Annotated in this window: 51 protein-coding genes and 2 tRNA genes (2 of these 53 cut by a window edge); 34 read left to right on the top strand and 19 right to left on the bottom strand. The window is 33.0% G+C overall.

Translation table 11 applies throughout. The features are described 5' to 3' along the window. The 4 genes from gatB to IPJ91_03410 all read right to left on the bottom strand — a co-directional run. Positions 1-437, bottom strand: the 5' end (the start) of a protein-coding gene (gene gatB / locus IPJ91_03425) for an Asp-tRNA(Asn)/Glu-tRNA(Gln) amidotransferase subunit GatB (protein ID QQR93472.1). 1,057 nt of this gene lie to the left of the window's left edge; 437 of the gene's 1,494 nt are visible here — the first part of the coding sequence; the start codon lies at positions 435-437; its stop codon lies beyond the left edge, outside the window. A 189-nt stretch (positions 438-626) separates the two neighbouring features. Continuing rightward, a complete protein-coding gene (locus IPJ91_03420; protein ID QQR93898.1) occupies positions 627-1,934 on the bottom strand; it encodes an AAA family ATPase in 1,308 nt (435 codons plus the stop codon). A 133-nt stretch (positions 1,935-2,067) separates the two neighbouring features. Then, complete coding sequence (gene xth / locus IPJ91_03415) at positions 2,068-2,841, bottom strand: exodeoxyribonuclease III (GenBank protein QQR93471.1); 774 nt, start codon at positions 2,839-2,841, stop codon at positions 2,068-2,070. Continuing rightward, the gene (locus tag IPJ91_03410) at positions 2,838-3,404 is read right to left on the bottom strand and encodes an NUDIX hydrolase (protein ID QQR93470.1); all 567 of its coding nucleotides are present in this window, start codon (positions 3,402-3,404) and stop codon (positions 2,838-2,840) included. Before IPJ91_03410 ends, xth begins: the two co-directional genes overlap by 4 nt. Before the next feature lie 39 nt (positions 3,405-3,443). On the opposite strand from IPJ91_03410, the gene IPJ91_03405 reads away from it, so the two are divergent. Together IPJ91_03405 and IPJ91_03400 are read left to right on the top strand one after the other, a co-directional pair. Further along, complete coding sequence (locus tag IPJ91_03405) at positions 3,444-4,409, top strand: phosphotransferase (GenBank protein ID QQR93469.1); 966 nt, start codon at positions 3,444-3,446, stop codon at positions 4,407-4,409. Positions 4,410-4,549: 140 nt separating this feature from the next. Then, positions 4,550-4,732: a hypothetical protein gene (locus tag IPJ91_03400; GenBank protein ID QQR93468.1), complete on the top strand. Its 183-nt coding sequence runs from the start codon at positions 4,550-4,552 to the stop codon at positions 4,730-4,732. Between the two features lie 20 nt (positions 4,733-4,752). Here IPJ91_03400 and IPJ91_03395 read toward each other — a convergent pair whose 3' ends face one another. The 8 genes from IPJ91_03395 to IPJ91_03360 all read right to left on the bottom strand — a co-directional run bounded on the left by IPJ91_03395 (position 4,753) and on the right by IPJ91_03360 (position 11,674). Next, on the bottom strand, positions 4,753-6,051 hold the full coding sequence (locus IPJ91_03395; GenBank protein ID QQR93467.1) for a glycosyltransferase: 1,299 nt from the start codon (positions 6,049-6,051) through the stop codon (positions 4,753-4,755). Next, a complete protein-coding gene (locus IPJ91_03390; GenBank protein QQR93466.1) occupies positions 6,041-6,241 on the bottom strand; it encodes a hypothetical protein in 201 nt (66 codons plus the stop codon). Before IPJ91_03390 ends, IPJ91_03395 begins: the two co-directional genes overlap by 11 nt. Positions 6,242-6,264: 23 nt before the next feature. Further along, a complete protein-coding gene (locus tag IPJ91_03385) occupies positions 6,265-6,990 on the bottom strand; it encodes a hypothetical protein (GenBank protein QQR93465.1) in 726 nt (241 codons plus the stop codon). Beyond that, complete coding sequence (locus tag IPJ91_03380; protein ID QQR93464.1) at positions 6,987-7,430, bottom strand: effector binding domain-containing protein; 444 nt, start codon at positions 7,428-7,430, stop codon at positions 6,987-6,989. The genes IPJ91_03385 and IPJ91_03380 overlap by 4 nt, the downstream gene beginning before the upstream one ends. Positions 7,431-7,461: 31 nt before the next feature. Next, positions 7,462-7,887 carry an NAD(P)H-dependent oxidoreductase gene (locus IPJ91_03375; protein ID QQR93463.1) on the bottom strand — a complete coding sequence of 142 codons (426 nt, stop codon included), beginning with the start codon at positions 7,885-7,887 and terminating at the stop codon, positions 7,462-7,464. Between the two features lie 275 nt (positions 7,888-8,162). Then, positions 8,163-8,966, bottom strand: a complete 804-nt coding sequence (locus tag IPJ91_03370; protein QQR93462.1) for a hypothetical protein — start codon at positions 8,964-8,966, stop codon at positions 8,163-8,165. A gap of 122 nt (positions 8,967-9,088) precedes the next feature. After that, the gene (locus IPJ91_03365) at positions 9,089-10,669 is read right to left on the bottom strand and encodes a hypothetical protein (protein ID QQR93461.1); all 1,581 of its coding nucleotides are present in this window, start codon (positions 10,667-10,669) and stop codon (positions 9,089-9,091) included. Between the two features lie 15 nt (positions 10,670-10,684). Then, positions 10,685-11,674: a hypothetical protein gene (locus IPJ91_03360; protein ID QQR93460.1), complete on the bottom strand. Its 990-nt coding sequence runs from the start codon at positions 11,672-11,674 to the stop codon at positions 10,685-10,687. Positions 11,675-11,896: 222 nt separating this feature from the next. Between IPJ91_03360 and IPJ91_03355 the strand changes: the two genes are divergently transcribed. Next, the gene (locus IPJ91_03355) at positions 11,897-12,079 is read left to right on the top strand and encodes a hypothetical protein (GenBank protein ID QQR93459.1); all 183 of its coding nucleotides are present in this window, start codon (positions 11,897-11,899) and stop codon (positions 12,077-12,079) included. Between the two features lie 51 nt (positions 12,080-12,130). Here the strand turns inward: IPJ91_03355 and IPJ91_03350 are convergent, their stop codons facing one another. Genes IPJ91_03350 through IPJ91_03335 form a run of 4 tightly spaced genes read right to left on the bottom strand, consistent with a single transcriptional unit; the run spans position 12,131 to position 15,067 of the window. Further along, entirely contained in the window at positions 12,131-12,652 is a 522-nt protein-coding gene (locus tag IPJ91_03350) for an HIT domain-containing protein (protein QQR93458.1), read from the bottom strand. A 9-nt stretch (positions 12,653-12,661) separates the two neighbouring features. Beyond that, positions 12,662-13,249, bottom strand: a complete 588-nt coding sequence (locus tag IPJ91_03345) for an adenylyltransferase/cytidyltransferase family protein (GenBank protein QQR93457.1) — start codon at positions 13,247-13,249, stop codon at positions 12,662-12,664. A gap of 47 nt (positions 13,250-13,296) precedes the next feature. Then, entirely contained in the window at positions 13,297-13,935 is a 639-nt protein-coding gene (locus IPJ91_03340; protein QQR93456.1) for a hypothetical protein, read from the bottom strand. Next, the gene (locus IPJ91_03335; protein ID QQR93455.1) at positions 13,925-15,067 is read right to left on the bottom strand and encodes an MFS transporter; all 1,143 of its coding nucleotides are present in this window, start codon (positions 15,065-15,067) and stop codon (positions 13,925-13,927) included. Before IPJ91_03335 ends, IPJ91_03340 begins: the two co-directional genes overlap by 11 nt. A gap of 51 nt (positions 15,068-15,118) precedes the next feature. Here IPJ91_03335 and tsaE point away from each other — a divergent pair, with 51 nt between their 5' ends. The 5 genes from tsaE (at position 15,119) to IPJ91_03310 (ending at position 18,597) form a co-directional block, all read left to right on the top strand. Then, entirely contained in the window at positions 15,119-15,592 is a 474-nt protein-coding gene (gene tsaE / locus IPJ91_03330; GenBank protein ID QQR93454.1) for a tRNA (adenosine(37)-N6)-threonylcarbamoyltransferase complex ATPase subunit type 1 TsaE, read from the top strand. A 9-nt stretch (positions 15,593-15,601) separates the two neighbouring features. Then, complete coding sequence (gene sufC / locus IPJ91_03325) at positions 15,602-16,276, top strand: Fe-S cluster assembly ATPase SufC (GenBank protein ID QQR93453.1); 675 nt, start codon at positions 15,602-15,604, stop codon at positions 16,274-16,276. Between the two features lie 19 nt (positions 16,277-16,295). Next, positions 16,296-17,963: a YifB family Mg chelatase-like AAA ATPase gene (locus IPJ91_03320; protein QQR93452.1), complete on the top strand. Its 1,668-nt coding sequence runs from the start codon at positions 16,296-16,298 to the stop codon at positions 17,961-17,963. 30 nt (positions 17,964-17,993) lie between these two features. Further along, positions 17,994-18,067, top strand: a tRNA-Arg gene (locus IPJ91_03315). Positions 18,068-18,171: 104 nt separating this feature from the next. After that, positions 18,172-18,597, top strand: a complete 426-nt coding sequence (locus tag IPJ91_03310) for a single-stranded DNA-binding protein (protein ID QQR93451.1) — start codon at positions 18,172-18,174, stop codon at positions 18,595-18,597. A gap of 59 nt (positions 18,598-18,656) precedes the next feature. Here IPJ91_03310 and IPJ91_03305 read toward each other — a convergent pair whose 3' ends face one another. Genes IPJ91_03305 through dnaA form a run of 3 tightly spaced genes read right to left on the bottom strand, consistent with a single transcriptional unit; the run spans position 18,657 to position 21,856 of the window. Beyond that, positions 18,657-19,652 (bottom strand): hypothetical protein, encoded by a 996-nt coding sequence (locus IPJ91_03305; protein ID QQR93450.1) that lies wholly within the window; start codon positions 19,650-19,652, stop codon positions 18,657-18,659. Between the two features lie 42 nt (positions 19,653-19,694). Further along, on the bottom strand, positions 19,695-20,495 hold the full coding sequence (locus tag IPJ91_03300) for a helix-turn-helix domain-containing protein (protein ID QQR93449.1): 801 nt from the start codon (positions 20,493-20,495) through the stop codon (positions 19,695-19,697). After that, positions 20,495-21,856 carry a chromosomal replication initiator protein DnaA gene (dnaA, locus tag IPJ91_03295; GenBank protein QQR93448.1) on the bottom strand — a complete coding sequence of 454 codons (1,362 nt, stop codon included), beginning with the start codon at positions 21,854-21,856 and terminating at the stop codon, positions 20,495-20,497. The genes IPJ91_03300 and dnaA overlap by 1 nt, the downstream gene beginning before the upstream one ends. Positions 21,857-22,562: 706 nt before the next feature. Between dnaA and IPJ91_03290 the strand changes: the two genes are divergently transcribed. From IPJ91_03290 to IPJ91_03165, 26 genes are all read left to right on the top strand, one after another. Further along, positions 22,563-23,381 carry an ABC transporter permease gene (locus IPJ91_03290; protein QQR93447.1) on the top strand — a complete coding sequence of 273 codons (819 nt, stop codon included), beginning with the start codon at positions 22,563-22,565 and terminating at the stop codon, positions 23,379-23,381. Positions 23,382-23,390: 9 nt separating this feature from the next. Continuing rightward, a tRNA-Leu gene (locus IPJ91_03285) sits at positions 23,391-23,472 on the top strand. Positions 23,473-23,548: 76 nt separating this feature from the next. Beyond that, positions 23,549-25,075 (top strand): translation initiation factor IF-2, encoded by a 1,527-nt coding sequence (gene infB, locus IPJ91_03280; GenBank protein ID QQR93446.1) that lies wholly within the window; start codon positions 23,549-23,551, stop codon positions 25,073-25,075. Positions 25,076-25,188: 113 nt separating this feature from the next. Further along, positions 25,189-25,908, top strand: coding sequence for a PIG-L family deacetylase (locus IPJ91_03275; protein ID QQR93445.1), 720 nt, complete (start codon positions 25,189-25,191; stop codon positions 25,906-25,908). After that, a complete protein-coding gene (gene cysS, locus IPJ91_03270; GenBank protein ID QQR93444.1) occupies positions 25,908-27,302 on the top strand; it encodes a cysteine--tRNA ligase in 1,395 nt (464 codons plus the stop codon). The genes IPJ91_03275 and cysS overlap by 1 nt, the downstream gene beginning before the upstream one ends. Positions 27,303-27,369: 67 nt before the next feature. Continuing rightward, positions 27,370-28,092: a glycosyltransferase gene (locus IPJ91_03265; protein QQR93443.1), complete on the top strand. Its 723-nt coding sequence runs from the start codon at positions 27,370-27,372 to the stop codon at positions 28,090-28,092. Next, on the top strand, positions 28,089-28,874 hold the full coding sequence (locus tag IPJ91_03260; GenBank protein QQR93442.1) for an HAD-IIB family hydrolase: 786 nt from the start codon (positions 28,089-28,091) through the stop codon (positions 28,872-28,874). The genes IPJ91_03265 and IPJ91_03260 overlap by 4 nt, the downstream gene beginning before the upstream one ends. 9 nt (positions 28,875-28,883) lie before the next feature. Continuing rightward, positions 28,884-29,723 carry a hypothetical protein gene (locus IPJ91_03255; protein QQR93441.1) on the top strand — a complete coding sequence of 280 codons (840 nt, stop codon included), beginning with the start codon at positions 28,884-28,886 and terminating at the stop codon, positions 29,721-29,723. Then, positions 29,723-30,844: a bifunctional glycosyltransferase family 2/GtrA family protein gene (locus IPJ91_03250; protein QQR93440.1), complete on the top strand. Its 1,122-nt coding sequence runs from the start codon at positions 29,723-29,725 to the stop codon at positions 30,842-30,844. Before IPJ91_03255 ends, IPJ91_03250 begins: the two co-directional genes overlap by 1 nt. A gap of 183 nt (positions 30,845-31,027) precedes the next feature. Beyond that, positions 31,028-32,065: an FkbM family methyltransferase gene (locus IPJ91_03245; GenBank protein QQR93439.1), complete on the top strand. Its 1,038-nt coding sequence runs from the start codon at positions 31,028-31,030 to the stop codon at positions 32,063-32,065. A gap of 23 nt (positions 32,066-32,088) precedes the next feature. Continuing rightward, entirely contained in the window at positions 32,089-33,297 is a 1,209-nt protein-coding gene (locus tag IPJ91_03240; GenBank protein ID QQR93438.1) for a hypothetical protein, read from the top strand. Further along, positions 33,287-34,747, top strand: a complete 1,461-nt coding sequence (locus IPJ91_03235) for a hypothetical protein (protein QQR93437.1) — start codon at positions 33,287-33,289, stop codon at positions 34,745-34,747. The genes IPJ91_03240 and IPJ91_03235 overlap by 11 nt, the downstream gene beginning before the upstream one ends. Positions 34,748-34,758: 11 nt before the next feature. Then, entirely contained in the window at positions 34,759-35,781 is a 1,023-nt protein-coding gene (gene gmd / locus IPJ91_03230; GenBank protein ID QQR93436.1) for a GDP-mannose 4,6-dehydratase, read from the top strand. Between the two features lie 4 nt (positions 35,782-35,785). Beyond that, the gene (locus tag IPJ91_03225; protein ID QQR93435.1) at positions 35,786-37,309 is read left to right on the top strand and encodes a glycosyltransferase family 4 protein; all 1,524 of its coding nucleotides are present in this window, start codon (positions 35,786-35,788) and stop codon (positions 37,307-37,309) included. Between the two features lie 3 nt (positions 37,310-37,312). Then, positions 37,313-39,091, top strand: coding sequence for a phospholipid carrier-dependent glycosyltransferase (locus IPJ91_03220; GenBank protein QQR93434.1), 1,779 nt, complete (start codon positions 37,313-37,315; stop codon positions 39,089-39,091). Between the two features lie 70 nt (positions 39,092-39,161). Then, the gene (locus IPJ91_03215; protein ID QQR93433.1) at positions 39,162-39,551 is read left to right on the top strand and encodes a hypothetical protein; all 390 of its coding nucleotides are present in this window, start codon (positions 39,162-39,164) and stop codon (positions 39,549-39,551) included. 19 nt (positions 39,552-39,570) lie between these two features. Then, on the top strand, positions 39,571-41,754 hold the full coding sequence (locus IPJ91_03210; protein ID QQR93432.1) for a hypothetical protein: 2,184 nt from the start codon (positions 39,571-39,573) through the stop codon (positions 41,752-41,754). A gap of 59 nt (positions 41,755-41,813) precedes the next feature. Continuing rightward, entirely contained in the window at positions 41,814-44,144 is a 2,331-nt protein-coding gene (locus tag IPJ91_03205; protein ID QQR93431.1) for a hypothetical protein, read from the top strand. Between the two features lie 43 nt (positions 44,145-44,187). After that, a complete protein-coding gene (recA, locus tag IPJ91_03200) occupies positions 44,188-45,174 on the top strand; it encodes a recombinase RecA (GenBank protein ID QQR93897.1) in 987 nt (328 codons plus the stop codon). 37 nt (positions 45,175-45,211) lie between these two features. Continuing rightward, positions 45,212-46,555 (top strand): lamin tail domain-containing protein, encoded by a 1,344-nt coding sequence (locus IPJ91_03195; protein QQR93430.1) that lies wholly within the window; start codon positions 45,212-45,214, stop codon positions 46,553-46,555. A 12-nt stretch (positions 46,556-46,567) separates the two neighbouring features. Next, positions 46,568-49,003: a hypothetical protein gene (locus tag IPJ91_03190; protein ID QQR93429.1), complete on the top strand. Its 2,436-nt coding sequence runs from the start codon at positions 46,568-46,570 to the stop codon at positions 49,001-49,003. 514 nt (positions 49,004-49,517) lie between these two features. After that, positions 49,518-49,910, top strand: a complete 393-nt coding sequence (locus tag IPJ91_03185; GenBank protein QQR93428.1) for a hypothetical protein — start codon at positions 49,518-49,520, stop codon at positions 49,908-49,910. A 35-nt stretch (positions 49,911-49,945) separates the two neighbouring features. After that, positions 49,946-56,239 carry a hypothetical protein gene (locus IPJ91_03180; GenBank protein QQR93427.1) on the top strand — a complete coding sequence of 2,098 codons (6,294 nt, stop codon included), beginning with the start codon at positions 49,946-49,948 and terminating at the stop codon, positions 56,237-56,239. A 2-nt stretch (positions 56,240-56,241) separates the two neighbouring features. Continuing rightward, a complete protein-coding gene (locus IPJ91_03175; protein QQR93426.1) occupies positions 56,242-56,637 on the top strand; it encodes a hypothetical protein in 396 nt (131 codons plus the stop codon). 142 nt (positions 56,638-56,779) lie between these two features. Next, complete coding sequence (locus IPJ91_03170) at positions 56,780-57,481, top strand: hypothetical protein (protein ID QQR93425.1); 702 nt, start codon at positions 56,780-56,782, stop codon at positions 57,479-57,481. Positions 57,482-57,538: 57 nt separating this feature from the next. Next, positions 57,539-57,671, top strand: the beginning of a protein-coding gene (locus IPJ91_03165; protein QQR93424.1) for a hypothetical protein. The gene runs 572 nt beyond the window's last position; 133 of the gene's 705 nt are visible here — the first part of the coding sequence; the start codon lies at positions 57,539-57,541; its stop codon lies off the right edge, out of view.

Here is a 57,671-nt window from a genome sequence, read left to right as displayed (position 1 = left end):
CAATCAATTGCAGAACCTAAGTTTGAATGAATTGATTTTGCAGTATCTTCTTCTTGATGAACTCGACGAATTCGAATTCTAGTTTTATCATCATCAGTTTCACCTCCAGAAATTTCTAAGTATCCATTTTCGCCAATTGGTAAATCATATTGAGAAATTTGATAAGCTTTTGGAAGATCTGGATAAAAATAATTTTTTCGATCAAACTTAGTTAGTTGGTTTACATTGCAATTTAGAGCGAGTGCCAATTTGATACATTTTTCAATCGCAACTTTATTTGCAACTGGTAATGCTCCAGGCATTCCAAGACAAACTGGACAGGTATGAGTATTTGGTTCTGCTCCGAAATAATTCGCATCACATGAGCAAAACATCTTTGATTTTGTTTTTGATTGTATATGGACTTCAAGTCCTATGTATGTTTTATAGTTTGACATTAAGTAGTAATTTTAGCATAACTTTTGTCATTACTTCGGCTCATTTTATGAAAATACAAACTCAAATGCACATAATTCATTACTTGATTGCAAAGTTTTGAAAGCTAAATTTGAAGTTAATAAATTTATATCAAATTTAGAGAGGCTGATATTCAACGGGTATTTTATTTTACTAGTTAATCACTATATCTAATTGAGTAACTTTACGCTAACCTTTCCAACAAATTCTTGCACTCTTGCATCTACTATCACGTCGCTTAAATTAACTTTTCTAGTTAAACTTATTCCTTCCAAACTTTTGCAGCGAGATAATGCTACATAAAGTTGCCCATGTGCAAAAGCTCCTGTTCCTAAATTTATTTTTACTTTATCGAAAGTTTGACCTTGAGATTTATGAATTGTTACTGCCCAAGCAAGTTTGAGTGGGTATTGATGAAAACTTCCCTTTTCAACTTCTTCAAGTCGTTTACTTTCACTACTCCAACCATATTCTATAACTCTCCAATCAGATTTTTCAATCTTGTAACTAACTTCCCCGATTCGAACTGAAACGGAGTTTGGATCTAGGTAATCTATAACTCCTAAGCTTCCATTTACAAATCGCCTCTCTTGGTCATTTTTGAGCATCATAACTTGAGCTCCAATTTTTAACTTTAAGTCCAGGTCGGTTGGATAACTTTTCTCAGGATAATCTCCAGAAATATCAGCGTTATAAATAAATTCTTTTGAATTTATTTCCTCTAACCTTATTGTATTAATATTATTTGCAACTTTATTTGTGGTTGTCAAAGTAATTGGTTCAGTTTGTAATGATTCAACATGTTGAACCCCTGTATTAGCAACATTAAACGGTATATGAATTAGTCTAGTATTTAATAAATCTAAATCTTGCTCTTCAACTTTACCAACTCTGATTCTATTCAAAACATTTTTAAAATCAATATCTTTTTGCCTGAAAATACTTTCAAGTTCAACATATCTCAAATTATCTATAAATGGTTTATCAAATATATCAGCTTGGTCACTTTGAGAAAAAACTTTAGCTGAAAAGAAATATGGAGTGTCATAACGTTCTGCCAGGTATCGTTTTGAATTATCGTCAGCAACGACAGGGGGAAGTTGAAAAAGATCGCCTATAAAAATCATTTGAACTCCACCAAAAAGTTGAGTAGAATTTTTGTTCACTCTCAATGCTTTATCCATTCCATCAAGCATATCAGCTCGAACCATCGAAATTTCATCAACTACAATTGTTTCTATGTTTTCATAAATTGCTTTAAGTTTTCTTGAACTATGAATTGCTTGCGGGTCTATATAAGTTAGCGGAAAATCAAAAAAGGAATGTATAGTTTGTCCACCAATATTCATAGCTGCAATTCCAGTTGGAGAAACGACTGCAATATTTTTCTTTGAATTTTGTCTAAAATATGAAAGTAATGTTGACTTTCCAGTTCCTGCTCGACCAGTTAAAAAAATAGTATCTTGTGTATTCTCCATAAGCTCAAAAGCACTTTTAAACTCAGGAGTTAAGGTAAAGTCTGGAGGTAGAGTAGTAACGGTTGAGAGTGTATTCGTTTTTGAAAATTGACCTGAATCAAGTTGAGTTTGCACAAGAATAATTTTAATAGATTCAATCTATATTTAATTCAATTTCCACGGGACAATGATCAGATCCCATTACATCAGGATGGATAACACAAGTTTTAATATTTTTAATTAATTTTTCACTTGCTAAAAAGTGATCAATTCTCCAACCAACATTTCTTGAACGGCTGTTGAAAAAGTTTGACCACCAAGTATACTTTTCAGCAGAATTATCAAAATTTCGAAACACATCAGCGAATCCTGAGTTTATATAATTATGAAAGCCTTCTCTTTCTTCATCAGTAAAACCTGCGCTCCTATGATTTGTTGTAGGGTTAGCCAAGTCAATTTCTTCAGGCGCAACATTTAGATCTCCAGCAAATATGACAGGTTTTCTTGATTCTAAGGCCTTTACGAACTCCAAAAATAGTGGATCCCAAGTTCTATATCTCAAGTCTAGTCTTGTAAGATCTCTTCTTGAATTTGGAGTATAAACATTTACTAAGTAGAAGTTTTCAAATTCCAAACTTTGTACTCTACCTTCTTGTTCATATTCTGAAAGTTGCTTAATCTCTGTAGTAATACTTTGAGATATTGGTTTAATACTTTCTTTATATAATGCCAAAGTCCCTGAGTAACCTGGCCTGTTTCCAGTATTATAAAACTCAGTATAACCTTTCATATCATATAGAATTTGGGACCTGTCAGCGCGAAGCTCTTGAATCAAGAGAATGTCTGGGTTTAGTTTTTGAATTGAACTTTCAAAGCCTTTTTTGATACAAGCTCGAAGTCCATTTACATTCCAAGTAATTATTTTCATGAGGTTTTGTTAAATTTATCTTTTAATTTAAGTAAAGCAATAATTGCAGAAGCCTGAAATATTTCCAACTTATCTACCATACCCAGCGCATCTTTTAGTTTCATTTTAATCAATTTAATGTTTTCTGTGTTTTCAATACGGTTTTCTTCAAATTTCTCAACTTCACAAATATATGTATAATCTTTTGCAGAATAAATTTCAGATTTAGGTGCAGTTATTGCAACTAGCTCATAATTCTTTCCAACTATTCCAGTTTCTTCTTTGAGTTCTCTTTTAGCAGCAATCAAATGGTCTTCTCCTTTATCAATTCCACCTGCAGTTAATTCAATCAAATAATCTTGGTGTGAGTAGCGAAAGATACTTATTAGATATACATTTCCATCTTTATCGTAAGGCAATATTGAGACGCCATCTTTGGTAGGTAAATAAATGTGAATACCTTCAGTCCCATCTGGCCTTACAACTTCATCTTCATATAATTTTGCATACTTACCATCATATGCAAGTTTCCTACTTAGTATTGTCCAAGGTCCATTTTTATAGGGAAAATTTGTGATATTCATAAAATGAATGTTTAAGTTATAATCAATTCTATCAAATTTATGGAACTAGTTTTGAAAATTATCAAAAAACTCAATCTCAAAGTTAATACTATCTCGGGTCCCTATCGTGGTTATCGAAATTCTAATTATAAATTGGTTACCCAAAATGAAATACTTAACCTAGTTATTTTTAATAATGAAATTGGTTCAATCGAAACAATCCAAATTCAAAATAAAGCCTGCTCAGAACTTGCAAAGTTAAATTTAAGTTTTCAAATTCGCTATCCAAAATCTAGGATTATTCAGATTATAAATAAAAAGAATAACTTTGAAACTTTGGCTTGTTTGTATAACTATATTGAAGGTCAAACTATTTCTTGGGAAAATTATACAAGCAGTCGGCTTAAACAGATTGGGAAGTGTCTTGCTGAGTTACATTTAGGTTTTGAAGCACTAAACTTTGATCGAAGGTTACTTTCAAAGTTATATCCACAAAAACAAATTTGCTTAGATCAAACAAGAGAAATGAAGAGTTATTTTGCGAGGCTTGAAGTGAAACTTGCTATGTACAAAAAGTTAGGAATAATTTTGAATGTAAATTTTGAAAAATTAGAAAGTCTGGTTTCGCAAATTGAAAGTGAAAATAAAGTTTTGCATATGGATTTTGTAAGAGGAAACATCATTTGGGATGAAGATCAAAACAGAATAGTTGGTATTATAGATTTTGAGAAGATGAGTTTAGGAAAAGTTGAATTTGACATAGCAAGGACTTTGGTTTTTTTGATAATTGATTCAAAATACAAACTTGAGCATGAAGTTAGAGAGAAGTTTTTGGCAAGTTATGGAAATAGTTTTGATATAAATTTAGTTGAAAAGTTGCTGATCTTTTATTTGATTTATGATTTTTATAAATTCTTAAAGCATAATCCATATGAATTTTTGGGTGAAAATGAACATTTTGTGAGGACGAGAGATTATTTGTTAAATTCTAAGGTTATATTGACAAGTATAGGTATCATGACATAATTTCATATGAAATAAAATTATCTGTTATTGAAGATCAAAATAATCAGAATCATAAACTTGCAGGTATTACGACACAAATTCTAAGTAAATTACTTACTGAAGTTAGTAAATCAGCAGCATCTCAATTAACTTCAAGCATTTTGCTGAATAAAGAAGATACTTGCATTTCAATGCCACCAGATGATGCTTATAAATATCCAATACTATTTGTTAAAATTGATAATATGGAATTACCTGAATTTAGAGTAGGAATTATAGGTTTGGAGACAGGTTTGTTATTGACCGCCTCACACAAATTGCAAATAAAATCGTTGAAGATATAAAGAATTATCAAAGGTTGAGTTTAATCTAAAAGCCTTTCATACACTTCCAAATATCCTTTTGCCATTTTTTCAACCGTAAAGTTTTGTTTGTAATGTTCGTAAACTTTCTCACTATCTAACTTCACAACTTTTTGAAACCCATCGTACAACCAATCCACAATTCCAATCTCATCCATATGAAAAGGATCAGACATCTTCTTTTCAACTACAATCCCAGAAACATCATTTTTGATAACTTCCGGAATTGATCCAGAATCTAAACCTAAAACCGGCGTTCCAACTGACATTGCTTCAATCATTACCATCCCAAATGGTTCTTCCCAAATTGATGGCATTATCAAACATTTTGACCTTGCCATAAGTTCTGACTTTGTTTTCAAACCTGAAATATAGCCTAAATACTCAATATCTTGAGATAAAAAAGGCTTTATTTCTTCTTCAAAATAGTTGTCATTGCCAAACCCAGAATAATATTTACCAACTATTTTCAGCTTTAGATTGTACTTTTCAGCCAATTTTACAGCTAAAGAAACGCCTTTGGGTTTGATGATTCTTCCGATATAAAGTAAGTCAATATCTTTATTGTCCTTCCCTATAGGAAGGTGGCTTTGAACAAGGTGAGAAGACGGAAGGTTTTGCCTCTGGTTCTCAAAATCAAATTCATTATCAAAACCATTATAAACATTTGCAATAAAGTTTCCTTGAGGTAATGATTTTTGTTGAGAGTTAGAAATTGAGATCCAATTTAGGTCTTTATATTTTTCAAATTGGGACTTGTATTTAGCAAGAAAATCAAACGGTTCGTGATGCGTAAAACAAACAGGAACTTTGGATAACTTTGCAAATGCTGGAGCAATTTCTTCTTCTGCTGTAAAAAAGTGAATCAAATCAAACTCACCAAAATTGCCAAGTTCATATGCTTTTGAAATAAGTTCGGTTAATACTTGCCGAGATAAAGTTATACAAGTTAATGGATGTTTTTTCAAAAATTCTTGAAGTAATTCTAACTTTTGTTTTTGAGAATAATCTAAAATATCATTCTGATTTATTGCTCCCTTTGGGAAGCTGTCCGAAGGATTGAAGTGGTTATTTGTTTTCTCACTTGCAATCTCGTAAAACTTGTTCAGATCAACATTATAATTTTCAACCTCAGGAATTTGCAGGTCTGGAGTAAAAAAATGCACCTCAACTCCAAGTTTTGATAAGTTTCTAGCTAAATCAATTGCAAGTTTTCCGGGAGCAAAAATTAGAGTTTCCTCAAATCCATTTTGCATGAAAATATGCGGAACAACTAATGCAATTCTTAATTTATTCTGCATCTGCAGGTTTTTCATCATCAAGAAAACTTAAATCTAATTCAGCATCAGATAAGTCAGCATAATCTCCATAGTAACCATCCGGTTTTGATTCTTGAGGTTTAGTTTCTTCAGTTTGAGAAAGTGCTTGTGCTTGATTCATCTCAGAATCTTCTAGGTTTTGAGTTGTTGAATTTGGATTTGTTGAGTTCATAATTTTAATTTATATAAAAATTTTTAATTTATTTCCGGCTTGAAATTATTTCTACTCCAATTCCAAAGAATTGGATGCATATCAATTGGAATCAAGTTAGTTCCTTTCAGTACCTCAAACCATTTCTCAGCAACTACTTCCCTACTATCACTTTCAGTTGCGATTCCAAGTTGAATCGAACATTGCATCACATGAGTATCTGGAATTATACTAATTTTATCTAAATTTGCAAACTTAGCATCAGAATAATTATACAAAATATATAACCAATAATTTGCCATCTTAGCGCCAGATAAATATGGAAAGCTTGATTTCAAATCTTTTTCAAGTGCTTGTTTGATTTTTACAACATCAAAATCATATTTCTTAAAAAATATTCTAGGATCATCTTCAAATTTATCACGAAAAGTTTTTGCTAACTTTATCCAAATATCGGTGTGTTTATTTGGTTGCAATGATAGTTTATGTTTTCTTAGATCAATTCTAACTTTCTCTATATCAGTCTCTACAACTTTTTCAGGATAAAACAAATAGTTTGTAGCAGTGTCTTCAAAAGTGTCAAGTGCAGCTTTCCACAAAGCTGGCGAATTTCTTTGAAAATTCAGTGCAACTGGAAAAGTGAAGTAAGTATAATTCAACCGATCAGAAATATCTAAGTTTGGATGAACCTCATGCTTGTGTTCTTGAGGAATCAAGTTCAAATCCCAAATTTCTTTGAGTTTTAAGATCTTGTTTTGAATAGTTGTCATTTAACTGAAACTGCAATCCAACACTTTTTCATATCTAGGGAATACATCTCAAGATCATATTTATAATTTCTATCAATTTCTTCTTGAGATTTAGAATTTATCTCGTTCCAAGCTTCAGCAACAGAATCTGGACCAATAAAATCTAGCTCAACAAATTTATACTTTTGATCTGGAATTTGCAAAGTTGTAATTTCTGAGCTTGACTGTATTGAATCTTTCTTAGTCAAAAGTCCAATCAGCATATCAAAACTTTCTGAATTATAATTATGATAAACAGCATGTAGAGAACCATTTTCGACATTCTCTATTTTTGAAAGTAAGTCTGAAGTCCTAAACTTAGCCCAAATTTCTTGAATTTGAGAAGTCATTTCAGATTTTTGAATTGTAAAGTTGTATCCTGAAACTTGAAAAGCTTCATGAAAATAATCTTGTATTTGCATAATATTTTGAATTCAATTTTATTGAATAACTTTATCTTTGTACCATGTACCAAATTATCTCAACTTCAGCTCCAACATAGTTAAATATTCCAGTTCGAAGTCTTTCCTCTAAATTTTCTTTCATTGTAGGATCTCCATCTGGTGTATGTCCATGAGTTAAATGCACATTAAACTTTCTACCATTCATCAAACCTTTTTTTCCAGTTTCATCAAATAAAAATGCAAAACCATAAGCAATCACGTCTTGAACCCATTTATCAAAATTATAACTAAAACCCCACCAATAAACTGGAGCAACCAAATGAAGTTCTTCTTCTGATCTAATAATATCTTGCCATTCTTGTTTTGATTTATCAGTTGAATGAAAAACTTGATGTTTATTATCTTTATTTAATTCTGAAATAACTTGAACTCCAAGTTTACTTTCTATTTCTTTAGGATGAAAATTTATAATCATAAAATATTGTTTCTAATTTGCAAAATTAGTAATTTGTAAATTGCCAAAATATAATATCATATACGAAAAGTACAACACTTGTGTATGCTTGAGAGATTTGAGCAGAATCTCCAGAGGTTTCGGAAAAGGTTACTATATTTCGACTCCTAGTGTTCACACCATTGCTGATACCACCATTACTTAGAAATAAGATAGCAGTAATTGAACAAATCAGAATTACAAGCAAGAGCAAGATAAGTTTAATATTTTTTGTTATGAAGTTTTTTATGTGTTATTTATTTGGAAGAATTACGGATATATTCAAATAAATATTGCCCTGCCCAAGCTGCATAGCCAAAAAACTTTTCTTGCGTCCAATTACGCATTTTCTCATACGAGAGTTTTGGATCAATGTCATAATACTGCGTCAGGATCCTTTGTCCCCACACATCTAGTGGCGTTACATTATCAAACCCCAATGCGTAGCATAGAACGCAATCGGCTACCTTATTGCCTACTCCCGGTAATGTGAGTAAATCATTTCGGATTGTGGCTTCATTCTCACGTGTGAAGTTTTCCAGATTCCAAGTAATAAGCCTGGCAGCGCTTTCTTTTATATATTTTGCACGATATCCAAATGAACAAGTCTTCAATTCCTCTATAGATAGTTCAGCAATTGCACTTATTTTAGGAAATAAATAGTATTCTTTATTCTGAAATAATACAGATCTATTACACATAGTAGATAGTTTCTTAATCGACTTCCGAATTGCAGGAATATTGTTGTTGGCCGATACAATGAAAGAGATTGTAGCTTCGTGAACATTTTGCCTCAGTAAGCGTAGTCCTCGATATTTATCATATGCTTTTTTCGTATAGGCATCCTTAGATAATGCAATTGCTAATGGATCTATGTCAAAATCTAATCGAAGATATCTAGTAACAAGCGAAAGATTATTGTTTTCGGGGTATGTTTGCCACAAGATAGTGTGTTCATTTGGTTGCAATAACACTATTAAACCATCTATTGTAGCACCGACCCAGTATTCATTAGATTTTTCCCAAACAAAAAACTGTCCACTTGTAAGCGTTTTATCCAAATCGAAATTGGTGACATTAATTGAGTTAAAAGTATTCATCACTGGTAATGCAAATAATTAATCAAATTTGTCAAAATACTGATAAATCTATAAGAAATATTATACACATATCTACAAATCATTTAAAGATCCAAGCCTTTATCCTGCTGATAATTTTTTGCCCTGCCTGACTTAATTGCAATTTCTGCTTTCATAAGTTCACGTCCAATATCCATGCTGTGCGAAAGATCTGAGATAACTAAATTTGAAAGTAAGATATCACCTAGTTTTTGAGCTGAGTTTGTATCATTACCATTAATTGAGTAAGCTTGCAAAACTTCGTTTCCGTCACGGCTCATATGCTTTGCAATTATAAAAAGTTCTCCATTTCTTTCTTCGATTTCCATTATCAAATTTCCTCTTTTATCTTGCATACAAAACATCTTGTTTTCAAATTTCTTGATAACTTCTTCTGCATTTTGATAATTCAGTTCATATATTTGAGCCAGATTTGAAATTGTTGTAAGTTCACCAACTTTCATCCCAAGTTTTGTTGCAAGCATCATTTGAAGTTTTCTAAGTGCGAAAGTATTTCTAGGCCATGCGTCAAACATATCATTTGATCTAAAGTATGCAGTTAGGTTTAACTTGTGATTGACATAAGAAAATTGAAGTTGTGTCATACAAGGAACATTCTGAGTTTGTAGGGGTTTCACTTGTTGAACTCCATTATCACTATTATTTGAATATTTCAAAAACGATCCATTGTCAATCCAAGGATTCCAAATAGATATAATTGCTCCCGCATCATATTTTCTAGCTTTGAGTTTTTTGTAAATTATTTCAACTTGATTGAGAAGTAAACCCCCACTCACTTCGTGACTTTCCCCCTTTTCAATGGGGGCTTGCAGTGGGTTTGGATAATTGAACATTCTCTCACCATACCCATAATCTTCACTTTGTTTAGTTTTTTCAAAAAAACCTTTGTAATAAAGTTTGAGGTCACCTTGATTGAAAGTCATAAAATCAGGAAGTTCTGGTTTATCTGGATCTTCTTTTGAAATTGTAACTATCAAATTACTCAAAACTTTCACTTTAGCACCTGAAAGCATATAACTATCTTCTCCAAACTTCATGATGTGTCTCAAAATCTGAATCCAAGCTTCATCTACATATTCGGATCGAATACTAAAAACATTTTGTTCACTGGGAAATTCACTTGCAGTTTCAGCTTCAGCTATAGGAAATTCTTTCGGTTCTGCCCAATGTTTAATTTCAGTGTTATTATTATTTTTATTTATTTCATCTAATTTCTTTTGGATTTCACTCGCCTTAAGTTCGCCAGTTAAATCAATATACTTTATATTCTTTCTAAATAGTTCTAAATATTCTTTTGTAATTTCTTTGTCAACCGGAGATTTTTCGCAAGATTTGACATTATGATTTTCATCAATTCCTAGATCTATAAAGTTTTTCAAACTTTCTGCACTTTCTGATCTATTTGCTCCACAAATTATCAAAGTATCTATAATGGGATTTGCCAAAATGTTTCGGATGATATAGTTGATTCCTCGTTTTGAATAAAGTTGCCCACAAATTGCAAAAGAACTTGGATCAAGTCTAGAAGTAAAAGTTTGCCTCGGAGTCCAAAGGGTAACAATTCCGACATTGGAATTCAGGTTTCCAATTGTGAGTTGTTCTTTATAAAAGATTGGATAAGACATAATTTATACCAGAAATCACATTTCTCTAATTACCTTCATCCTCACCCCCATTTCCTTAAATAGCTCTGCTGCATGTCCTCCATTATGCACTAGTTTGCAACTAACTTCACCGATTCCACTTTCAGCTATCACTTTAGCGCACCACGGACATGGCATAAGTTCTATAAATAATTTTGCACCTTTCAGGTCATCTTTGTTTCCAACTTTCAAAATTGCATTCATCTCAGCATGAATTGTATCTTGTGCATCACTACTATTCATCGGAGTTAGCATTTTTTCATTTGAACTTACATGATGAAAATCATAAGTTTCATAAGGCATTATCTTGTTTACTCCCCAAGAAAGAATTTGATTATCATTCAAAATCAAGCAACTCGTTTGAAAAAGATGATCATAAGAATAAACTTTGATCTCATTTAATATATTCCAAATAGATTCTGTATCTGTTTCAAGAAGTTCAGTTCCAATAAGTTTATCTAACTTTGAATAATCAACATTTGAATCTAACTTTGCTTCTTCATCTGAAAAATAAGAACTAGAAAATTGATAGGGAATGTTGCGAGATTTCAAAATTTCATATTCAGCTCTTCTATGAAATGATCTGTGCCATGAAGCATTTATCAAAATAACTTTTTCAAAATCAAGTTCTTGCAAAATATCTTTCCAATTATCAAAATTATATTTGAGAATAGTTAAATTGTCTAAATTGTACTTAGGATACTTCTTTGCAAACTTTTCAAAAGTAGTAGTTAAATATGCAAGTTGCATACTTTCGAATTGAGGTGAATTTTCAAGTCCTTTGATATACTTTTCATTCAGAATTCCCCATAAAATCTGCGTATTTTGTCTCCCTTCAGAAGGGAGATGTGTTGAAGACACAGAAGTATCGTATTTCATAAACAGTTCAATAATTCTTTTCTGTGTAATTTTGCGAGATCCTATGATGAATACAAACTTTTTTGAAGTTAAGTCTGGGTTTTGTGGTGAATAGTTGAGAATTTGCATCAATGAAATTACCTTCAAACTTTGAAAGCTAGAATATAACTTGTAAATTTATTTAGATAATACTCTAGGCTTTTAGAATTACAAAACGATCATTTTTCAATAACTAAAGTAATTATACAAGTTTTGAATATTATGAAATTATTTGTACGGATAGGTCTTGCAAATTATCAGTAATCTAATGTACAATTACTTCAAACAAATCTGTTTGCTTTATTATAACAAATGAAAAATTACTTAATCAAATACTCAAACTATTTTCTAACACTAGGTGCCATATTCTTGTTGATGTACTTTTTAAAACTAGTGCCAAGAAGATTTGACAATGTACCAGAGATTGTAAGATGGCTTACACCTTTGGTCTTCATAATGGTTGGCGTAGCTGGAAAATTTCTCAAAAAAGCCTGAAGGTTGAATCAACTTGTACCTTTTTACTTTTGTGGGATTATCTGCATTTGCTTACAGTGTAGTTTTGTACTTCTTTTCCCACTTTTTTGCATATTTTTCGATTTCACATTCTGAGATAAGTAGATTTTTCATATCTTCAACCTCGTAAATTTCCTCTTGAAAATTCCACTTGCAAAGTTCAGGATTGGAAAACGGGATTAGGTGAATATGCAAGTGATCTGAAACAGTAACTTGAGCTTCGACTCCACCCTCTCTGATCAAAGTCCAAATGGAAGAACTTTTTGAGTCTAAATACTTCTTGAAAAGTTTTCTTGCAATATATTGAAACTTACGAATTATTTGCCACTGAGATTCTGTTAATTCTTTGCAAGATGCTATGTGAACTCTTGGAACTACTAGTAAATGTCCGTCAGTATAAGGATATTTGTTCATTACTAGCGCCATTTCCTCTTCTTCTGCTAAAATGTACTTTTCATTCAAATCACAAAAAACACATTTACCAACAGTCTTCCAGATATTCCCATACCAGTCAGAAGCTCGGGCACTTGTAATTTTTTTTAGGTTGGTACTCATAAAGCTTGTTTAGCGCTCTTTCAAAGGTTTTTCAACCAATTTCATATATTCTTTAAATATATCAGATAATTGAGCAGCGACAGTTCTTTCCAATATCTTTGTAGTTGAAATGGCTGGTGATTGCCTGTCAATCAAAACTACTTCCCCACCATACTTTATGACAGTTTTGTACTCAATCGATTCTTTGTAATCTTTGTTCCAATCTTCTTGAACAGTTTGGTACACATCAGGTTTAAGTAACCCTAAAACTGGTTGACTTGAAGGTTCGTTGACTATAGTTACGAAGTCTACACATCTCAAAGAAGCTACCATTTCAGCTCTAAGTTGCTCTCCCAATATAGGACGATTTGGCCCTTTCAGTCGTTTGATCACTGAGTCGCTTACGATTCCTACTACCAATATATCACCTCTATTTTTTGCTTCCTCTAAGTATCTTGCTTGTCCTACATGTATCATATCCCACGCTCCAGCCGTATAAACTACTTTCTTGTCCTTTTCTCGAAGTTTCTCACCCAGGTCCATAAGGTGAGATTGTGGAATTAGTCTTTTCCTCCAAGTTGGTATAGACTTTTTTTGTGTATTAGATTCTGATGACATAGTGATTTTATTTTACAAAAAGTTACGATTTGACAATAATTACCACTTTAGTTTTGTTGTACAAATATACCCAAATATGCCCAAAGCAAAACTATCATTGGCGTATAAACTTTCTCTCGAATTAGAAATGCCAAGTTAACAAGAAACGCAACAGCTAAAATTGCCATTCTCCAAATATACGGAGAAATACTAAGTAATAATTTATCACCTCCAAACCCATTTGCAACAAGCATACTTGAAACATTAGCAACACTTGCAACTATTAGCCAACCTAAGTAAATTGCAAAAATATTTAAGTTTAATTTTGAATTACCAAGTTTCTTTAGTTCTAAATATGCTAAAGTGACTGAAGCTAAAAGTAAAATTATAACTGGAACTGAAAAATTAATATTCAAAGTGTGCCACATAACAAGCCAAAAACAGTTGAGCAATCCAGATATCATAAATAGTTTGGTAAACTTTGATGAAATTACAACCTTTTCTTTCACGGTAAGAAAAGTTAAATAAAGCCATGTTAGATAAATGACTCCCCAAATGATGAAAGTAAAAGGAGCTGGGGTTATAAGTGTGAAGAACTTATCTGAAACGAACTTAGTTGAATTTCCTGCAAGTGGGAGTGCATTTGCCAGAATATTTAGAAGAATTGTAATTATTGAAGTTGAGAGTATTATATATTTATTTTTCATAGTTTTTAAGTTTAAAATTTTTGATAAATAAACCAACGATAAATATCAAGATTAATACTAACATAATCTGCATGAAAAATCCTTTGTCAAGTAATCCTCCAACTACAAAGATCCCAATTGGATAAATTAAACCTCGTAAGAAATTAATTACCGAGAGATTCGAAGCACTATTCTCAGCTTTTGAATTATCCAAAATTATCTTTTCGCTTTCATTTTCTATTTGTTGATAAAAAGTTGGTCTAATTATTGAAATTATTATTAAAATGAATCGGATATTTATTAAAACTAGAACCAGAGTTGATAAATATATAATATATTTATATCTAGAAAGAAATTCTACTTTATCATGAAAATGGAAATAAATTGCACTTATTATGTAAGCTGAAACCATCAGAATAGTTAATGCGGCAGAATCAAGTCCAATTCTGATAAGTGAAAAGTCATATAAGTATTGATATACAAATTGACAAACAATCATGACAATTGAAATTCCAAGTATTTCTCGAATTGAAATCAACTTTTTGAAAATTGTTAAATAATTTTTTATATTTTCTTTCAGCTTTTTCTTTTCTGATTTAATATCAACCTTATTAACTATTTCGATATCTTTTATAAACAAAGTAACCACAAAAGCTGCCAAAAATCCAATCGCTCGAAGATAATATGGGACATGAATATCAACCATAAAAATCAATCCACCAACTAAAGTTGCGATCACAGTTCCGATTGCTTTGTATTTATTTATCTCCTTTTGAAGTTTACTAAAGTCATAACTTTCTGATTTTGCTGTGTGATATTGCAATGACTGAACGCTTCCTGATAAAAAAGCATCTCCAATTCCCATAATTAAACCTGAGACTAGAAATGCATTGAATGATGGAATTGCTCCCATAACTATATTTCCAATTGCTAAAAATGGAAGCCCGAAAAGTACTGATTTTTTCCAACCTACTTTATCACCAATAAACCCTGTTGGAATTTCGAATATTTGAGCTGTGAAAAACACTATTAGTTCTATAGTTCCAATTTGCTGATTATTTACAAACTTAAGATAATACAAAAGCCAAATACTATTCCAAAAAAGTAAGTTTGTACAAAGTGAAAGTAGTTTTATAAGTTTTATTTGAGACATTATTTACACTAATCTAATTTATTATAACACCTCAAATGCTATAATTTCCTTATGTTACTTGGAACAATTTCAACAATTGAAGATATTTCTCAAATCGCTCAAAAAGTTAAAGAAATATTAAGTGAAAGTGATTTTAGATTATTGTTTTTGTCAGGCGAACTTGGAGCTGGTAAAACAACTTTCGCCAAGAGTTTTTTGAAGTTGCTAGATATTACTGACGAAGTTACTAGCCCAACTTTTGTTTATCTTAAAGAATATTTAGGTAATTACTTGGATGAAAAAGTGAACATTTCTCATTATGATTTGTATAGAATAAATGAATCAACCGAAGATGATGAAAAGCTACAGATTTTGAATCAAATTTCTTTTCTTGATAATATTGGGAATAATTTTGTGCTTGTAGAATGGCCAGAAAGAATAGAAAGCTTGATTTCAAATAGTTTAATCAAATTGCCTAATTTGGCAAAATTGCAAATAATTGTAAATCACGATAATTCAAGGATTTTTGAATTGTCTATGAGATAATATATAAATTTGAATTATTTCCTTGAAATGTTAGTAGTTAAGAATTTAAAAGTAAAACTGAACAGTGCAGATAAAATTATACTAGATGATGTTTCATTTGAACTACACGGAGGTGAAATTATGTCTGTGTCTGGGAAAAACGGTTCTGGGAAATCTACGCTAGTTCAAAGTATAATGGGTAATCCTAATTTTGAAATTGTGTCTGGGGAAATCACTTTTAATGGTCTTGAACTAAATGATTTGACTCCTGATGCTAGGTCGAAGCTTGGTATATTTCTTGCTTTCCAGTCTCCAATTGATATTCCGGGTGTAGATATAGTAAGTTTTTTGAAAGTAATATTTGAGATTCATCATAAGGAAAAAATATCAGTCTACAAGATTCGACAAGTAGTACGCGAGTATCTCGAGATAGTGGAATTAGAGGAAAATTTTCTAAATAGAAACTTAAACGAAGGGTTTTCTGGTGGAGAAAGAAAGAAGTTTGAACTTCTTCAGCTTTTGCTTATCAAACCGAGTCTTATTATGCTAGATGAAGTTGATTCTGGACTTGATAAAGCAGGCGTAGACATGGCAATAAAAGTGATTAAAGACATGAATGTCAAACATAAATCTAGTATTTTGTGGATTACGCATTACGAATCTTTAGTTGAAAAATTGAATCCTAACAAAACGATATACTTTTAACAAAAACTTACTAACTGCCATGATCCGAATCTTCACAACAGCCGTTATTGGCTTAAATGTTCAAATAGTAGAAGTTGAGGTAGATATCAGAGGCGCTATGCCAAAATTTGAAATTGCTGGACTTGCGGGAAAAGCAGTCCAAGAAAGTAAAGAGCGTGTAATTTCAGCAATTCGTAACTCTGGTTTTGAATTTCCAAGTAAAAATATCATAGTCAATCTTGCTCCAGCTGATCTTCCAAAGTCAGGAACTGGATATGATCTACCTATTGCAATTGGAATACTTTTGGCATCTGGCCAAGTAAAAAGCGCAAAATTTGAATCAAGTACAAAAATTATTTTAGGAGAGTTATCGTTAAATGGCGCAGTTCGGCATGTGAATGGAATTTTACCTGTTGCAGATTTTCTTTATTCGAAAAAGTTAAATTTGAAAAATAATTTGAATAATGAATACTTAATTTCAGAAAGTAACATTGAAGAACCTGATGAAAAAAGTAATGAATTAGTGAAAGAAATTGCTACTGAAATAATTCACCTAAATCAAAGCCTAAAGATAAACTATTCAAATGCAGAACTTTTTGTTCCAGAAGTTGACTCAACTGAAGCAGGACTTGTAAAAGAAATAAATTCTTATGGTATAAATTCACTCAAAGAATTTGCTGATTATTTAAATGAACTTCAAGATATTCCTAAAATTGAATTTAATGCAGAACTTGATCAAGACGAAGTTTTTGAGTACGACTTTTCTGCAGTGAAAGGTCAAAAGAATGCAAAAAGAGCGCTTGAAGTTGCAGCAGCTGGTGGACACAACATTTTACTTTCTGGAACTCCAGGATCTGGAAAAAGCTTACTTGCAAAATCTCTACCCTCAATTCTGCCAAAACTAACTTTTCCAGAAGCTTTGGAAGTTACTAGAATTTACTCTGTTGCTGGATTACTTCCCAAAGACAAACCAATTATCTCAATTCGCCAATTTCGTCATCCACACCATACAGCGTCTGATGTTAGTTTAGTCGGAGGTGGAGCATATCCAAAACCTGGAGAAATTTCTCTAGCTCATAGAGGACTCTTGTTTTTGGATGAGTTTCCCGAGTTTAGTCAAACTGCACTCGAAAGTCTAAGGCAACCACTGGAAGACAGGATTGTTACAATCTCTCGAGCAACTGGTTCAATTACATTTCCAGCAAACTTTATGCTTATTGCTGCTATGAATCCTTGCAAATGTGGTTGGCATGGAGATCCAGAAAAACCTTGTGTTTGTACCTCTGTTGATGTTTCTCGTTATCAAAAGAAAGTTTCCGGACCTATTTTGGATAGAATTGATCTTCAAGTTTGGGTTCCTAGAGTAAATTTTGATAAACTTACCCAAGTTGAGCCAGAAGAAAGTTCAAAAGATATAAAAGAGCGTGTTCAAAAAGCTCGCGAAGTTCAACTTGAAAGATATAAAAATAATAATTTAAAAATAGTCCAAAATTCAGAACTTCCGCAAAAAGACTTAGAGAAATTTATAAAAATTGATGAAACTTCAAAAGCTTTACTTAAAAATGCAGTTGAAAAGTTAAACTTATCAGCAAGATCATATTTTAGATTACTTAAAGTTGCAAGAACGATTGCAGACTTGGAACTTGTTGACAGTATAAGTTCAAGTCATGTAGCTGAAGCACTGAGTTATAGATTGCAGCAGGAGTGATAATTTCTCATGATATAATTCGGTATTATTGTCCCCATAGCTCAATTGGATAGAGCATCACTTTGCGGAAGTGAGGGTTGTGTGTTCAAATCACGCTGGGGACGAAATTTCAAAAATTTTCATTGCAACTTCAACTTCGCTATTATAAAATTTAGCAAGAAATATCAAATCCATTACTAATTTTTTCAAGATATTTCAAAAAAAAATTATGGACACACAATTCGATCCCAACAAAGATGTGAACTACGTAATGTTAGTTGGTACTCTACCAAGAGATCCAATTTTCAAAAATGTAGGTGCAAATGCGACTCCACTTGTCAACTTTACAGTTATGACAACAAGAAAATGGGTTGACCCAACCACACAAGAGCCAAAAACAGCTTCAGCTTATCATAATGTTGTAGCCTGGAGAGATATAGCTTCTGCTATGAATGGAAAATTGAAAATGGGAACTAGAGTCAAAGTCAAAGGTGAGCTAACTTCACGATCATGGGTAGATCAGTCTACAGGTCAAAAGCAATATAAGACAGAAGTTTCAGCACAGGAAGTCCTTTTGCTAGGTGATTCTGATGTCGCCTTGGAAAATAACAATGATTCAACGAACGATGTGAATGTAGACGATCTTCCATTCTAAATGAAAATATATAGGTGCGATAGCAAGAGATAAGGAGGCTAATATACATGCCTCCTTTTTCAATAAACGACAACCTTATCCCTTCTTATATCAATCTGTCTATATCCTTGTCCATCGATCTCTAGATGCTCCATGACTTTTGATAATCGAAAATTTTGAACTTCATAAGACTCAAGTATGGAGTATATTTCAATCACACCTTGATTGTCATAGATAAATCTGTTATCAATGATGAAGACATTGTTTTCCTTTGAAGGAACATTCTCTAGAAGTTCTTTGAACTTTTTTATCATTTCCAAATTTATTGTTGCAGAGGAATCAAGGCAAAAGATAGATGGTAAATTTTCTACCTCAAGCAAGCTAGTTTCTGATGTAACAGAATCAGATTTTCTAAGATCATTTATAAATTTGAATGCATCAGAATACATGGTTCTTCTAGATGCCAAAAGTTCTTCGGAGTTTAGAGTAATATTTAAACTATTTGATTCTAATGATGAAGCAATGGAACTAATGTTAGCGATAGCTGATGATGCCAAAGTACTCTCTGTGCTAGTAGAGCTTTGCGACATAGAGTTATTATTTACAGTAACTTCATCTTTCAGCAATGCCCGTAATTTTGGCTCTAACCTATAATTAGGCTGCTCTACAATGTTCATTAACAAAAAATTGCTACTCAATATTGCTGAGTCTTCTTCGCAAAAGATTCTTGCGATAGGCTTAGCCTTTTCGTACTTAATGATTAATTTATTTGGATAAAGTTTGTCAACTTGTATAATACTGACACTTCCAAATTGTTCATCTAACTCAGATTGTAGTTTGGATGGAGATATAAACAAAAATCTTGTATTTTCATATTTCTCTACAACGCTATAGATTTGAGATTTCAAGTTATCATCGTTTCCTTCAAGATCAATGATGCGGATTTTTAGAGCATAGAGACTGTAGAGAAATGCAGAAATCAAGAAAAAGAGAATAGCCAAAACAATTTTTTTGGCTACCAAAACTTTCTTAGTCCCAGGTTTCGATGCAGTTATATTCCTTCTTGTATAATTCATTATAGTTAGTATTGAATCACAAAAAAAGATCAAAATCAAAGACTAAAGACTAATGCTAGTACTAGAGCTTGTTGTAAAAGTAGGCTCCGTTTCATCATAGATGATCTTAAGTTCAATTACGCTACTTTTACCCAACTTGTTTTTTGCTTCGATTTTTAGTACATTCTCGCCTTTATTGAGCATGTAGTTTTCAAACCTAAATTGTCCTGTCGAATTCCATCTAGACAAAGCTCCTTGTATATATAGCTGATCGTTTGGATCAATATTACCTGAGATAGTAATTTGACTTTTGTTTGTAGTTAGGGTTTGTGTGACGGAGTCCTCGTTCATATCTTTCATTGAAAGTGTAATCGGAGAATTTAAGTTCAATTCAGGAGATTCATTTACCAAACGAAATTGTCGTAATCCAAAAAAAACAAAACCAATAGCCAAAATTACCCCAACTATAAATGAAACTTTTGATTTTGTGAAGAAAAACTTTGGTTTTTGAAATCTCTCGATACTAGTAAGCTTTTTATTTGAATTTGTTGAGGAATTTTGACTGACTTTTTGGTCAGTTAATGAGACTTTGTATTTATTACTGCCTTTTTGGATAATTGGTTTTGATTGGATATTAGGATTTTCTCTTCTATCAAGTGCAAGTACATACTCTTCATCTAAGTTTAATAATCTCGCGTAAATTTTGATCCAACCTTTTCTGAAAACCTCTGCCTCGAAAATTGAGTAATCACCAGATTCAATCGCATAAATATATTCTTTACTAACTTTAGACCTAGTGGAGATATCTTCAACAGTTTCCCCAATTTCTTCTCGTTTGCTTTTTAAGTACTGTGGTAGTGTCATTAATTATAAAAGACTTGATTGGTAATTTTTTCAATTCTACTTCGAAGTCCAGCATCCATTTTCATTTGAGTTTCTATTTTATTTCGACCGTGCAAAACTGTAGTATGATCCTTCCTTTTCAAAATTTCTGCAATTTTCTCTAGTTTGAAACCTAATTCTATTGCAAATATATACATAGCGATCTGGCGAGCAAATGCGATATTGGCAGTGCGTCTCTCAGACTTCAATTCCTGTAAACTTACGCCATACTCTGCTCCAATTATTCTCAAGACATCATTCGGGTTGGCGATTTTACGCTCTGAATGTTCTTTTCCCAAAATCGATGCAACTTCCTCACTTGTCAAATCTGAGTCTTTGAGTGATTGCATAAGATTGACTTTAGTCAAAGCACCTTCAAGTTCTCGGATATTTGTAGTAACTATCCGTGCTATATCTCTTAAGATCTCATTTCTTAAGTTGGTTTCAAGATCTTTTTGTTTTTGCAACAAAATAGCGTATCTCGTTTCAAGCTCTGGTTCGCTAATACTAACAGACAGTCCTCCTTGGAATCTAGACTTAAGCCTATCTTCTAAATTCTGGATCTCTTCTGGTGGTCTGTCTGAAATCAAGATAACTTGTTTGTCTGACAAATTCAACACATTGAAAGTATTGAAAAATTCATTTTGTGTTTCTACCCATTTTGAAATCAATTGAATATCGTCAATTATCAACAAATCAAGTTCTCTGTATTTTTTTCGAAAATCAAGAGTAGTTTGTGTTCGAATAGATCGAACTAAATCATTTAAAAAAGTTTCTGAAGGAACATATAGAACTTTCTTAGACAAATCTTTTTCAAGAAAAGATATTCCAATTGCTTGAACTAGATGAGTTTTTCCAAGTCCGGTTTTTCCATATATAAAAAAGGGATTAAACCTGTTTTTTTTGTTCAAAATCGAAGTTGCAGCTGCATGAGCAAGTCTATTGGAATCACCTACAATGAAATTGTCAAAAGTGAACTTTGAATTCAGGTTGCAGTAGCCAAGTTTCGCAGTTAGGTCTGGGTTTGCATTCGTTTGGAAAATAGGAAGCTCATCAACTAAAAGAGTAGATCTATCTTTAGTTGCTAAGTCTACCATGTCAGGATCAACTTCAAACTTAACTTTGAGCAATTTTCCGTAATTTATTGAAAGCAAATCGCTGATAGTTTTTTTATGTTTTGTCTGTAAAATGTTTGAACTAAAAGTCGAATGGGTACCAATTATCGCAGTACCTTCATCAATTTTTTTCAATTCAGTGTACTTGAAAAATCTATTATATGTACTAGGTTCAAGTCTGATTTCAAGCTGAGTTTGTGTTTTTTTCCAAATTGTCGATAAGTCCAAGTTTTAGGTAAGTAAATATCTGTATGTTATAGAACTAACTATTGTCATAAACGAATGATGTAGAATAGCATTTTTCCAAAAAGTTATCCACAAAATTGGGCAGTTTGGCAGTAAAGGCAGTCTGGCAGTCTCGGTGGGGCGTGTAACAGTTGGGCAGTGTGGGATCCCTAAGTTAAAACCACATTAGTTACGATAAATAATGATTGCGCATTTCATTATCGACTAGTCTATACAAAATCCAAATAATTATTCTATAAAAGTTATCAAAAATAATTTTGATCTTTCTTTTAAATTACACAAGCAACTTGAATCCTTCAAGTCTTGTGTGGCAATAAATTGCCTTGAGTAATTTCTAGATTTAGTAACTAAGTTATACTTAAAAGATCCCAATACATTTTTACAAAATTTTTGAAATGATTGCAAGTAAAAAATGAGAAAATTTTTTATTTTGTTTTACAAAATAAAAATGCAAACTTTTAGTCATTATGACTGTGGATTATGCAAACATTGTCAAATTTAAATTTCAATGCAGTGTTTATAAATGTAAAAAATATTCTAAGAATTATGAAAATAATGCTTGGATAAAAATATCTTTTTAAGTTGATTTATATTGACAATCTTAATTAGGTTTGTTTATAAATATACTGATATTTCCCAGAATGGATCTTGTTACATATAAATTTGCTAGATATGCTAAAATACGACGATGTCAAACACTAAAGATTTGCTTAAACAACTCGTCAAAACAAGCTTTAAACTTAGATACAACAATTCTGTTTTGGGTCTGATTTGGGTGATTTTGAAACCGTTTTTGATGTTTCTGATCCTATACTTTGTATGGACAAACCTTTTCGGGAACAAGGAATCATACTTTGCACCTAAATTAATGCTTGGCATTGTGATTTGGACATTCTTCAATGAAGGTGTAATATTTGGAATGAATGGATTGCTTGACAAAGCGTCAATTATTCTTAAAGTTAACTTTAATAGGCAAATTGCTGTCATATCGTCAAGTTTGATGTCAGTAATAAATTTGACAATAAATTTAGTTTTGTTTGCATTTATATTTGCAATTTCAAATACAGCCAAGTCAGAGCATTTCTTAGGTGTGACCAATCCAGGAAATTATTTAATTGGGATGATTCTTTTTCTTTCGTTTCTCTTTGCTTTATACTTGATCATTTTAGGGATTTCTTTTTTTCTTAGCATAATCATTGTGAGAATCCGAGATCTTCAGCATGTGATGGAATTATTTTTTGCTATGTATTATTGGTTGACTCCAGTACTGTTTACTTATGCGTTTGTTGTAAACAGTAATAACATATTTTATGCTTTGGTTATAAATAACCCCATAGGTTGGCCGATCGAGTTTGGCAGATCGTTGATAGTTATGAATCAAAGTTTATCGTCCTCGGTTGTTGGTATTGATAAGTTGGTACTGCTACTAACGATGGGTGTTTTTTTGATAGTTATAGGTAATTACTTTTTCAAAAAGAAAGTAAGTTCAATAGCAGAATATTTTTAAAAGTATTTAGCCGAAGTGGCGAAATTGGTAGACGCGCTACGTTCAGGTCGTAGTCTTTCATCAGGTGCAGGTTCGACTCCTGTCTTCGGTAAACTTGCTTTATAATATCAACTTAGTTTTGACTATTGTCCAATACATTTGCTATACTCACCTTTGTGAAAAATGACATGCAAAGAAAAACTCCAATTGTTGCTGTGATGGGTCATGTAGATCATGGCAAGACGTCTCTTTTGGATTCAATAAGAGGAACAAAGGTAGTAGATACTGAACATGGTGGTATCACACAATCAGTTAGGGCTCATCAAATTGAAGTAGAAAGAGATGGAGAAAGTAGAAAAATTACATTTATTGATACTCCAGGACACGAGGCTTTTCATCAGATGAGAAGTAGAGGTTCTGAAATAGCAGATGTCGCAATTATCGTGATTGCACATAATGATGGGATACAATCGCAAACAATAGAATCAGCAAAGTTTGCAAAAGAGAATAATTTACCAATCATAATTGCACTAAACAAAATAGATTTGCCAGGGGAAAACGAACAAAAGTTACTAACCGATTTATCTGCAAAAGCTGGAGTGAACACTGAAGAATTTGGAGGTGATGCGATCTTGGTCAAGGTATCAGCAAAAACGGGAGAAGGTTTGGATAAATTGCTAGATAGTATATTCCTTTTGTATGACTTGCAGACAAAAGAAGACGCTGACTTAACTGGTAGCCTTGCTGAAGGTATAGTGCTGGAGGCAAATGTTGATAAGTCATTTGGCAATGTTGCATTGGTAATTTTGAAAAAGAGTCAAATTGCTGCAAAAGGTACTTTCTATGTCGCGAATTCCCAGTTTAGTTCAAAAATCAGAACTTTACTGAATTCAAATCAAATTCCACAAGATGTTTTTTTCAGTGGTGATCCAGTATGGCTTGTTGGGCTTGAAGAAACTCCGAATGTTGGACAACTGATTCGTATATTTGATGACAAGAAAGTAGCGGAGAACGAAGTTCAAGATATCCGTGATCGTGAAAGTGAAAATGTAGACTTTTTGGATCCAATTTCAATTCTCAAAAATATATCAAATGCTGCCGAATCATCCAGTGAGAGAAAGAGGCTAAATGTAATTTTGAAGGCAGATACAATGGGTTCTCTAGAAGTAGTTGCACAAGAATTAATGAAACTGAATGATGATTTTGTAGAAGTTGTGATAAAAGAAAAGGGAGTTGGAGAAATCAATCAATCCGAGGTTAGGAGGGCAAAGGATATTGGAGCTATAGTAATTGGGTTCCGAAGTAAAGTTCAAGATGATGCAAATAGACTTGCAAGACAAGAAAGAATTCTTGTAAAATCCTACCAGATAATTTACGAATTAGTTGAAGAATTGGAAGATGCTCTAACTGGGTTATTGGAACCAGAAGAGGAAGAAGTAGAAGTGGCAAGGGCAAGTGTCAAGAATGTTTTTAAGCTTACGAATGGAGATTGGATTGCGGGATGTAGTGTTCAGAAAGGGACTGTAATAAAAGGATACAAGGCTCGATTGGAAAGAAGTGAAGAAATTGTTGGGAAGGGTAAAATCACATCATTGAAGATACTTAAAAACGAGGTCAAAGAAGTAGAAAAAGGAAAAGAGTGTGGAATAATGATAGAGCCTAACATTGAACCTATGGTAGGTGATGTAGTGGTTTTGTACAAAGTTGAACACTAACTAAGAAATGCTCTCATATAAAATACGAATTAATAATTCAAATATCTTCTGTTGTGCCTGACGGCACATACTCTCACACAAACTTCAACTAACTCTTGTTTTATATTTATACAATGAAATACTTAATTATACTTCCACATCCTGATGATGAAACATACTTTGTCACAGGAATGATCCACAAACTAAAAAAATCAAACAATGAAATCAAAATCGTTATTTTGACAAAAGGTGGTGCAGGCAAGAATTATATAAAAAGGACACCCATTCCTTGGGGAAAGAAAATTGCGAAGCAAGACGGAAAGAGTTTAGAACAAATTCGATCTATAGAATTTGAAAATGCTATGAAGATATTGAAAATAGAAAATTATAGATTATTTGATTTTGAAGATGGAGGATTGAACGCAGAAAAATCAAAAATTAAAGATTTAATAATTGAACAAATCGAAAGTTTTAAACCAGATTCAGTCATCACTTATGACAATACTGGAGTTACTGGACATCCAGATCATATAATAGTTTCTGAAATTCTATATAACTTACAAAAGTTAGATAAATTTACTTTCGAGCTATTACTTATAACTGGAGGACAGTTCGAAATACAAAACTTTTGTAAATTGGAAAATTATAAACACAAGTTTGATGCAAACTTAGTCATTCAACTTTCGATTTTTGATACAATTAGAAAAATAAGAGCAATAAATATATACAAATCACAGTTTCCGATTTTGAAAAGAATTCAAATATTTGCAAAGTTTATAATTGATCCAAAAGAATATTTTATAAAAATTATTGACCACGAACCAATTTTCGAGTTTGTGGAATTTGAAATATAATGCTAAAAATCTATAATACACTAACAAAACAAAAAGAAGAGTTTCATGCCTTATACGAAAAGAATTCCGTCCCGTTAAGCGGGACACCTTCTCAAGGGAAGGAATCAGACAGATTAGTTACAATGTATAACTGTGGTCCAACTGTTTACGACTTTGCTCATATCGGAAACATGCGAGCTTTTTTGATGGCCGATATTATCCGTCGAAGTTTAGAATTTCTGGGTTACGAAGTTCATCAGGTTAGAAATTATACAGATGTTGGCCATATGACTATGACTGAAGTTCAAAGGGAACTAAATAAAGAAGCTGAAATAACTGACGCTGAGGATGGTTTAGATCGTATGGACAAAGCTGCGAAGCGAGAGGGTAAAACTGTTTGGGATATAGCTGAATTTTATATCAATGCTGTTGATAAAGACTGTGAAGAGATGAATTTCTTAGCTCCTACAGATAGACCAAGAGCTACAAATTACATCAAAGAACAAATTGAGATGATTCAAGAGCTAGAAAAAAGAGGATTTACTTATGATACTGCTGAAGCAGTTTATTTCGATACTGCGAAATATGAAGAATTTGTAAAAGCTAATTCTGAACTAAAACTATTAAATTATGGAATTTTAACGGGACAAAACTTAGCTGAAAAGAAAACTGCAGTAAGAGATGAAGTGAATGAAGATCAAAACAAAAAAAATCCTGCTGACTTTCGACTTTGGCAAAAAATAATTGGAAATAATTCTGAACATATTATGAAGTGGGAAAGTCCTTGGGGAGTTGGTTTTCCAGGTTGGCATATAGAATGTTCTGCTATGAGTAGATCACTTCTTGGCGAAACTATCGATATACATACAGGTGGAGTGGAGCATATCCCTGTTCATCATACAAATGAAATTGCCCAGTCAGAAGGTTCAAGTTTGCAACCTTTTGCTAAATATTGGATTCATAATGAATTTATTTTAATTGATGGAAAGAAAATGAGTAAGTCGCTTGGGAATTTTTATAAACTTCAAGACTTGGTTGAAAAGGGTTTTGATCCAATGGACTTGAGATATTACTATCTTACTGCAAATTTTAGAAAATCGCAAAATTTTACTTTAGATGAACTTACTAAAACTCGCGAAGTGAGACTGAAATTGGTTGAAAAAGTTAAAAAAATAAATGCTGAAAACCTTTCGCCTCACGATAGTTCGGCACCTTCCTATGAGGAAGGAATAATTAATTTATCTCAAGAAGCTCAAGATCTATATCATGCATTTAAATCTGGAGTTGAAGATAGTTTCAATATGCCAGTTTGTTTGTCAATATTGATCAAAACTATAAATTCTAAATTAGACTCAAAAGAAAAGTTATATTTAATTCACGAGTTTGATAAAGTATTGGGTCTGAGATTTGCATAGTTTACATTAAGGCATTTGAGTGATAGAATTTTCTAGGTACACAAAAAAATTGCATTGACCGAACATTATGAAAAAATTAAATATAATCATACCTATATACAATGAAGAAAGGCAACTTCGAGAACATGTTGAGAAAGTTCGAGAGTATGCATTGAAAAATTTAGGTGAAATGGAATGGAAAATTATAGTAGTTGATAACAAATCTAGTGATAATTCAAACAACATTTGCATTGAACTCAAAAATGATTACAAAGAATTTGAATTCATACGACTCGAGATAAAGGGAAAAGGAATTGCACTAAGAACTGCGTTGGAGCGCTATGACTATGACTATGCATTGATGATGGATTTAGATTTGTCTACAGATATCAAACATATTGCAGAAGCAATGGGTAAATTTGCAGAAGGATATGACATGGTAATTGGCAGTAGATTGACGAAAGGCTCTAAGGTAATAAATAGATCTCTAAAGAGGAGCACCCTTTCAATCATAAATGTAATTTTGATAAAGCTGATAACGAGATCAAGATTCCATGATTTCAAGTGTGGATTTAAGGCTATCAATGTTGATACTGCAAAAAATTTGGTTCCATTGACGAAGGATGATACATGGTTTTTTGATTTTGAGCTTACATTGTTAGCAGAGAAGTTTGGGTACAAGGTATTTGAGCTTCCAGTCACGTGGATTGATGATAAAGAATCAAAAGTAAATGTAAAGAAAGTTGCTAGAGCAGATCTGGGCGGTTCGTGGAGGGTTATGAGGGAGAGGGTGTGGAGAAGTGATAAATGAAAATGATTAATATTCAAAGTTCAGTAAAAAGCAAAAAAGTGCTTGCGTTTGATGCTGATGGAACGCTTGTGATTTCAAAAACCACAATGGATTCAGAAATGGTTCAGGTTTTGGATAAATTACTGGACAAATTCTTAATTGTTATAATCTCAGGGACCAATGCGGAGGTATTTAAAAAGAATATAGTTGACCAATTTCCCAAAAGTGATAGTTTAAAGAATCTTATAATTTGTCCAGTTGTTGGAACACAAAGGTTTGAATTCGATGATAAATTAAATTGGAATAGGGTTTTCTTTGAAGAATTGACAGGAATGGAAAAAGAAGAAAGCATCAAAGCGGTTAAAATTGCAGTAGAAAAATTTAATTTAAAAACTAATGCTGAATGGGGAAATATCATTGAGGATCGAGGTTCACAAATCACATTGTCGACTTTAGGACAAAAAGCACCAGCTGATGAAAAACAATTATGGGATCCAGATTTGAAAAAGAGAAAAGAACTTAGAAACTTCATTGATCCACTTCTCCCGGAAACCATGGAGGCAAAGATTGGAGGGCTGACATCGATTGATATCACAAGAGTAGGCATGGATAAGGCTTATGGAATGAGCATGTTTCTTGAATCAAGGAATCTAAGAAATGAAGATGTTTTGTTCTTTGGAGATCATTTGGAGCCAGATGGCAACGATTATCCAATCAAGTTGATGGGTATCGATTGTGTTGAAGTAGATAGTGTCGAAGACACTAAGACCTACCTAAGGCAAATATTAAATATTAAACATTAAACCAAACTAATGCAAGCACTAGATCAACTAAAAACTCAATTATGTGATGTTATTGAAACTCCGAAATTAACTCAAGAAGAATTTGATAAAGTAAAGAAAAATTACAAAATAGTTTTAATGGCTGGCGGAGAGAGTTCAAGATTTAAAGAAGTTCCAGGAAGTACAGCTACAAATAAATCTGCCTTTACACTTCCAAATGGTGATACTATGATAGAAATGACAATTAGAATGTATGCTGAAGCTGGTTTAAAAGATTTTCTAATTTTAGTTTATCATCATGCATCAAGTATAATTGATCTTCTTGGTTCAGGTGACAAGTATGGAGTGAATATCGACTATTGTTTTGATCCCGAAAAACCAGTAGGAAAAGGTGGTGCAATTCGTAATGCTTATGAAAAGGGGCATCTGAAAAAAGAGGAAAAGTTTATAGTCCACAATCCAGATGATGTCATTCTCAATTATTCTGGGAGCTTTCCTTTAGATATAATCTCAGCCCATGAATATGCAGAATCTAAAGGCTGTGAATCAACTGTTGTAAATGTTTTGGAAACACCTCATCAGTATACAGGTATGATGATAGAAAAGGGATTTGTAACAGAAGTAGTGATGTATCCGATGTTGCCAATCCCAATTCATACCGGTATAACCTTATTTTCGAACAAGGTCTTTGAAAGGTTTAAAATATTTTCATATGATAAACCAACTGACTTTGAGAAAATTTTGTTTCCTATATTATCGAATGAAAGAAAACTCTTTGCAATTGCAATTCCCACAGGTAGTTGGATTGCAGTAAATAATTTAAAAAGTTATAAGGAATTAATTAAGAAATTAAACTTAGAAGAAAAATAATGCATCAAAAAGTAGAAATCAAAAAACTATCAATCATAATCCCTGCCTATAATGAAGCTAAGACGATAACTCAAATTTTGGATGAGGTGAAAGATGTAGATTTGGGTTCAATTCAAAAAGAAATTATCGTTATAAACGATGCAAGTAAAGATGGGACATTAGAAAAACTTCAAGAGGTCAAGAGTAAGTACAACCTGACAATATTGAATCAAGAAATAAATCAAGGGAAAGGCGCTGCATTGAAAAGAGGAATTTTGGCATCAACTGGAGATGTAGTGATAATTCAAGATGCAGATATGGAGTATGATCCACATGAATATTCTAAGCTTCTTTACCCTATTCAAAGAGGAAATGCTGATGTAGTTTATGGTTCAAGGTTCGTAGGTGGGGAACCACATAGGACTTTTTATTATGCAAACAAACTAGCAAATAGTTTTTTGACAACATTTTCAAATCTTATGACTGGATTTGACCTGACAGATATGGAAACTTGTTATAAAGTCTTTAAAGCAGATTTGATCAGAGAAATTGCAAAAGATTTAGAAGCAAAAAGATTTGGATTTGAACCTGAAGTTACAGCAAGACTAAGCAGAATTAAGAATTTACGACTGTACGAAGTTGGAATTTCATATTATGGTAGGTCGAAAGAGGAGGGTAAGAAAATTAATTGGAAAGATGGAGCCAAAGCAATTTGGGAAATTATCAAATATGCAAACCCTCAAAGCACATTTAATCAATTTATTAAGTTTTTGCTGGTTGGTGGCACTGCATTAATTTTAAATTGGATTATTACTGAATTTCTGAAGTCTAGGATAGGGTCATCTGTACTTGGTCTTCCAAACTATTTCATCCCAGTTGCATTAGGATTTTTTATTTCTGGATTATATAATTACTTTCTGAACAAAAGATTCTCATTCGAATATAGGGACAAACCAAATAAATTTGGAAGTTTCGTCAGATTTTGGCTTGTCTTTGGTAGTGGAATAATTATTGCAATTGTCGTCAGTTTTTTGTGGAATGAAGTGTTCAAAGGAAATTCTTTCTATACAACACCAATTAGTTCTGTTGTCGTTTTACTTTGGAACTTTATAGGGCACAAAAAATTTACCTTTAAAAAATAATAAAGCTGGTAGGTTTTCTTTCAAAAATGAATACCGTTTTGAATTTGAGAGTCCTGATAATCAAATTCGTAAAATAAGGCACTTTTAAAATGGAGTTTTTTGTAAAGTAAATACATGCCTTTTTATGTGCGAAATAAGTGTTTTATAACTTACAAGTTTTCTTCGTAAGAAATAATTAATTTAATGTTAAATAAACCAACACATAAACAAATTATTGCCTTACGCAAACAAATTATAATCCTTATATTCAATAAATACTTGGCAAGAGAGCCAAAAGAAGAAGAGCTAAATTATTATCTAATTTCTTCAATATCAATTGAAGAAATTCTAGCATTCGTCTTAAACTCAGAAGAGGCTGTGAATATCAGAAGTAAAAAAGAAATAGATTCGAAGAATGAGACATTGAAAATAACTATACAAAATCAGCAAGATGAAGAAAGGGTCTTATTCAAAAAGATATTTAAATTATTATGGGAGAATCAATATGGAAGAATTGATCGCTTATCGCCAGTAAAGATTCAGTATAATGATCGTATATTGTCACTAAGACTCGATGATATGTATATTTTAGGCGAAATGGAGGCTGGAGCATATGAAATTTTTGATATAGAAAGATTGGTACACAAGACGATTTCACTTGTGGATGTTGGTCTAAATGTAGGACTTAGTGTTGTTAGGTTTCAGGATCAACTACAGAAGTTAGGTTTGGAAATTAATTCATTAACCGGTGTTGAGCCATTAACCTCGAACATTTTACTTGCTAAAAGAAACATAAAAATTCTTGGAATTCAAAAAGCTAATTTACTACAAAAATGTCTTTCAGAAACAGAAGGTAAAAGTGAACTATATTTCCCTAATGAAATTAATACAAATTGGGGTGGAGTACAGTCAAGAGCCTCCGCCAAAGGTTCATTAATTGAAGAATGTTCAAATATAAAGTTCTTAGATTTGCTAAACGAACATACTTTTGAAGATGTCAATATTTTAAAGATTGACATTGAAGGTGCAGAGAAAGACTTATTTGCTACTGATCAAAATGTGCAACTATTAGAAAAGTTTGACTATTTATATATAGAAAATCACGATTGGCTAAATAATGAGGAATATTTCTCTGAAATTGATAGAAAAATTCTTAAACGTGGGTTCGTTCAATCCGTAAATACTGCCAATGTAGTATATAGCTTAACAACAAATAGGGATAAATGTTATATTAAGTATTAACCGTTTTCTGATTTATATTCAGCATGCAAGATAATATAAAGCACGCCATTTCATCAAAGTTATTCTCAAACTTCTTGGTGTTTTTTTTGTTAGTAATTGGATTTTTCACTTTCATAAAGAACTACAATAGTTTGGATACAATTCCTCATGGAATCAATGAATTTCTGGGTAATGGCTATTTTGGCTGGTTTGATCAGGGAGAATATCTAAAAATGGCTATTGATATGTCAGAGTTTACTCTTAATCACGAAAGATTTCTGTATGGTCCAGGATATCCAATAATTGGAAGTATAGGCATCTGGCTGGGTTTGGCTAAGATAGACCCCTTTTTGTGTGGTGGTGTAATGATATACTCTTTATCTATAATAGCTGTATACCTGAGCGTTAAGACATTGCTCAATGAAAGTAAGTATAAATATATATTTTCTCTTATGGGTGTTGCAATTTATATATTTCTTACACCAGTCTTAGAAAATACGATAGTTCCGTGGAACTCGACGATAAATTTGCTTGTGATCTCTATTCTTTTAATTATCACCTCAACCAAGGAGCATCTAACATATAAACTACTTATACTATTTTCCATTCTCACTGCATGGGTCTTCAGTGCTAGATATGTAGATGTAGTATGGTTCTTTATTTTAGTTTTGTTTTACATAATTATTACTGAGTATCAAGATTGCAAAATATTACTGAGAAAGATTCTATTCTTTTCGTTATCACTAATTGTCTTTATAACACCAATTTTGTACCTAAATAAGACCTACTTTGGTGAGATTTATAATACTCCATATATAAATCATAAAGATGAAACTGGTGGAAACGATCAAGAGGTATCTAGATATTCTCCCAAATATATATTACCAAGCTTGCAGTCTATATTTCTTGGGACAAACTCAGGAGTAAATACCAAGCTATTTCCGAAAACTTATGTAAATGAATCAAATATCAATAGTAACTATCCAGGATTAATAATTAAATATCCATGGATGCTTGTTTATCTGATATCAATTGTTTACTTTGTAATAATGAAGAACAAATACCTTTCTATCCTAAATGGTGTTGTGGCAATATCATTTCTTTTTTATAGTTCATTTCCTGCGTTCACCGGGTTTAATGTTATATATGGATGTTTGCATTACACTAAAGCCTGGTTTCCAATTATGATAATCACTACAATTGTTTTTATAGCAGAAGTATTCTTTATAGTTTCAAAAAGAAATGTTAAATAAATTTGTAAAATTAACGACAAGTAAATTATTTATATTAATTATTTGGATAGTTATTTTTGCTTTCGCTTGTTATACAAGATTTGGAACGATTAACTATTATCATGGCTTTTTAAGTGATCAAGGAAGAGATGCATTGGTAATTTCGCATATGAAAGACACGGGACAACTAATTACATTAGGTCCAGCTTCATCTCAAGGAAACTATTCGTTACCTCCATTGTATTATTATCTTATATCTCCAACAGTTTATCTCAGTGATGATCCAAAGATCCAAGTAATTCCAAATGCAGTTTTTTCGTTCTCTACTATATTCTTATTTGGATTGTTGGTTTATTTTGTGGTAAAGGACATGATATCTGATTCGAAGGTACGATCTGAGCTGTTAGATAAATTGTTACTGATTTACTTGCCCATACTATCCTCAGTTTGGTGGTTGTGTCTCGTAAATGATGTCATACTTGCTGATGTAGAATGGAACCCAACGCCGATTCCATTTTTTACGATCAGTTTGTTACTACTAAGTTACATAGTACTCAAGCGAAGTAATCCAAGTCTCTATCTGTGGATACTTTTAGGGCTTGTGACTGCGATAGGGTCAAATCTACATTCAACTACTCTGATGATATTTCCTATGCAATATTTGATAACGGTTGCATACAAAATGATGAAGGATAGAAAGTCCTCGGTTCCTGGCGCTCTAGCTAGTTTACTCATAATTTTTCTTCTACATATACCTTATATATATGCTGAAATTCAAAATCACTTCGTAAATTCATTGAATCTTATTAAGCAGTTGTTCGCAAGTTCAAATAATGAAATCCACACCCTTGATGATCTCCTAAACAATTTTGGGAGAACGCTGTATTACTTGTTTTCCAAATATTTAATTCCAAAAGACAGCTTAGATAAATTCTCTTTATCATTGGGTTCTGGATTATTACTTTTTGTTATCACTGAGTCAAAAAAACTATTCAAAGGTAATGTCATATTGAAGCTCTCGGCTTCAATATTTCTTATTTATATGGTTTTTGCAACTATGTACTTTGGTGACATTCATTTTCATTACCAATATCTTATTACCATATTGGTGATGTTATACTTTATCATCCTCTTGAGGGTATCTATAAATAGCAGAAATTTGCTACTTGGGATTTGCGTAATCTCATTTATTGCCATTTCAATCGGGATAAATTACAAACAAACAATGTCGTATATTGATAATCAATTTACTTCTCAAGACAGTCTATTTGATACAGTTGATATGAACTTTATTATTGATAAAGTCCCGAATGATTCAAATGTCTGTTTGCAAGATAACTACAACGCATTTCATTCCAGTATTGAATATATAGTTAAATTATCTAACAAAGATATAAAAATAAACAAAGAGTGTGCAAATGGATTCTATATGATAAAATGTGAAAACAAAATATTTTATATTATTAACTAAATTTTAAATTTATGTCAAAGAAAGCCTTTATAACTGGTATTACAGGTCAAGATGGTGCTTGGCTTGCAAAATATTTATTATCACTTGGATATGAAGTCCACGGAGGAGTGCGTAGAGTAAGTAATCCATCCTATCCTAAGTTAAAGTATCTAGGGATCTTGGACCAAATAACGATGCATGAATTTGAATTGTCTGAGTTTGAAAATATGAGACAGGTTATAAAAGATGTTATGCCGGAAGAATTCTATAATCTAGCAGCGCAAAGTTTTGTAGGAACTAGTTTCAAGCAACCTCTTACTACACTTGATATAGATGGAGCTAGTGTAGCAAAACAACTTGAGATCTTTAGGGAGTTAAAACCTGATATAAGGTATTACCAAGCCTCAACATCCGAGCTTTTTGGTAAGGTGCAGGAAACACCGCAATCCGAAACCACGCCTTTTTATCCAAGAAGTCCATATGGTGTAGCAAAATTATATGCGCATTGGATGGTAAGAAATTATCAAGAAAGTTACAATATATTCGCTACTGCAGGTATTCTTTTTAATCATGAATCCGAGTTGAGGGGACAAGAATTTGTTACTAGGAAGATTAGCATGCATGCAGCAGCGGTTGCAAAAGGTCAAGATGTTCTTTTAGAACTAGGCAATTTAGATGCGAAGCGTGACTGGGGTTATGCCAAAGAGTATGTTGAAGGTATGCACAAGATATTGCAAGCTGATCATCCAGATGTATATGTGTTGGCAACTGGAGAAACTACTTCGATTCGAGATTTTGTAACCGAATGTTATTTCCATATAGGTATAGAGTTAGTCTGGGATGGCAAGGATGAAAATGAGTTTGCGACAAATAAAGAAGGCGGTAAAGTGCTTGTAAAGGTCAATCCCAAATTCTATAGACCTGCAGAAGTAGATTTGCTGTTGGGGGATGCTGCAAAGGCAGAAAAAGAACTTGGTTGGAAAGCCCACACTAATGCAAAAATGCTTGCCAAATTAATGGTAGAAAGCGATATTCGCGACAAAAAAGATTTTTAAAAACATGGAAAATTCATCAAAAAAAACAAAAGTACTTATCAACATGGCCAATACTGGACACTATGCAAGCGGGATTCAGCAGGATTTATTTCGGGTCATGGAGGCGCTAATACAAGATGACAAGTACGACATCAGTCTACTTTGGTACGATGTTGTGGGTAGACTTGATATTTATAAACTAAAAAACTCACAACATAAATCTAAATCTCAAAAGATCGTTGCAGATTCACAGGCTGTAGCAATTTTGACTGGATCAGACAGTGTGGTTATAAATAGACTCGGCAGATTAGCTAAACTTTATAATAATCTCAAATTATTATCACATGTATATGATGTTTTATTTAAAAGAAGTTTTCAACTAATCAAGATAGACAAGGTTTTCAATAATTTAATAATTGACAAATTCTTGACAAAGGTTATTACAAAAGATGTCAGGGACAAGCTGAGTAATGTTCAGATATTCATAGCTAACTATTCAGATTTTTCCGATATTCAAAGAAGTAGAGTTTCTAGTAAGTTACCTCGACCTAACATTGATACATATGAATTTGATTTCTTCATTACTGCAACTGAAAGAGGATTGAAAGTATCCCCTAATACTAAGCAAATCATACGAGTGTATGATTTGATTCCGATACTGTGTCCAACATATGTAGCAGGAGCATTTCACAGATCAATGTATCAAGATCAAAGCATAAGACAATCAATAAAAACTGGCAGCATTTTTGTCGCTGATTCGGAGCCAGTAATAAAGGATTTTCAAAGCATGTATCCTAATTTAAGGAATGAAAATGCTTTTTCAATTGCTCCTGCTATTTCTGATATATACTTTAACGAAGTGAACGCAACCAAGCTCTTAAACATTATAGAAAGCCGATACAGCTTAAATGTTTTTGGAATCATTGACGATGACAAAAAAGATAAAATTTTAGAACAATTGCAAAACCTGGAATTCGACTATATTTTAACCGTTGGAACTATTGAGCCAAGGAAGAATATTTTGGGAATGCTTAAGATGTATTCGGAGATTGCTGATAAGTATTTTATCCAAAACAAAAGGAAGCTAAAATATATTTATGTAGGTGGATTAGGTTGGATGTATCAAGATATTATTGCTAGCATGAGAAGCCATGTTTTGAAGGGGGAATTCATATTGCTTTCTGATGTAACAAACTCAGAAATCAGAATATTGATGTCAATGGCTAAGGCATTCACTTTTATTTCTTTTGAAGAAGGTTTTGGTATGCCTCCTCTAGAAGCTATGGCATGTGGATGTCCAGTTTTGTCTTCTGGAATTCCAGTACATAAATGGGCACAAGGTGACGCAGCTTTTTATACTGACCCTTATGATATAAAAGATGCAAGCGAGCAACTAATGAAAATATTGACACATAGAGATTCGGAAGAAGTTAAAGAGAAAATAGAGCTGGGATATCTACAAGCTAAGAAGTATTCTCAGTATAACATCAAAAATCAATGGTTAGAACTTCTGGATAAGCTTTCGTCAGAACCTAATTCGAAAAACTAACTTATGTCAAAATTCCTTAACCCAACAAAATGGTTGATTTTCTGTTTAATACTTCTGTTATCTTTATGGACGCGATTTCAACCTTATATTGATGACTCTGGAAAGTTTTCTGTAACTGTGAAACCAACTGATTCTACTGTATTTGATGAAGCATACTTCATACCTCAAACTGAGAATTATTACTTCAACCAGTATTACTTTGATATACACCCCCCCTTGGGTAAGTTTCTTTTCTATTTAGGCAGTAAAATATATGATGGTACAGCACCAGGAGGCCTATCAAACAAAGAATCTTTAGATTCTACACAATTAGGCAATAAGCTCGATAATTATAAAAATTTATTGAATACAGAAGGGTTTAGATTATTTCCAAGATTATTTGGGAGTATGATAGGACCAATGCTATTTTTGATTGTGTATGAAATTATCAATTACAAAAGTAGGTCAAAAAGTTACATAGTTCCCTTTATGGCATCACTTCTTGGTATTTTCGAGATTAGCTATATTGTGGAGTCAAGATATGCTCTTTTGTCGCAGATCTTATTATTTTTTATTCTGTTAACTATGTTTTTCAGTTTGAAATATTTCTATACAGCAGACAAGAAAATGCAATTGCTTTGGGCATTTCTTAGTGGTATCACCTTGGGTTTAGCAATATCTACAAAATGGTTTGCAATATCTACAATTGCTTTTCTAGCTATCTTGTTATTTGCAAAGAACTACAGAGTATATACTTTAAGAAGAGACGAATTACTTGATTTGATAAATTCAAAAGCAGACCAGTTCAGTAGCAAGTTAAATATAAATAAAGTGAGATTATCGTTGAAATCATGGACAAATACTATTCTTAGTGTTACTTCGAAAACTATTCTCCAACTTGGTTCTATTTTGGGAATATCTCTCCTAATATACCTCTCAATTTTTGCAATGCATTTTGCAATGATCAAAAATTGGAATGCTTTGCCAGATGTAAACAATGCAGAAGTAAGCGATTTTTGTCCTGAATGGGTCAATGATTTACGAAATAATACGAATACAGCGACATACTGGTGCAAACTGAAAGCCTATACTTCTATTCAACTTAGATACAACAAGAATGTACCTGCTCTAGATTTTACAAAGCCAGATGAAATAGGGTCTAGTTGGATGACTTGGCCTATCATGAGTAGAACGATAAGTTATTTTTGGTCAACAGATGGATCAAATGAATACGCTTTTGTTTACTTGGTAGGAAATCCGGTAATTTGGCTTATATCCCTATTATCAATCATTATTTCTGTCAGCATTTTATTACTGAAGTTGTTGAACCTTAGAAATTTTGAATCTAAAGATGCTGTCTTGGTAGGGCTTATTGTATTATACTTTGGCAACTGGTTACCTTACGCTCTTATAGAGAGAGTTATGTATATGTATCATTATATGCCAGCACTACTTATTGGGATGATCCTCTTTGGGTATATCTTACATTTTTATCTAATGCCAAGGATCAATGTGTTGCAAGATTTCGTCAAAGAACATCTTAATGAAATGGATGATATTAAAAGTAATTTGAAACCAAATCCAGATCCAAGTTCTAAATCTATTTTCAGTAGATCTGGTATATTGAAGCTACTTGAACTTAATGATTTGTTTAATCTAATTTTTATCATACTGACATTATTAGCTATTTTGCTTGGTTACATATTGTATTATCCATTCGCTTACCTGCTTCCAGTAAACAAAACATATTTTGAAAAAGTATCTATTATGAAAGAATGGAATATGAAGTGGCCAGGGAATTGATTTTTATTGACATTTGTAAAATAAAAATATAAACTACAAAAATTACTCGTAAAATTAAACACTGCTCAAGATGTTGCATTTAAACAAACGAAAATTATCTTTGGTTTTACTCATAATCTTTCTGATTCTTCTAGTTGCAAGTTTTCTTGTTATTAGTAATATTTTAAGAAAGCAAAATATTGCTCCCGATCGACCTTCAGCATTTAGTGGGAGGGCAGTAGAGATACCTACACCTGCTAGTAATATTACATGTGGAGTGAAGATAGAATCAGTATCAGATAATTGTAATTCTGGCTGTAGTTTTTACGGAGACCCACAATCTGGAGGGATATATAGTAAAGAAGATGCATATAGATGTGGAACAAGAAACAACAGTAATGATTCCCTAACTCAAACTTTGTCTTTGAGAAATACAACTGGCTATACAATAGATGTTAGATACGGTAAACTGCCACAATGAATCAATGACATACTCTTGTATGTCACAATACGGTAGTCACTGGGATGATCAAGATAATCAATACTTCTCATGCGATCAAAATCCAGGCCAAAACGATAAATCAGTTCAAAAGATCACGCTACAAGCAGGAGAAACAAAAAATATTACAGTCGGGAGAAATTATCCAATGAACTCTACAGCTCCATATGATAGATGTGGATCTGTTCAACTAGACTGGGGAATAATTGATGTTACCGAATATAAACCTAGTGGATACGTTACCAACTCAGGTGTATCTTGTAATCTAGCAAGACCGTCCGATGGAATGACAGTATCTGCTATGTGTACAACAGGCAAATCATGTACACAAGTTGTTACAAAGCCAAACTTGATAATACAAAAGCAAGGTAATGCAAGCTCAGCAAAAGCAGGTGATACAATTGAATACACAGTGAAAATATCAAATATAGGTAATGCTTCTACAAATGGAACAATTACAGTTCTAGAAGCACCCGTCCAAGGAGAATACTATACATACCAATCACTAGTAGCAGGAACTGGATGGACATGTACAAAGTACGATCCAAATCCACCCAACAATCCAAATCATAGAGTAGTATGTACAACGACAAAACAATATGTACCTTCAATAAATGTATGGGATACAGTTGTAAAGGTATATGTGAAGATCAATGATAATGCACCAGTAAACCATACTATTGTTGACCATGCAAGAATTATAGATTCAACCGATACAACAGATGGTGATACTACTGACTGGGCATGCGATGCAGACCTAGAAGGTGATAATGACAGTAATAATGATAATAATCAAGATAATTGTGACGGTTGGACGCTGACAATTACGCAAACTCCAATAAATGCAGTATGTGGAAGTGCAAATGGAGGAACAGGGACATGTGGCACTAGTATACCTACAGGAGATCTATGTAACCCAGGTAATGCTGGTAGTGAAACAATTTCATACCCACAAAATGGAGGAACTGTTTCATGGACATGCAGTGGAACAAATGGTGGAACAAGTGCAAATTGTTCTGCTAGTTGTTTGAAACCACCAACTCCAGTCAATGGAGTATGTGGAAGTGCAAATGGAACTAGTGGATCATGTAGCAGAACTCTCACACCACTATGTGCACAGGGGACAGCAAATCCTGCAAATCCTACGTTCTCCAATGGAACTGTTTCATGGACATGCAGTGGAACAAATGGTGGAACAAGTGCAAATTGTTCTGCTAGTTGCAGTAACCCAGTCTCAAGCTCAACACCAACAAGTACACCAGCAACTAGCTCAACTACTAGTACTCCAGTTGCTCAGTACCCAAATTTGATAATACAAAAGACTTCAGATACAAATGTCACCACAGGCGGACAAGTAAGTTACCAACTTAAGGTTCTGAATGTAGGTCAGGTTGCAACAAATAGTCCAATAGTAGTTACAGAAAATCTTCCTTCTACACTGACTTTCGTTAGTGCTAGTGGAACTAACTGGAATTGTAGTAATGTAGGTAATGATATTACATGTACAAGAAGTCAAGCATTAGGAGTGAATCAAAATTCCATAATTACAGTTGTTGCAAACATAAACACAGGATTTATTGGTAATATTTCAAACGTAGCTAGTGTCTCAGGAGGTGGAGAAATTGATACTACAGACATTAATTGTGATGTAGTTTCCAACCCTATCAATACAGTCAATAACTATGATAACTACGATAATTGTGACGGGTGGAATATCGATGTAGTTAGTACTCCGGTCGATGGTCTTTGCGGAGGAGCAAATGGTTCAGTTGGTTCTTGTTCAAGAGCTTTATATGATTTATGTCAAAAGGGGGTATCAAGTAATATTTCAACATTTAATAATGGAACAGCGAATTGGTCATGCAATGGAGTCAATGGTGGTTTGAGTGTAAATTGTTCTGCTAGTTGTACCGATATCACTTCAATGTCTAGTTCAGTTTCAAGTGAGGTTAGTACATCATCCATGAGTGATACAAGAAGTTCATTACTGACAAGTTTGGCTAGTTCAGTGAATATAACTTCGAGTAGTACATTACCAAACTCAGCAATTACTGATAGTTCGAAAAAGGGTTTTGTATTTTTTGTCGTAGGATTGATCTTTGTATTATCAATAGTTACAAAAATGAATTTACATACATTAAAAAAGGATATTCAATTTATAGAAAAAGTTGAAAGATCAAATTAACAATTTATTTATTAGCTGCCGAACAAGTTCCCCAAGTTTGTTAGGTAGAAAACTTTATTATGTTCAAAAAAACTGTCCAAACAATATCGTATACATTTTTGCTTTTTTCTGCATTCACGATTTTGTTTCCGTCTCAATCTCAAGCTGCAGTAACATCCTATATATCCAATGAAGTTGGTAATGGTTCAAATACACAGTCAATACGCAGTGCTGTTGATGATTTAGACAATGAGTGGTATTCAGATGTAACTGAATTGTATCAATGCAACGGAGAGAATTCAACACTGATCACTCGTAAACTGCTAAATGACTCTTTTGATGGTACAAATTTAGTAGTTGCAAACGGAGTTTCTGTTCATGTTCAGGTTGTTGAAATAGATTCGACGCAGAATATGATAAATCGAACCAGTGACTGGAATAGCAAAGTTTCAGGATGTGGAAATTCTAGTATACTTCAAGATAGTTCTCCAAGACCACAATCCCTTGTGGATAATAGTTGTTATGTAAATGAATTGCTAAATGCAGAAGATGGAAATAGAATTGGATTTTTGTTTAGTTTTTCTAGTCCAGTAAGTGCATTTGGTACATGGTTCGGAGATCTTGAAACGCGAAATCCAGATGTATTTGGTGGAGCATTGGCATTTGTTAAATATTATAATGAAGACAATGATGAGATTGGAAATGCCAACATAGCGACAAGTACTTCAAATCAATCTCTGTGTGGTTCGACTAGTTCAGAAAACTATTATGTAGGTTGTGGAAATAAAACAACAAGGTGGATTGGATTTCTAGCCGATGATTCAACGAAAGTATCAAAAATGCTTGTAATTGTTGGGGACGATGATACGGTCAATAGTACAAATGTAGAAGGTGAACTACCGTTCGAAGTAGCAGGTATATCTTCAACACAAGGTACTGATGAAAATATATCATTTATAGGCCCTACACTAGTCACTGCAAATGTTTGTACAGCAAGTACTTCATCTGACTCAGCATCAAGTGCAGTTACTGTGACTTCGACTCTAAGTAGTATGAATAGTTCAGGATCTTCTACTAGTTCGGTTTCTACCGTTTCTACAATGACCTCCTCAACATCGCAATTCGCTTCAACATCTATAAATTCGATTTACCCAATAAATATCAACTTCGGCGGTAATTTTCAAGGTGCAGTTGTTATTGGTGATGATAATGAAGTAAATCAACACTTTGAGAATAACTATTGTGGAAATTCTTGTTGTAATAATTGTGAGAATGAAGCTCAATGTTCAACAATTAGTAATTGCTCTTGCTCTACAACATCTAGTAATACATCAACTCAAATCAACAGTACAAGTGTAAGTAGTTTAGATTCTTCTGCAACAAGTAATTCTACACTTAGTTCAGTAGGGACAGCTACAAGTACATCAATATCTGCAAATTCTACTAGTACAATTTCATCAGAAATAGCTGGCTCGCAAAATACTTGTAATCAAATGACTTGTCAGAATTCTTGTTCAAACATGGCGACTACTACTGTTTTTTACATAAATATAATAGGCAATAATAACAATCTAAATATTGAGAATATTAATAATATTGTTAATAATTGCGTGAGGTGTCAAAGCAGCTGTTCTTCAGCAACCAACTCGTTATCAAGTGTAGCAAGTCAAAATACCTCCGACTTAACTAATACTAGTGAATCAGGATCAATGTCATCCTCAGTTTCGAATGCTTCTACTAATACTGTAAATAGTACAAATACTACTCAAGTTGCAAATACTTCTTCACTAACAGTCACTACTACCAGTAGTGGGGACGTAGCAGGTACACAAACTGCAAACACAAATTCAACATCTAGCGCTGGAAATGTTTGTCTGAATACTAACTTGAACTTAATCAAATCTCATATAGGTAATTTCGTGAAAGGCCAATCAGGAACATTTACACTCTCAGTGAGTAACTATGGTCCCAATGTAGCAAATGGACCGATTATTGTGAATGATACATTGCCTTTAGGTATGCAATTTTTATCATATGCTGGTAACGGTTGGGTTTGTGGAGCAGTTGGTCAAAATGTTACTTGCACAAGAAATTCGTCGATGCAGTTGAATGAAGTATCTCAAATAAATATAAATGTAAGTATAACAAATCAAACTCAAACAACATCAACGAATGTAGCATCTGTTTACTTTGCTTGTGGCGATCTAGATCCTGCTAATAATACAAGTTCAGATACAGTTACTGTAACAAATCCTGCGGTGTTGGGAGTGACAGATACAGGAAATGGTGATGGAGGTGCTATACTAGGAGAAACTGGTGCAAGTAGTTTGCCAAATCTGATATTATCTTCAATAATATTTAGTTTTGGAATTTCCTTGTATAAGAGGCAAGCAAATATTAATCATTCTTAAAACAAACTTAATAAACAAAAAGTATATGTCAGATAAAGTAAAAATTGACTCAAATAAACTTAAAGCTATTGAAGCTACATTGAGTGTAGTGGAAAAATCATATGGCAAAGGAGCGGTTATGAAACTAGGTGATAAACCTATTGAGCATATTGAAGCGATATCTACTGGCGCTTTATCACTTGACATTGCTCTGGGTATTGGAGGAATTCCGCGAGGTAGGATTGTTGAAATATATGGTCCAGAGAGTTCTGGCAAAACTACACTAGCACTGCATATAATTGCAGAGGCACAAAAGAAAGGTGGAGTTGCAGCATTCATTGATGCAGAGCATGCACTTGATGTAAATTATGCAAAAAATATAGGAGTTGATGTAGATAATATGTACCTGTCGCAACCAGATTATGGAGAACAAGGTCTTGACATATTGGAAAAGTTCGTTCAATCTGGTGCATTTGATATTATAGTCGTTGATTCGGTGGCCGCGCTAACACCAAAGGCAGAAATCGAAGGTGATATGGGAGATAGTCACATGGGTTTACAAGCGAGAATGATGTCACAAGCATTGCGAAAGGTAACTTCTATATCAAGTAAGGCCGGAACTACAATTGTTTTTCTAAATCAGCTCAGGATGAAAATTGGAATAATGTTCGGCAATCCAGAAACCACTACTGGAGGTAATGCTTTGAAGTTTTACGCTTCTGTAAGGTTGGACATAAGAAAGATAGAGAAAATTTCAAAAGGTGATCAAGTCATAGGTCATGTTTGCAGAGTCAAGGTCATTAAAAATAAAATGGCCCCACCATTCAAAGAAGCAGAATTTGATATGATATATCCAAATGGAATTGACAAAATCTCTTCTCTTATAGATGCAGCTGTATCTCAAAGTATTTTGACAAAGTCTGGATCTTGGTTTAGCTTCAAAGATGAAAAACTCGCGAATGGGAAAGAAGCAATGAAAGATAAGTTCTCATCTGATGAAAAACTTATATCAGAAGTTATTAAGGAAACAAGAAAGGCTGCAGGTTTTTGACATTGTTTGATCAGCAAAAATTAATCAAAATTTAGGAATGAACAAAAAATTCCAAAAATTTTCAACTATACAATTTTGTATTCTGTTTTTGCTACTAATTTTATTGTTTCGAACTAATTATTTTGCTACTGAGGCAGAAAATATATTCAAGCTAATCGAGATATCTCCTAACCCCGTAAATCAAGATTGTGAATATGTAATTATCCAAAATATTTCAAATCAAACTATAGACATAGTCAATAATGATCTTACACTTACTGATAACAAGTCTACGGATTTGATAAAGGACTCTACTCCGAATATTCCTGACTTTATTGAAGTAACTGGAAGTATCATAAATCCCAATGAAAAAGCAGTGATTCTTGATTCGAACTGCAACACTATAGATATTCCAAACTCAAGTACTTATCTTTTTTGGACAGCTGGTCCTACCCTCGGAAACGGACTGGCAAATTCTTCAGATGAAGTGGTAATTAAACTAAAAATGAACAATGTAGAGATTCTTCAGTCTAGGTTTGTATGGACAAATAATTATGGACAAGGAAAGATTTTCAAAAAGATTGATGTTTTGGGCAATGATGAATTAGCAAATTGGTCTATAGATGGTATTCCTATGGACAAGTACAGTATGTCGAGTACATCTACCCAGTCTGTTAATAGTTTGAGCTCAATGGACCAAGGTGTAAGGACAGGAGAGGTAAACATTACAGAGGTGTATCCGTCACCAGACACTAAGCTAGGAGAAAAAGAATGGTTTGAAATCAAAAATAATACAGCTCGAGATATAGATATCTCAAGTTTAGCATTTAAAGACGAATCAGGAGGTAACTTTGTTCCTGAAAAGGTTTTACTTAAACCTGGCTTGTATTTACAACTTTTTCCAAAATTTTCGCTCAATAATGCTGGAGACACTATTTACATTTACTATGACAACAGTTTGATAGATAGTCTTAATTACGGAGAAATAGATTCTGGTGCATCCTGGATAAGAATTGATGGAACTTTGAAAATGACTTGCAAGCCAACTGCATTCTCTGCGAATACCTTACAACCTTGTAATCTTGATAACGCAAAGGTAGCAAAAACTACAAGTAATAATTCGTCCTCTACAAGCATTAAGAATATACTAAATTCACATATAAGTCAAAACAACAGCCAAATTTCTTTGGACCCAAATAGTTTGGATAAACGAGGATTGGATTTGTCTGATGAATCGTATGTGAAAACTTTGACAGAGAACGACGAGGTAGATGATGTATTAGGTCAATTTGATGCAACTCATGTCAAGAGTAAATCTATCAATAACTCACCTTTGATTATACTTGCAGTTTTAGTTGCTACTTCATTTGCTGCAATCTTTCTTTATACTAAGCAAAAGTGATAAAATCAAATTATGATATTACTCGTTGATTCGCACGCCCTTATTCACAGAGCTTTTCATGCCTACCCTGATACTCTAACCATAGAAGATGGTACAGTTATAAACGCAGTATATGGCTTTACATCAATGTTACTTGGAGCGATAGAAAAACTGAAACCAGATAGAGTTATCTGTGCATTTGATACAAAAGCTCCAACATTTCGAGCACAAGAATACTCTGGATACAAGGCAAATAGATCAAAGACGGATGATATTTTATCAGCTCAATTTTCTCTAGTTGAAGAAATAGTAGCTGCATTTGATGTAAAAATAGTCAAACTTGATGGGTTTGAAGCAGATGACATTATTGGGACTTTGTCTCAAAAGTTATCCAACAATGAACAGGTCATAATTCTGACAGGGGATAATGATGAATATCAATTGGTCAATGAGAATGTTTCAATCTTCATGATTGGCAGATCTTTTAGTCAATCAAGATTACTAAACCTTTCCTTAGTCAAGCAAAAACTAGGTTTTGATCCACTTTTACTACCTGATTTCAAGGCATTGAAAGGTGACAGTTCAGATAATATCCCAGGTATTGCAGGTATAGGCGAGAAGACTGCGCTTGAGCTAATCAAACAATTTCAAACTATTGAAAATATCTATATAAATATAGATCAAGTAGAGTCGAAAGTCTCAAATAAGTTAATTGATCAATATGAATTGGCAATGAAATTCAAACAAATTACAACTATACAAAGAGATGTGCCTACGAATATTGATATTGAGGATATAATTAGTCATAATTTTTATGAATTTGATTTGGCAAAAGTTGAAAATACTTTTAGAAAGTTTGAGTTTAGAAGTTTGCTAGATAAAGCTAGAAAAATGAAGAATCTGCCTATGAATCAAAACAATAAAAATCAAAAGGAAGATCTCAAGGTACTTTTATCTGTTAATGTTGAAAAGCCAATTCTAATTGGAGATGTCTTGGTAGGTTGGGATCTGAAAAAATACTTTAAGGAGCATTTAGATGAGTATCAACAGTTTAAGATCTCTAACAAAAAATCTTTTGATCTAATGCTTGCAACTTTTTTGATCAACTTCTCAACTCCATTGAGTTATACTGAAGCTGCGGAAATCTTCATCGATGGTCATGACGACTTGGAGCATTTATTTCACACTATTGAGGAAGAATTAAACAAAAGTTCAAATGCCAAACTGAAGAAGTTGTTTTATGACCTTGAAATGCCATTAGTTTACATCCTTTTGGAGATGGAATTAAATGGTATTTGCATTGATATAGCAAACCTAAGTATAGTAGAAGATGAAATAGTTCAAAAAGTATCTGAACTCAAGAAGGATATATTTGCTTTGATTGGTCATGAAGTAAACTTGGATTCACCAAAACAAATAGGTGATACTTTGGCTTTGGAACAAGGGATTCCACTAAAGAGAAAAGGTAAATCGAAGCAATTTGCAACATCAGCAGAAGATTTAGAAAAGTATTTAGGAGTCAATCCGATTATAGAAAAACTTTTAGAGTACAGGACACTGAGTAAGTTACATTCTACATACATTATAGGGTTAAAAAACTCAATGCAGATTGATAAGAAAATACATACAACCTACAACCAAGCGCAAGTAGTAACTGGACGACTTTCTTCAAATAATCCGAATATGCAAAATATACCAAAAGGCAATGAATTGGCTGACCAAATCAAAGCGAGTTTTGTAGCTGATATGTCGAACCCAGAATCATACTTAGTGAGTTTTGATTATTCACAGCAGGAGATAAGGTTACTAGCTTACTTAGCCAACGAAGAATCCTTGATTAAAGCATTTCAACAAGGTTTAGATATCCACAAAGTTACTGCTTCAAAACTATTTCATGTTGAGTATGAAAGCGTTTCAAAAGAGCAAAGAAATACAGCCAAAACTATAAACTTTGGAATTATTTACGGGATAGGGTCAAGAGCATTAGGTATTTCTCTTAATTTAAACCAAGTAGAAGCAAAAGGGATAATAGATGACTTTTTTGATAATTATGATTCAATCAAGAATTATTATAAGAATCTGTTTGAAATTGCAAAGGCTCAAGGATATATCGAGACGATACTAGGAAGGAGAAAAAAAACAACAATGCTAAACTCTAACAACAAAGGTATAGTTTCTCAAGTGCAAAGAGAGGTGATGAATTTTCCAATTCAAGGTAGTGGTGCAGATTTGACAAAACTTGCTATGAGGGATGTTTATGCATATATAACAGCAAATAAATTGGAAGACAAGGTCAAGATGCTCTTGCAGATTCATGATGAGTTAGTTTTTGAAGTAACTTTAAGTGAGAAAGATCGTCAAATACATATAGAAAAAATGCAAAAAATAATGGAAAATGTCGTGCCAGAGATATCATCTATTGTACCATTAGAGGTAGATTTTCATGTATCAAAAAGTTGGGGAAAATGACGAAAGTTTGATAAAAACTTCTTGCAAAGTTACAGATAATTTTATATAACTAGAGTGGTTAGTTTCTTTTTATTTAACTAACGATAACACTGCTCATATGGCAACTGCAAAAAAGGCTGTCAAGAAAGCTCCAGCAAAAAAAGTGGTAAAAAAACCAGTTAAAAAAGCTGTAGCAAAAAAAGCTCCAGCAAAAAAAGTAGCAAAACGAAAATAATTTGATTCGATTTTGCAAAATCAACCCCGCTTATGCGGGGTTTTTTGTTATTATTCAACTATGAACCATTTTTCTTCACTCAAAAAACTAGCTGACAAGTTATTAAAATATTAATTTTTCCAAGATCATGTTATTATTCTTCATTTAAAAATACTAAAGATAGTGTTTAATTAATTTAATTAAAAAACATTTTCTTCATCTAAAATTTATGTTAGTATTGATTTATGTTAAAGTTTAATACTTAATGTATTAAAATATTAATTTTTTATGAGAGCCGCTAGGCTCTTTTTTATTTTTATTATGAAAAAATTCATACAAAAAGTAGAAGTTTTAAAATTATTTGTTTTTATAATTATCATTTTACAGTTTCTACAGCCAGTGATAGTAATTGCTGAAAGTTTACCTCAAAATAGAGAGAATAATATCGACGGACTTGAAGTAATAAAAGTTAATGGTCAAGATTTACTGAAATTAAATCAAGATTACAAAGACAATAAAGTTCACGAGAAAATCATAAATCCATCAAAAACTGAGATTTCCAAATTCAAAAATAGTAATGTAAATGAGGTAGATCTAAGTCAAACGAGTGTTGATGAAAACATTAGAAATTTAGATAATACAAAATTTAAAACTAAAACAATTAATATAGAGGATATTGACAATGAGATAAAAAAGATAAATCAAAACAAATAAGTTCTGAGAACTCTTTTAAAATTCAAAAAGATGGTATGAGTATTGTTTCAAAATCACTATTGAATAACTTTGAGAAAATTAATAATAATTGGCAAGAGGTTTCAAAAGAAGTTATCACAAAAGAAGATGGAAAATTAGTTATTGGAAATAAAGGATCAAATCTTTATGTTGAATTTGGTGAAATTTCTCATGTTGGAGTAACTATTTATGTAAAAGGAAAACCTTTAAATTTTATCGCATTAAATTCAAATAATAGTAAACCTCAAAAAGATAATAATTGTGTGATCTATAAAAATGCTTGGACTGGTATAGATATACAATATATTTATGATGGATATTCTATAAAAGAAAATATTATAGTAAATAAAGAATATAAACAAACTAAATTTGAATTCGCTATTTCTGGCGGAATGCTTTCAAATTCAAAAGAAGTAAAAGAAGGTATAGATATTCGTATTGGAGATCAAGATATGCATATAGATCCACCTTTTACTCTAGCAGAAAACCTAGGACCAATAGTAGATAAAGAAGTCGCGACGCAAAAGTTAACAAATGAAAATACTATAGCTATTCAACTCGATTCTGAATGGATGAAATTACTGGCAGGAGAGAACTTTCCAATAGTTATAGATCCTGGTGTTATTTGGGGCTCCAGAGGTGCAGGTTCAAACTATACTGCTTATGTAAGAAACGGCGGCTGGACGGGTCAATATTCGCAATTTTCCATTGGTTCAACTAAGTTATCAAATGGGACTTATAATAATTGGAGGGCAATGGCATATTTGGATTATAATGAAATTCAAGGTAAAAACTTGCTAGGAGGTTATTTGTCATTTCCTGCACCAAGCTACTCCCTTTCACCATACAGCAATGTAACGATAAATGTCAAGTGGGCAAATTGTTTTGGATTTGATTGTTTGAATAACAGTTCACCAACTGTATCAGGCACTATAACACAAAGCGGAGGAACGATTGATATTTATACACTTTTGAAGTGGCTGCAAGATAATAATGTCTGGGGAGGTTGGCTTATTTTTTGGGGAACTGAGAATAGTAGCTCAAGTTATAGACAATATAATCCAGCTGGGTTAAGTATAAATTATGCATATAATTATTTCCCAAACAACAATGCTTCAGTCAATTTTCCTTCCAATAATTCAGTTATAACCAATCCGTATGAAGTTTTGAAAATAAATCCTGCGACTGATCCTGATTCGGATCCAATAGAATACAATTTCCAACTTTTTGATCAAGCTGGGATTTTATTACAGGGCAATTACTGGAGTTCATCCACATCGTTTCCTATTATGGATGGTATTTTACAAGATGGGCAAAGTTATAGCTGGAAAGTTTATGTCAAAGATACATATTATGGTTATAGTTCACCTGCATTTACTTCAAATTTCAAAGTAGATTTCCGAACTGGAAAAGATAAAGCCTCGGCTTATGATGATACTGGTCCATTCTCGACTAATTTAGTCAATGGAAATATGTATACATCAGTTAACTCACACAGTATGAGCGCACTTGGTGGAAATATCGGAGTTTCTCTTGATTACAATTCTCCATACATTTCAAAACAAGGTTTAGTTGCTAAATATTGGAATAACAATAACTTTTCCGGAAATCCAGTTTATCAAAGAATAGAATCAAAAATAGATAATAACTGGAGTAATGCTTCACCAATTCCAGGTGTCGTTTCAGCTGATAATTTTGCTGTACAGTATCAGGGTTACTTTGTGGCACCGCAGACTGGAAATTATTACTTTGGAGCAAGTAGAGATGATAATTCAACTATATTGGTGAATGGAATAAATGTTTTTAGTGCTGGTTGTTGTGGTACAAATTGGGGAAATCTAGCAATTTATTTAACTGAAGGTCAAGTAGTTAGTTTTCAAGAAAATTATGTAGAATTTAGTGGTGGAGCATCTGTAAATGCTATGATCAGGTTGCCAAGTGGTCAAGAAACTGTTATTCCATCAGAATACTTTAGAACTGAGCCAGTTGCGAATGGGTTAAATAGGGGACTTACGGGAAATTATTATTTTGATAATGGGAATCATGACTTCGCTCAAAATAAGCAAAAGTTTATGACGAGAAATGATTCAATTATAAATTTTGATTTTGGTTCAAACTCTCCTATGGTCGCTGGACCAACTGATAATTTTTTGATTCGATTTGAAGGATACCTTACTCCACCTATATCCGGAGGGTATCAGTTCATTGTTGGATCTGATGATGGGACAAGATTATACATGAATGATCAGTTGATAATAGATCAATGGATCGATCAAGGATATACAGAAATTGGTTCTGTTTGGCAAAATTTGACTGCAGGACAAAGTTATAAAATTAGACTTGAATATTATGAAAAAACAGGAGGAGCTGCAGTTTCTCTTAAATGGAATGGACCTGCTGGAAATCAAGTGATTGAGAATAAATATTTATCTCCTGAACCTAGTATTTTACCTCAAGGGTGGAAACTATCAGTTGATACAAATGGCAATGTACCGTTTGACTCACTAAAAGTTCGCTCAACTGGGGATGTAACTTTACAAAATTCAGATGGTACTAGTTCTGATTATACATATACGAATGGTGGCTACAAACCTCCAGTGAATGAAGATGGATGGTTAGTCAAAAACAGTGATAATACTTATACATTTACTGTTCCATCAGGTGCAGTATTTATCTATGCAGTGCTAGATTCTTCTGGCTTATATAAACTCAAAGAATCAAGCACACCTTATGATGATAAGAATCCAGCTGCTTTGAAGTATGAATATTCAACAGTAGGTGGAATAGTGAAACTCAGAAAAATAATTGACGGTGTAGATATTTCAAGATATGGAACACTGTATTATCAGGGTGATTCTCAGTGTGAGCAATTCACAGGTTATGAACCAATACCAGCTGGATATCTATGTGCATTCGTGACAACTGATGGAAGAAAAACAAATTTTCAATATGCTGGAGGAGGACTTCTTCATACAATTCAACTTCCTGGGGATGAGCAAACACAAATTGGTTCATTAGCTGATGGAAGAATAAATAGTGTTAGAGATACTTCAACTATGGATGCCTTGAAAGCTTCTGTAAGAACAAATGATGCAGGCTCAAGTTTTGAACTTAGTTATGATCAACTTGGGCGAGTAACGGACCTAAACCTAGAAACTCTTACAAATGATATTTCAAATAGACTCCGTCACAATATAGAGTATTTTCCAAGCAAATCTAAACAACATCTTTATGGAGGAGGAAATGTGGAACCTATCGGATATAGCAAGTATGTCGAGTTCGACTCACTTCAAAGAGTTACAAAGCTTTGTGATAAACTTGGACTTTGCTCAGTAACTGAGTGGGATCCAAACAAGGATTTAATGCTCTCAACTACAGGTCCAACTGGTCAAAAAGCTACTACAATATATGATGCTGATGATAGACCTATAGAATCCTATGGACCAGCACCTAGTACTTGGTTTGGAGCCGATAGAAAACCCTTAGCAAATTATACTTCTCAAGTTCCTCATTCAACTACGACTTATGATGAAGGGATTTTAGGGTGGAATGTTGCTTATTATAATCTCAAAAATAATACATTATTTGGATCTCCAGTACTACATAAAATAGGCATATTAAATTCTGATAAAACTGTACTTTGGACTCACAAAAGTTTAGAACCATTCCCGATTCCTTATACTTCAGGAAATGATGGAGTGGGTTTATCTGCAACTGCAAAAATAAGATTTCCAGCTAATGCAGTATACTCATTTACTTTAATGCATAACGACTCGGCAAGGTTATATATAGACGATCAATTACTGATAGATAAATGGTCAAATACTGGAACAACTTGGATAAATACAATAGCTAATTTCACTGCAGAAGCAGGAAAAGTATATAGACTACGGGTTGATTATGCTTCAAGAACCTCAAACGAATATTACTTAGACCTTTTTGTTCAAGGTAATGGGCTTCCTTCCAATAATAGAAACGGAGGAATAATTACACCTGGTTTAAATTTGCCGACATCGTCGATTACTTATGATGCCGAGCTTGGAAATCTAAAAACCCAAACTACATATAGTGATCCAGCCTATGGTTTAGCAGATAAAACTATACTAGATCCAGATGGTATAAATTATCAATCAAGTGCAACTTATGAAACTCCGGGAACTGGATATTTCCGCAAACTGAGTTCAACTACAGCAGGAGGCTCAGTCACAACATACCAACACTATGGAGCTACGGAAACTAGAGCCAATCCTTGTGTTGCAGGTTCTATCGCTGTTTCTCAGGCAGGATTTCTCAAAGGGAAAACTGAGCCATCAGGAATTGTCACAGAAGTAGTATATGATAATACTGGAAGAATTGTAGCAAGCAGAATTGGATCCGAGAACTGGAACTGCACAACTTATGACTCAAGGGGAAGAGTGAGCGAGCAAAATATTGCTGCAAACAATGGAAAAACTGGACGGATAATTCAATACAACTATGCATATGGAGGAAATCCCTTGAAACAAATGACCGTGGAAGTTGGTGGAACTAGTATATATACTGAGTCAAATTTCCTTGGTCAACTTGTCAAGTATATAGACGCGTCTGGTAGCGCAACTACCTATAGCTATGATAATTTGGGTCGACAATATGCAAAATCATCTGATATTGGCCAAGAGGAAGTTACTTACGATAGCTATGACCGAGTGACTTCGAAAAAAGTAAATGGTACAATTTATGCGCAAGTTTCCTATGACCAGTATGGAAGAGTTGCAAGTATTACCTACCCTCAAGCTGGACAGCTAAGCTATACCGGAACGACTCGAGATTCGCTTGACAGGCCAATTGCATATAACTGGAAACAAAGTGATGGGACGATATTGAGTGAAGAAGTGACAAGGTCCCAAAGTGGAGTCATACGATCTCAAAAGTTTACACAAGGCACTACAGTATATAATCAAGTATATACTTATGATAAGGCTGGAAGACTAACTGTTGCTGACTACCAAGATAGACAGTACTATTATGATTACAATACTCCAACTTGTGGATATACAGGAGCCTCAAAAAATTACAATAGATCAGGAACGAGGATTGTAACCGGTGGAGTGCAGAGCTATGCTGCAACATACTGCTATGACTCGGCAGATAGACTGATCAGCTCAACAGATGCGACAATTGGGAGTCCAACATATGATTCTCATGGGAATACAATTACTATTGGGGGTATGACATTTACTTATGATGTATCGGATAGATATATGAGTGTCACTGAAGCTGGTAAGACTTTGACCTTTACAAAAGATCTAGGAGATAGGATAATACAACGTAACTACAATGGTACAATAGAGAAGTATATATACTCAGGATCAGGGATGCTGGCTTTGAAGGATAGTAATAATAATATAGTCGAGAAATACATCTCACTCCCAGGCTTGAGACTGATAGTAAAAAGTACAGGAAGTGAATATACAATCAATTCAAGTACAGGGCATGTACTTGCAACAAATACAGGAAACATACATAGAGTAGGACCATTTGGAGAAACGATAACAACAAGTACAGACAAGTATGAGTATGGTGGATCAGCACTAAGACGAACTGAGAGAGACTTCAGTGTACAGTTCATCACAATGGGAGCGAGAGTATATGTACCAAACTTAGGAAGATTTCTAAGTATAGATCCAGTTGAAGGAGGAACACAGAATGACTATGTGTACCCAGTTGATCCTGTGAATGGGAATGACTTTAGTGGACAAGCTGCAATAGTCATTTTTGGCATAGCTATTGCTCCAGTTGTAATAGTAGCAGCTGTCGTTATTGGCGGAGTATACCTGACACAAACTACACACGGAAAACAAATGGTGCGTACAACTGGTCAGTTAATAGATTCTAGTGTTAGGTCAATATCAAACGCAATATCTAACACAAATGCAGCAGCAACAACAGCGACAGGAACAGCAGCGGTAGCAAAGAGTATAGGTGATGGATGCAATATTCTGAAAAGCTGCAATACGAAAAAAAGTAAAATACAGGCAAACAGTAAGAATACAAGCGCTAATACACCAGTTGGTAGTTCCCGCTCACCAATGGATGTAACTGGATTTAATCAAGCTAAAGTAATAAATGGATATAAATTTACTGGGCATGCACTTGATCGAATGATGGGAAGGGGAGTGCTATCTCCATCTGCAGTTATAGATGCAATCGAAAATCCAGTAAGAATATTACCTGGGAATACACCTGATACAATGAGATTTATAAAAAATAATCTTGAAGTGGTAACAAATCAAGACTATGATATTATTACTGTAATTTTTAACCCCAAATAATTATGACATATTCATTATACGCTGATAGTGTAAATTTTAATATAAATTTGGGAAGTCGAATGTACCCGAACTCTGAAAATAATTATGATAAAAGTTGGATTTATGCAGAATGCACATTAACTGCTCCGAATTTAAAAATTATTCAAGCTTTTAATATGCAAACTTTTGATTTATTAAATTCAGTTGACATAGATAATCAAAATAATTTTTTTCTTGATACACTGGAAAAACAATTTTCTTTGGAAGGAATTAGTTTATCTTCTGGTGTAGAGTGGCACCTTATGCTTATGAATGATGTCCAGCATAAATATAAGTTTGAAATAGAATTTGTTACAGATTCAATGCAATTAGAAAAATTTAAAAAATGTATAAAATCTTTTCTGCATGAAATTTGCTAATATTTATTTTGCAACATATAATAGTAGGTGAAAATGATTTGCAAATAGATTATATTAAATGCCTAAGTTAATATCCTAATTAAATATGATGAATCCAGGTCCATGGAATCATGAAAATTACTTAAGGTAAAGCTACAATAATATGGAAAAACAATTTATAAACTATACATACCTAAATTCTTTACCTAACATGCAGAATGAGTCGGCAAAAGTCATTAAAGTATTTAAAAGAATCATAGAAATATGTCAAAAAGAATTAAGTTCCGAAAGTAAATATTCAATATTTTTCTCATTATATCTTTATCCAATCGAGTATCTAAAAAACGCAATTGATCTATACCCAACAATAGAAGGTAAGTTAATATGCCTGAATATAGTTGTTGATGACTCATTTCTTGCTATGGATGAAAATGAAAAAATGCATAATATAGTTTTAAAAATATTAAACTCATTTACAATTGTCAGCAAAATTCCTAAGTTTAATAACTTATTAAATTGGCAAAAACTTCTAAATGATACTATGGATTTGTTTAGTATTAATCATAATGAAGTACTAGACGATTTACAAGTTATTAAGAAAAATACTATAAATGACATTATACAACTTAAGCTAACATATATGAGTAAAGTTAAGGCTGATCCAAATGGATGGATACCTAAAGATCTTACAGAAGAGGGAGAAGAGTTAGCTAATTATTTTGGAGCAGAATACTATGATGGATTGGATCATGATGTAAGTGGTGAAGTTAACTTTTATTTTATATTACCCCGAAAACAAAAAAAAGAGTTTACGAAAAAATATGAATTGAAATATAAGGAAAAGTACAAATTAACATGGGAATAATATGGATGAGTAGAACTTAGAGGTAATGAGAATAGATTCAGTCTGAAGTATGTAGCGATGGGAGCAAGAATGTATGTACCAATACTCGGAAGATTCCTCTCGGTAGATCCAGTTGAAGGAGGAACACAGAATGACTATGTGTACCCAGTTGATCCTGTGAATGGGAATGACTTTAGTGGACAAGCTGCAA

It is taken from the genome of bacterium (assembly GCA_016699595.1).
Lineage (GTDB): Bacteria > Patescibacteriota > Dojkabacteria.
The sequence above is the reverse complement of the archived record's forward strand: the minus strand, read 5'-3'. Positions and strand labels throughout refer to the sequence as shown.

Coding starts and splice junctions, on each gene's coding strand:
- IPJ91_03170 (QQR93425.1), top strand. CDS start 56,780: ATGGAAAAACAATTTATAAACTATACATACCTAAATTCTTTACCTAAC.
- IPJ91_03300 (QQR93449.1), bottom strand. CDS start 20,495: ATGACACTACCACAGTACTTAAAAAGCAAACGAGAAGAAATTGGGGAA.
- tsaE (QQR93454.1), top strand. CDS start 15,119: ATGTTACTTGGAACAATTTCAACAATTGAAGATATTTCTCAAATCGCT.
- IPJ91_03175 (QQR93426.1), top strand. CDS start 56,242: ATGACATATTCATTATACGCTGATAGTGTAAATTTTAATATAAATTTG.
- IPJ91_03240 (QQR93438.1), top strand. CDS start 32,089: ATGCAAGATAATATAAAGCACGCCATTTCATCAAAGTTATTCTCAAAC.
- IPJ91_03250 (QQR93440.1), top strand. CDS start 29,723: ATGCATCAAAAAGTAGAAATCAAAAAACTATCAATCATAATCCCTGCC.
- IPJ91_03225 (QQR93435.1), top strand. CDS start 35,786: ATGGAAAATTCATCAAAAAAAACAAAAGTACTTATCAACATGGCCAAT.
- cysS (QQR93444.1), top strand. CDS start 25,908: ATGCTAAAAATCTATAATACACTAACAAAACAAAAAGAAGAGTTTCAT.
- IPJ91_03180 (QQR93427.1), top strand. CDS start 49,946: ATGAGTATTGTTTCAAAATCACTATTGAATAACTTTGAGAAAATTAAT.
- IPJ91_03290 (QQR93447.1), top strand. CDS start 22,563: ATGTCAAACACTAAAGATTTGCTTAAACAACTCGTCAAAACAAGCTTT.
- IPJ91_03305 (QQR93450.1), bottom strand. CDS start 19,652: ATGAATTATACAAGAAGGAATATAACTGCATCGAAACCTGGGACTAAG.
- IPJ91_03210 (QQR93432.1), top strand. CDS start 39,571: ATGTCACAATACGGTAGTCACTGGGATGATCAAGATAATCAATACTTC.
- IPJ91_03320 (QQR93452.1), top strand. CDS start 16,296: ATGATCCGAATCTTCACAACAGCCGTTATTGGCTTAAATGTTCAAATA.
- IPJ91_03190 (QQR93429.1), top strand. CDS start 46,568: ATGATATTACTCGTTGATTCGCACGCCCTTATTCACAGAGCTTTTCAT.
- IPJ91_03410 (QQR93470.1), bottom strand. CDS start 3,404: ATGAATATCACAAATTTTCCCTATAAAAATGGACCTTGGACAATACTA.
- IPJ91_03235 (QQR93437.1), top strand. CDS start 33,287: ATGTTAAATAAATTTGTAAAATTAACGACAAGTAAATTATTTATATTA.
- IPJ91_03405 (QQR93469.1), top strand. CDS start 3,444: ATGGAACTAGTTTTGAAAATTATCAAAAAACTCAATCTCAAAGTTAAT.
- IPJ91_03395 (QQR93467.1), bottom strand. CDS start 6,051: ATGCAGAATAAATTAAGAATTGCATTAGTTGTTCCGCATATTTTCATG.
- IPJ91_03340 (QQR93456.1), bottom strand. CDS start 13,935: ATGAAAAATAAATATATAATACTCTCAACTTCAATAATTACAATTCTT.
- IPJ91_03350 (QQR93458.1), bottom strand. CDS start 12,652: ATGAGTACCAACCTAAAAAAAATTACAAGTGCCCGAGCTTCTGACTGG.
- IPJ91_03275 (QQR93445.1), top strand. CDS start 25,189: ATGAAATACTTAATTATACTTCCACATCCTGATGATGAAACATACTTT.
- IPJ91_03265 (QQR93443.1), top strand. CDS start 27,370: ATGAAAAAATTAAATATAATCATACCTATATACAATGAAGAAAGGCAA.
- IPJ91_03255 (QQR93441.1), top strand. CDS start 28,884: ATGCAAGCACTAGATCAACTAAAAACTCAATTATGTGATGTTATTGAA.
- IPJ91_03380 (QQR93464.1), bottom strand. CDS start 7,430: ATGCAAATACAAGATTATTTTCATGAAGCTTTTCAAGTTTCAGGATAC.
- IPJ91_03385 (QQR93465.1), bottom strand. CDS start 6,990: ATGACAACTATTCAAAACAAGATCTTAAAACTCAAAGAAATTTGGGAT.
- IPJ91_03245 (QQR93439.1), top strand. CDS start 31,028: ATGTTAAATAAACCAACACATAAACAAATTATTGCCTTACGCAAACAA.
- IPJ91_03220 (QQR93434.1), top strand. CDS start 37,313: ATGTCAAAATTCCTTAACCCAACAAAATGGTTGATTTTCTGTTTAATA.
- IPJ91_03420 (QQR93898.1), bottom strand. CDS start 1,934: ATGGAGAATACACAAGATACTATTTTTTTAACTGGTCGAGCAGGAACT.
- IPJ91_03215 (QQR93433.1), top strand. CDS start 39,162: ATGTTGCATTTAAACAAACGAAAATTATCTTTGGTTTTACTCATAATC.
- gmd (QQR93436.1), top strand. CDS start 34,759: ATGTCAAAGAAAGCCTTTATAACTGGTATTACAGGTCAAGATGGTGCT.
- IPJ91_03360 (QQR93460.1), bottom strand. CDS start 11,674: ATGCAAATTCTCAACTATTCACCACAAAACCCAGACTTAACTTCAAAA.
- IPJ91_03345 (QQR93457.1), bottom strand. CDS start 13,249: ATGTCATCAGAATCTAATACACAAAAAAAGTCTATACCAACTTGGAGG.
- IPJ91_03195 (QQR93430.1), top strand. CDS start 45,212: ATGAACAAAAAATTCCAAAAATTTTCAACTATACAATTTTGTATTCTG.
- IPJ91_03355 (QQR93459.1), top strand. CDS start 11,897: ATGAAAAATTACTTAATCAAATACTCAAACTATTTTCTAACACTAGGT.
- IPJ91_03310 (QQR93451.1), top strand. CDS start 18,172: ATGGACACACAATTCGATCCCAACAAAGATGTGAACTACGTAATGTTA.
- xth (QQR93471.1), bottom strand. CDS start 2,841: ATGAAAATAATTACTTGGAATGTAAATGGACTTCGAGCTTGTATCAAA.
- IPJ91_03185 (QQR93428.1), top strand. CDS start 49,518: ATGAAAAAATTCATACAAAAAGTAGAAGTTTTAAAATTATTTGTTTTT.
- IPJ91_03260 (QQR93442.1), top strand. CDS start 28,089: ATGAAAATGATTAATATTCAAAGTTCAGTAAAAAGCAAAAAAGTGCTT.
- IPJ91_03365 (QQR93461.1), bottom strand. CDS start 10,669: ATGTCTTATCCAATCTTTTATAAAGAACAACTCACAATTGGAAACCTG.
- IPJ91_03335 (QQR93455.1), bottom strand. CDS start 15,067: ATGTCTCAAATAAAACTTATAAAACTACTTTCACTTTGTACAAACTTA.
- infB (QQR93446.1), top strand. CDS start 23,549: ATGCAAAGAAAAACTCCAATTGTTGCTGTGATGGGTCATGTAGATCAT.
- IPJ91_03205 (QQR93431.1), top strand. CDS start 41,814: ATGTTCAAAAAAACTGTCCAAACAATATCGTATACATTTTTGCTTTTT.
- IPJ91_03390 (QQR93466.1), bottom strand. CDS start 6,241: ATGAACTCAACAAATCCAAATTCAACAACTCAAAACCTAGAAGATTCT.
- IPJ91_03375 (QQR93463.1), bottom strand. CDS start 7,887: ATGATTATAAATTTTCATCCTAAAGAAATAGAAAGTAAACTTGGAGTT.